The sequence below is a fragment of the Variovorax sp. CAN15 genome (assembly GCF_030462475.1).
Taxonomy (GTDB): domain Bacteria; phylum Pseudomonadota; class Gammaproteobacteria; order Burkholderiales; family Burkholderiaceae_C; genus Variovorax.
This window is the reverse complement of record NZ_JASMRZ010000002.1, coordinates 172390-227962: the sequence shown is the minus strand read 5'-3', so window position 1 is coordinate 227962 and position 55573 is coordinate 172390. Positions and strand designations below refer to the sequence as shown.

Annotated in this window: 56 protein-coding genes (2 of these 56 running past the window's edge); 29 read left to right on the top strand and 27 right to left on the bottom strand. The window is 68.0% G+C overall.

Annotated elements, in window-relative coordinates:
• Positions 1-601, top strand: the 3' portion of a protein-coding gene (locus QMO14_RS02780) for an efflux RND transporter permease subunit (RefSeq protein ID WP_301504207.1). 2567 nt of this gene lie to the left of the window's left edge; the window shows 601 of its 3168 coding nt (coding positions 2568-3168); the start codon falls outside the window, past its left edge; the stop codon is at positions 599-601.
• Between the two features lie 53 nt (positions 602-654).
• On the opposite strand, the gene QMO14_RS02775 is transcribed toward QMO14_RS02780, so the two are convergent.
• The 4 genes from QMO14_RS02775 to QMO14_RS02760 form a co-directional block, all read right to left on the bottom strand.
• Positions 655-1296, bottom strand: coding sequence for a histidine phosphatase family protein (locus tag QMO14_RS02775; RefSeq protein WP_301504206.1), 642 nt, complete (start codon positions 1294-1296; stop codon positions 655-657).
• 30 nt (positions 1297-1326) lie between these two features.
• Entirely contained in the window at positions 1327-1953 is a 627-nt protein-coding gene (locus tag QMO14_RS02770; RefSeq protein ID WP_301504204.1) for a DUF4136 domain-containing protein, read from the bottom strand.
• A 47-nt stretch (positions 1954-2000) separates the two neighbouring features.
• Complete coding sequence (gene ttcA, locus QMO14_RS02765) at positions 2001-2945, bottom strand: tRNA 2-thiocytidine(32) synthetase TtcA (protein ID WP_301504202.1); 945 nt, start codon at positions 2943-2945, stop codon at positions 2001-2003.
• 75 nt (positions 2946-3020) lie between these two features.
• The gene (locus tag QMO14_RS02760) at positions 3021-3977 is read right to left on the bottom strand and encodes a LysR family transcriptional regulator (RefSeq protein ID WP_301504201.1); all 957 of its coding nucleotides are present in this window, start codon (positions 3975-3977) and stop codon (positions 3021-3023) included.
• 100 nt (positions 3978-4077) lie between these two features.
• Here QMO14_RS02760 and QMO14_RS02755 point away from each other — a divergent pair, with 100 nt between their 5' ends.
• Entirely contained in the window at positions 4078-5310 is a 1233-nt protein-coding gene (locus QMO14_RS02755; RefSeq protein WP_301504199.1) for an MFS transporter, read from the top strand.
• 23 nt (positions 5311-5333) lie between these two features.
• Here QMO14_RS02755 and QMO14_RS02750 read toward each other — a convergent pair whose 3' ends face one another.
• Entirely contained in the window at positions 5334-5708 is a 375-nt protein-coding gene (locus tag QMO14_RS02750; RefSeq protein ID WP_301504197.1) for a dihydroneopterin aldolase, read from the bottom strand.
• An 11-nt stretch (positions 5709-5719) separates the two neighbouring features.
• Positions 5720-6499, bottom strand: coding sequence for an SDR family oxidoreductase (locus QMO14_RS02745; RefSeq protein WP_301504195.1), 780 nt, complete (start codon positions 6497-6499; stop codon positions 5720-5722).
• A gap of 23 nt (positions 6500-6522) precedes the next feature.
• Between QMO14_RS02745 and QMO14_RS02740 the strand changes: the two genes are divergently transcribed.
• On the top strand, positions 6523-7638 hold the full coding sequence (locus QMO14_RS02740) for a class I SAM-dependent methyltransferase (RefSeq protein WP_301504193.1): 1116 nt from the start codon (positions 6523-6525) through the stop codon (positions 7636-7638).
• Positions 7639-7876: 238 nt separating this feature from the next.
• On the opposite strand, the gene QMO14_RS02735 is transcribed toward QMO14_RS02740, so the two are convergent.
• The gene (locus QMO14_RS02735) at positions 7877-8275 is read right to left on the bottom strand and encodes a DUF5329 family protein (RefSeq protein ID WP_301504191.1); all 399 of its coding nucleotides are present in this window, start codon (positions 8273-8275) and stop codon (positions 7877-7879) included.
• Between the two features lie 114 nt (positions 8276-8389).
• On the opposite strand from QMO14_RS02735, the gene hisN reads away from it, so the two are divergent.
• From hisN to QMO14_RS02710, 5 genes are read left to right on the top strand one after another with little or no spacing between them, the layout of a single operon-like run.
• A complete protein-coding gene (gene hisN, locus QMO14_RS02730; RefSeq protein ID WP_301504189.1) occupies positions 8390-9166 on the top strand; it encodes a histidinol-phosphatase in 777 nt (258 codons plus the stop codon).
• Positions 9167-9178: 12 nt separating this feature from the next.
• Entirely contained in the window at positions 9179-9373 is a 195-nt protein-coding gene (locus QMO14_RS02725; protein WP_056509065.1) for a DUF2905 domain-containing protein, read from the top strand.
• 34 nt (positions 9374-9407) lie between these two features.
• Positions 9408-10334 carry an ROK family protein gene (locus QMO14_RS02720; RefSeq protein ID WP_301504175.1) on the top strand — a complete coding sequence of 309 codons (927 nt, stop codon included), beginning with the start codon at positions 9408-9410 and terminating at the stop codon, positions 10332-10334.
• A gap of 41 nt (positions 10335-10375) precedes the next feature.
• Complete coding sequence (locus QMO14_RS02715) at positions 10376-11914, top strand: tetratricopeptide repeat protein (RefSeq protein ID WP_301504173.1); 1539 nt, start codon at positions 10376-10378, stop codon at positions 11912-11914.
• On the top strand, positions 11911-12357 hold the full coding sequence (locus tag QMO14_RS02710; protein WP_301504171.1) for a DUF1877 family protein: 447 nt from the start codon (positions 11911-11913) through the stop codon (positions 12355-12357). The genes QMO14_RS02715 and QMO14_RS02710 overlap by 4 nt, the downstream gene beginning before the upstream one ends.
• Before the next feature lie 7 nt (positions 12358-12364).
• Here the strand turns inward: QMO14_RS02710 and QMO14_RS02705 are convergent, their stop codons facing one another.
• Complete coding sequence (locus QMO14_RS02705; protein ID WP_301504169.1) at positions 12365-13810, bottom strand: PLP-dependent aminotransferase family protein; 1446 nt, start codon at positions 13808-13810, stop codon at positions 12365-12367.
• Positions 13811-13982: 172 nt separating this feature from the next.
• Between QMO14_RS02705 and QMO14_RS02700 the strand changes: the two genes are divergently transcribed.
• Positions 13983-14312, top strand: coding sequence for a hypothetical protein (locus QMO14_RS02700; protein ID WP_301504167.1), 330 nt, complete (start codon positions 13983-13985; stop codon positions 14310-14312).
• A gap of 164 nt (positions 14313-14476) precedes the next feature.
• On the opposite strand, the gene otsA is transcribed toward QMO14_RS02700, so the two are convergent.
• From otsA to QMO14_RS02675, 5 genes are all read right to left on the bottom strand, one after another.
• Positions 14477-15862, bottom strand: a complete 1386-nt coding sequence (otsA, locus tag QMO14_RS02695) for an alpha,alpha-trehalose-phosphate synthase (UDP-forming) (protein ID WP_301504166.1) — start codon at positions 15860-15862, stop codon at positions 14477-14479.
• Positions 15859-17781, bottom strand: a complete 1923-nt coding sequence (locus QMO14_RS02690; RefSeq protein WP_301504164.1) for a glycoside hydrolase family 15 protein — start codon at positions 17779-17781, stop codon at positions 15859-15861. The genes otsA and QMO14_RS02690 overlap by 4 nt, the downstream gene beginning before the upstream one ends.
• A complete protein-coding gene (gene otsB / locus QMO14_RS02685; protein WP_301504162.1) occupies positions 17778-18584 on the bottom strand; it encodes a trehalose-phosphatase in 807 nt (268 codons plus the stop codon). Before otsB ends, QMO14_RS02690 begins: the two co-directional genes overlap by 4 nt.
• 96 nt (positions 18585-18680) lie before the next feature.
• Positions 18681-20513 carry a hybrid sensor histidine kinase/response regulator gene (locus QMO14_RS02680; protein ID WP_301504160.1) on the bottom strand — a complete coding sequence of 611 codons (1833 nt, stop codon included), beginning with the start codon at positions 20511-20513 and terminating at the stop codon, positions 18681-18683.
• A 60-nt stretch (positions 20514-20573) separates the two neighbouring features.
• On the bottom strand, positions 20574-21782 hold the full coding sequence (locus QMO14_RS02675) for a multifunctional CCA addition/repair protein (protein WP_301504158.1): 1209 nt from the start codon (positions 21780-21782) through the stop codon (positions 20574-20576).
• Between the two features lie 161 nt (positions 21783-21943).
• Between QMO14_RS02675 and QMO14_RS02670 the strand changes: the two genes are divergently transcribed.
• Positions 21944-22669, top strand: coding sequence for an OmpW family protein (locus QMO14_RS02670; RefSeq protein ID WP_301504157.1), 726 nt, complete (start codon positions 21944-21946; stop codon positions 22667-22669).
• A 146-nt stretch (positions 22670-22815) separates the two neighbouring features.
• Here the strand turns inward: QMO14_RS02670 and QMO14_RS02665 are convergent, their stop codons facing one another.
• From QMO14_RS02665 to QMO14_RS02655, 3 genes are all read right to left on the bottom strand, one after another.
• Positions 22816-23505, bottom strand: coding sequence for a glutathione S-transferase family protein (locus tag QMO14_RS02665; protein WP_301504155.1), 690 nt, complete (start codon positions 23503-23505; stop codon positions 22816-22818).
• Positions 23506-23647: 142 nt separating this feature from the next.
• The gene (locus QMO14_RS02660; RefSeq protein ID WP_301504153.1) at positions 23648-24187 is read right to left on the bottom strand and encodes an MgtC/SapB family protein; all 540 of its coding nucleotides are present in this window, start codon (positions 24185-24187) and stop codon (positions 23648-23650) included.
• 15 nt (positions 24188-24202) lie between these two features.
• Positions 24203-26233, bottom strand: a complete 2031-nt coding sequence (locus QMO14_RS02655) for a lytic transglycosylase domain-containing protein (RefSeq protein ID WP_301504152.1) — start codon at positions 26231-26233, stop codon at positions 24203-24205.
• Positions 26234-26242: 9 nt separating this feature from the next.
• Between QMO14_RS02655 and QMO14_RS02650 the strand changes: the two genes are divergently transcribed.
• Positions 26243-26860, top strand: a complete 618-nt coding sequence (locus tag QMO14_RS02650; protein ID WP_301504150.1) for a 5-formyltetrahydrofolate cyclo-ligase — start codon at positions 26243-26245, stop codon at positions 26858-26860.
• 140 nt (positions 26861-27000) lie between these two features.
• On the opposite strand, the gene QMO14_RS02645 is transcribed toward QMO14_RS02650, so the two are convergent.
• Positions 27001-27984 carry a LysR substrate-binding domain-containing protein gene (locus tag QMO14_RS02645; RefSeq protein WP_301504149.1) on the bottom strand — a complete coding sequence of 328 codons (984 nt, stop codon included), beginning with the start codon at positions 27982-27984 and terminating at the stop codon, positions 27001-27003.
• A gap of 170 nt (positions 27985-28154) precedes the next feature.
• Between QMO14_RS02645 and QMO14_RS02640 the strand changes: the two genes are divergently transcribed.
• Positions 28155-28472 (top strand): DUF2917 domain-containing protein, encoded by a 318-nt coding sequence (locus QMO14_RS02640; protein WP_301504147.1) that lies wholly within the window; start codon positions 28155-28157, stop codon positions 28470-28472.
• An 88-nt stretch (positions 28473-28560) separates the two neighbouring features.
• Here the strand turns inward: QMO14_RS02640 and QMO14_RS02635 are convergent, their stop codons facing one another.
• Positions 28561-28947, bottom strand: a complete 387-nt coding sequence (locus tag QMO14_RS02635; protein ID WP_301504146.1) for a BLUF domain-containing protein — start codon at positions 28945-28947, stop codon at positions 28561-28563.
• A 186-nt stretch (positions 28948-29133) separates the two neighbouring features.
• On the opposite strand from QMO14_RS02635, the gene QMO14_RS02630 reads away from it, so the two are divergent.
• A complete protein-coding gene (locus tag QMO14_RS02630) occupies positions 29134-29835 on the top strand; it encodes a Crp/Fnr family transcriptional regulator (protein WP_367618145.1) in 702 nt (233 codons plus the stop codon).
• 21 nt (positions 29836-29856) lie between these two features.
• Here the strand turns inward: QMO14_RS02630 and QMO14_RS02625 are convergent, their stop codons facing one another.
• Complete coding sequence (locus tag QMO14_RS02625; RefSeq protein ID WP_301504143.1) at positions 29857-30753, bottom strand: DUF6279 family lipoprotein; 897 nt, start codon at positions 30751-30753, stop codon at positions 29857-29859.
• Here QMO14_RS02625 and glmU point away from each other — a divergent pair.
• A complete protein-coding gene (gene glmU / locus QMO14_RS02620) occupies positions 30752-32206 on the top strand; it encodes a bifunctional UDP-N-acetylglucosamine diphosphorylase/glucosamine-1-phosphate N-acetyltransferase GlmU (RefSeq protein WP_301504142.1) in 1455 nt (484 codons plus the stop codon). The genes QMO14_RS02625 and glmU overlap by 2 nt on opposite strands.
• Before the next feature lie 9 nt (positions 32207-32215).
• Here the strand turns inward: glmU and QMO14_RS02615 are convergent, their stop codons facing one another.
• Complete coding sequence (locus QMO14_RS02615) at positions 32216-32707, bottom strand: Lrp/AsnC family transcriptional regulator (RefSeq protein WP_301504141.1); 492 nt, start codon at positions 32705-32707, stop codon at positions 32216-32218.
• 150 nt (positions 32708-32857) lie between these two features.
• Here QMO14_RS02615 and glmS point away from each other — a divergent pair, with 150 nt between their 5' ends.
• Complete coding sequence (gene glmS / locus QMO14_RS02610) at positions 32858-34738, top strand: glutamine--fructose-6-phosphate transaminase (isomerizing) (RefSeq protein ID WP_301504140.1); 1881 nt, start codon at positions 32858-32860, stop codon at positions 34736-34738.
• A gap of 275 nt (positions 34739-35013) precedes the next feature.
• On the opposite strand, the gene QMO14_RS02605 is transcribed toward glmS, so the two are convergent.
• Both QMO14_RS02605 and QMO14_RS02600 read right to left on the bottom strand, forming a co-directional pair.
• Positions 35014-36450, bottom strand: a complete 1437-nt coding sequence (locus tag QMO14_RS02605; protein WP_301504138.1) for an IS1182 family transposase — start codon at positions 36448-36450, stop codon at positions 35014-35016.
• A gap of 181 nt (positions 36451-36631) precedes the next feature.
• A complete protein-coding gene (locus QMO14_RS02600) occupies positions 36632-37552 on the bottom strand; it encodes a LysR family transcriptional regulator (protein ID WP_301504136.1) in 921 nt (306 codons plus the stop codon).
• Positions 37553-37715: 163 nt separating this feature from the next.
• Between QMO14_RS02600 and QMO14_RS02595 the strand changes: the two genes are divergently transcribed.
• The 4 genes from QMO14_RS02595 to QMO14_RS02580 all read left to right on the top strand — a co-directional run bounded on the left by QMO14_RS02595 (position 37716) and on the right by QMO14_RS02580 (position 41821).
• The gene (locus QMO14_RS02595) at positions 37716-38324 is read left to right on the top strand and encodes an FMN-dependent NADH-azoreductase (protein ID WP_301504134.1); all 609 of its coding nucleotides are present in this window, start codon (positions 37716-37718) and stop codon (positions 38322-38324) included.
• Positions 38325-38363: 39 nt separating this feature from the next.
• Positions 38364-38951, top strand: coding sequence for an NADPH-dependent F420 reductase (locus tag QMO14_RS02590; RefSeq protein ID WP_301504132.1), 588 nt, complete (start codon positions 38364-38366; stop codon positions 38949-38951).
• A 423-nt stretch (positions 38952-39374) separates the two neighbouring features.
• Positions 39375-40619, top strand: a complete 1245-nt coding sequence (locus QMO14_RS02585) for an abortive infection family protein (RefSeq protein WP_301504131.1) — start codon at positions 39375-39377, stop codon at positions 40617-40619.
• A gap of 329 nt (positions 40620-40948) precedes the next feature.
• Complete coding sequence (locus QMO14_RS02580) at positions 40949-41821, top strand: IclR family transcriptional regulator (RefSeq protein ID WP_301504129.1); 873 nt, start codon at positions 40949-40951, stop codon at positions 41819-41821.
• Positions 41822-41839: 18 nt separating this feature from the next.
• Here QMO14_RS02580 and QMO14_RS02575 read toward each other — a convergent pair whose 3' ends face one another.
• Genes QMO14_RS02575 through gstA (QMO14_RS02555) form a run of 5 tightly spaced genes read right to left on the bottom strand, consistent with a single transcriptional unit; the run spans position 41840 to position 46344 of the window.
• A complete protein-coding gene (locus QMO14_RS02575; RefSeq protein WP_301504128.1) occupies positions 41840-42844 on the bottom strand; it encodes a tripartite tricarboxylate transporter substrate binding protein in 1005 nt (334 codons plus the stop codon).
• A gap of 35 nt (positions 42845-42879) precedes the next feature.
• Complete coding sequence (locus QMO14_RS02570; protein ID WP_301504127.1) at positions 42880-43863, bottom strand: tripartite tricarboxylate transporter substrate binding protein; 984 nt, start codon at positions 43861-43863, stop codon at positions 42880-42882.
• Between the two features lie 33 nt (positions 43864-43896).
• A complete protein-coding gene (locus QMO14_RS02565) occupies positions 43897-44874 on the bottom strand; it encodes a tripartite tricarboxylate transporter substrate binding protein (protein ID WP_301504125.1) in 978 nt (325 codons plus the stop codon).
• A 32-nt stretch (positions 44875-44906) separates the two neighbouring features.
• Positions 44907-45554: a glutathione transferase GstA gene (gstA, locus tag QMO14_RS02560; RefSeq protein WP_301504123.1), complete on the bottom strand. Its 648-nt coding sequence runs from the start codon at positions 45552-45554 to the stop codon at positions 44907-44909.
• Positions 45555-45588: 34 nt separating this feature from the next.
• On the bottom strand, positions 45589-46344 hold the full coding sequence (gene gstA / locus QMO14_RS02555) for a glutathione transferase GstA (RefSeq protein WP_367618144.1): 756 nt from the start codon (positions 46342-46344) through the stop codon (positions 45589-45591).
• A gap of 440 nt (positions 46345-46784) precedes the next feature.
• Between gstA (QMO14_RS02555) and QMO14_RS02550 the strand changes: the two genes are divergently transcribed.
• The 10 genes from QMO14_RS02550 to QMO14_RS02505 form a co-directional block, all read left to right on the top strand.
• The gene (locus QMO14_RS02550) at positions 46785-47771 is read left to right on the top strand and encodes a tripartite tricarboxylate transporter substrate binding protein (RefSeq protein ID WP_301504121.1); all 987 of its coding nucleotides are present in this window, start codon (positions 46785-46787) and stop codon (positions 47769-47771) included.
• A 56-nt stretch (positions 47772-47827) separates the two neighbouring features.
• Complete coding sequence (locus tag QMO14_RS02545; RefSeq protein WP_301504119.1) at positions 47828-49387, top strand: acetolactate synthase large subunit; 1560 nt, start codon at positions 47828-47830, stop codon at positions 49385-49387.
• Between the two features lie 41 nt (positions 49388-49428).
• Entirely contained in the window at positions 49429-50223 is a 795-nt protein-coding gene (locus tag QMO14_RS02540; protein ID WP_301504117.1) for an SDR family NAD(P)-dependent oxidoreductase, read from the top strand.
• Positions 50224-50249: 26 nt separating this feature from the next.
• Positions 50250-51287, top strand: a complete 1038-nt coding sequence (locus tag QMO14_RS02535; protein WP_301504115.1) for a glycosyl hydrolase — start codon at positions 50250-50252, stop codon at positions 51285-51287.
• 16 nt (positions 51288-51303) lie between these two features.
• On the top strand, positions 51304-51822 hold the full coding sequence (locus tag QMO14_RS02530) for a VOC family protein (protein ID WP_301504113.1): 519 nt from the start codon (positions 51304-51306) through the stop codon (positions 51820-51822).
• A gap of 55 nt (positions 51823-51877) precedes the next feature.
• On the top strand, positions 51878-52480 hold the full coding sequence (locus QMO14_RS02525) for an amino acid synthesis family protein (protein WP_176666444.1): 603 nt from the start codon (positions 51878-51880) through the stop codon (positions 52478-52480).
• A gap of 20 nt (positions 52481-52500) precedes the next feature.
• A complete protein-coding gene (locus QMO14_RS02520) occupies positions 52501-53373 on the top strand; it encodes an alpha/beta fold hydrolase (protein WP_301504111.1) in 873 nt (290 codons plus the stop codon).
• Positions 53370-53666, top strand: a complete 297-nt coding sequence (locus QMO14_RS02515; RefSeq protein ID WP_301504109.1) for an NIPSNAP family protein — start codon at positions 53370-53372, stop codon at positions 53664-53666. Before QMO14_RS02520 ends, QMO14_RS02515 begins: the two co-directional genes overlap by 4 nt.
• Positions 53667-53713: 47 nt before the next feature.
• Positions 53714-55396: a bifunctional 3-(3-hydroxy-phenyl)propionate/3-hydroxycinnamic acid hydroxylase gene (locus QMO14_RS02510; protein ID WP_301504107.1), complete on the top strand. Its 1683-nt coding sequence runs from the start codon at positions 53714-53716 to the stop codon at positions 55394-55396.
• Between the two features lie 63 nt (positions 55397-55459).
• Positions 55460-55573, top strand: the beginning of a protein-coding gene (locus tag QMO14_RS02505; protein ID WP_301504105.1) for an NAD-dependent succinate-semialdehyde dehydrogenase. It continues 1326 nt past the right edge of the window; only the first 114 of its 1440 coding nucleotides appear in the window; its start codon is at positions 55460-55462; its stop codon lies beyond the right edge, outside the window.

Sequence of the window (55573 nt, the reverse complement as noted above, 5' to 3'; positions counted from 1 at the left end):
CGACGCGGCGGTGTTCCAGAGCTCGCAGTCCAGCCAGGCCGTGCTGCTGGTGCTGGCGGTGCTGGTCATCTATGTGCTGCTGGGCGTGCTCTACGAGAGCTACATTCACCCGATCACCATCCTGGCGGGCCTGCCCTCGGCCGCGGTGGGCGCGCTGATCTCGCTGAAGCTCTTCGGCTTCGACCTCACGCTCATTGCCACCATCGGCATCCTGCTCTTGATCGGCATCGTGAAGAAGAACGCGATCATGATGATCGACTTCGCCCTGGAGGCCCAGCGCACCGATGGCATGAAGCCGGTGGATGCGATCCGCGAAGCCTGCCGCCTGCGTTTCCGCCCGATCCTGATGACCACGCTGGCCGCGCTCATGGGCGCGCTGCCTCTGGCGCTGGGCCTTGGCGCCGGCGCCGAACTGCGCCAGCCGCTGGGCGTGGCGGTGGTGGGCGGCCTGATCTTCTCGCAGGTGATCACGCTGTACATCACGCCCGCGATCTACCTCGCGCTGGACCGCTACAGCGGTACGGGGCCGATGGTCGACCTGCCGGGCGAGGCGCAGGCCGAGGCCTCGCACTCGCAGGGCTCCCAGCACTCGCACGCCTGAAGCCGGGGCCGGGCGCTGGCTCCGGGCTCGCGCCTTCTCAGGTTCTCAGGTTCTCAGGTCGTGGTTTCGTCCAGCGCGCCGTCCACCAGGTGCGCGGTGTCGCTCCAGCCCACGAGGCTGAAGCCTCCAGATGTCCACAGCATGCGGTTGATGGCAGCGTTGCCGAGCTGCCAGGTGCGCGGCGCCTGCAGTTCCTGGCGGGTGGCGGCGCGGTAGAGCACGTCCATCACGCCGCCGTGCGCGACCAGCACCACCAGCTCGCCGGGGTGGCGCGCCGCCAGTTCGGCGGCCACGCCGGTCACGCGGTCGCGGAAGGTCAGCAGGCTTTCGCCGCCCTCGGGCTCGAATTCGGGATCGCGCTCGCGCCAGAGCTTGGCCTGCACCGGCAGAGTGGCCTCGATCTCCGCGAAGCTCATGCCCTCGAAGGTTCCGAAGGCCCGTTCGCGCAGGCGCGGTTCGGGCTGCACGGCCAGACCGTGGGGTTCGGCGATGGCCTGGGCGGTCTGCCAGGCGCGCGACAGGTCGCTGGCATAGACGACGCCGATGGGCTCTTCGGCCAGCGCCGCGCCCGCGCGCCGCGCCTGCCAGATGCCGGTGGCGTTGAGCCCGATGTCGAGCTGGCCCTGGATGCGGGTGTCGACGTTCCAGGCGGTCTCGCCGTGGCGCACGGCGATCAGGCGGGTGGGTTCTTCCATCCGGGGAATTCTAGAAGGCGCTACTTGTGGCTATTTCTTGGCCTGCTGCCCCGTCGGCAGCTCGATGTTGACCCGGCGCTCGCCCTGCGGCGGGTTCGGAAAACCCTGCAGCGCGGCCTGGAACATCACCGGCAGGATCGCCGCGCTCGAGGTGTAGGGGCCGTCGTTGCGCGCACGGGTCTCGTAGACCACGCGATTGGTGCCCGCCTCGCGCAGCACGATGCTCACTTCGCGCTCGTACCAGGGGTTGGCCGGCGGCGCGAACACCGGGCCGCCATACCAGCCGCCGCCGTACCAGCGCCGGCCGTAGTAACCATAGCCGCCGTAGCCGTAGCCCCAGGGGCCGTTGTAGAGCCACGGGTCAGCCCAGGGCGAGAGGCCGGCCGTCACGCGCGCGCCGATCTGCGCGGTGTATTGGGGTTTGGTGTCGTCGCGGCGCAGGCCGACCTGGTCTAGCGCCGCGCCGGCCATGGCTTCGAGCGACTCCTGCCGTGCGCCATCGGCCTGCTGCGAGGGCAGGCGGTCGAAGCGGTAGGTGGCGCCAGGCGCGATGGCGCCGGGGGAGGAGAAGCTCTTCACGTCGCTGTCGACCACCCAGGAGGTGGCGCAGCCCGTCAGGCTGGCGGCGAGAAGAAGAGCCGGGATCGCGGTTTTCATGAGGGTCTCCGGGCAGTGGGTGCCCCAAATTCCCCTAGGTTGCCCGTTCAACCCTGGACGATGCGCAGGGCGGCAGGTGCCTGGGAGAGCAGATCGAAGGAAGGCGGATCGAAGGCCTTGTCGCCCTCGTCGTCCGCCACGCCGGTCGCCTTCAGACCCTTGAAGTCGTGCCGCGTTCCGTCGAGCAGGTGCGAAGGCACCACGTTCTGCAGCGCGGTGAACATGTTCTCCACGCGGCCGGGATACTTCCTGTCCCATTCGCGCAGCATCTCGCCCACCTGCTTGCGCTGCAGGTTCTCCTGGCTGCCGCACAGCGTGCAGGGAATGATCGGGAACTCGCGGTGCTGGGCCCAGCGGATGGTGTCCTTCTCGGACACGTAGGCCAGCGGGCGGATCACGACGTGCCTGCCGTCGTCGCTCACCAGCTTGGGCGGCATGCTCTTGAGCTTGCCGGCGAAGAACATGTTGAGGAAGAAGGTCTGCAGCATGTCGTCGCGGTGGTGGCCCAGCGCGACCTTGGTGGCGCCCAGCTCGTCGGCCACGCGGTAGAGAATGCCGCGGCGCAGCCGGCTGCACAGGCCGCAGGTGGTCTTGCCCTCGGGAATCACGCGCTTGACGATGCTGTAGGTGTCCTGGTTCTCGATGTGGAAGTCCACGCCCAGCTCGCTCAGGTACCTGGGCAGCACCTCCTCGGGAAAGCCGGGCTGCTTCTGGTCGAGGTTGACCGCGACGATGTCGAAATGGATCGGCGCGCGCGCCTTCAGCTTCAGCAGGATGTCGAGCAGCGCATAGCTGTCCTTGCCGCCCGAGACGCACACCATGACCTTGTCGCCCTCTTCGATCATGTTGTAGTCGACGATGGCCTTGCCGACCTCGCGGCACAGCCGCTTCTCGAGCTTGTGCGTCTCGCGCTCGATCTTCATGGAATTGGCGGCAGGGGAGGCGGTGGCGTCGGCGGCGGCGGGCGCCTCGTCGATCCAGACGGCGTTCATGGGCAGGCTGCTTCGGGGAGTCGGGGGAAGGGGGTGATTGTCCCCGATCCCCATTTCACCCGCCATCCCGCCCGTTTACGCCCCGCCTGCAGCCAGCGGCGATTCCGGAAAGGCCTGCCGCATCGCCTCCACGAAGAGCCGCAGCCTGGCCGGATAGAAGCGCGCGTACGGATACACGATGTAGACCGGCGCGGGCGTCCCGCGCCACTGCGGCGCCAGGTGCACCAGCCGGCCCGCCTGCAGCTCCTCGGTCAGCATCCAGGCCGAGGACACCCCGACGCCCACGCCCAGCACCGCCGCGCTGCGCAGGGCGTAGAGGCTGTCGGTGATCATGCGCGGGCGTATCGGCACCCGGTACACCTCGCCCGTGCCTTCATGCCTGAACACGACTTCGGTCCGGTAGAAATTGCGCGCGGCCAGCCAGGGCAGGGCTTCGAGCTCGCGGGGATGCGCCGGCGGTGGCGAGCCCGCGCCGAAAAGCGACGGCGCCCCCACGGCGATGCGCGGCACCTCGAAGAGCCGGATCGCCACGGCATTGGGGTCCGTCACCTCGCCGACGCGGATCGCGCAGTCCACGCCCTCGGCGATGAAGTCGGGTGTCTCGTCGTGCGGGCTGTCGTGCAGCAGCCATTCGACCGTCACCTGCGGATGGCGCCGCAGGTAGGCCGCCAGCGGGCCGACCAGCAACTGCTGGCCGAAGGCATGCGGCGCCACCACGCGCAGCCGGCCCTCGGGCTGGTCGCCCACGCCGCGCAGCTCGGCCTCGAAGGCGCTCCAGCTCAGGATCAGCTCCCTGGCGCGGTCGAAGCAGCGCTCGCCGTCCTCGGTGAGCTTCATTGCGTGGGTGGAGCGCTGCAGCAGCCGCACGCCCAGCGAGCGTTCGAGCGCCTGCAGGCGGCGGCTTACGGTGGGCTGGGTGGTGCCCATCCGGGCCGCGGCGGCCGACAGGCTGCCGGCCTCGACGATGCGCACGAAGGTCTGCATCAGCTCGATGCGGTCGGCCGAGGGCGGTGGTGCAAGAGGCGCTGTCATGCGTCAAGCGTATATCAATTGTTCGATGCCCAAGGCTACCTTCGGAGTAAGTTGTCCCGCAAACTCCGGCCCTGACTTCTCGAATCCAAGGGTTTACACCATGTCTTCCATTCAAAAAACGCATGAAAAGCTGCCAGGCTCGCTGATCCTGCTGCTGGCCGCCAGTGCCGGCTTCGGCGTGGCCGCGCTGTACTACAGCCAGCCCATGCTGGGGGTGCTGGGCCCCGACATCGGCGCCTCGGCGCGTTCGGTGGGTTTCGTGCCCACGCTCACTCAGCTCGGCTATGCGCTGGGCATCCTGCTGCTCGCGCCGCTGGGCGACCGCTTCGACCGGCGCCGCATCATCCTCGCCAAGGCCTCGGTGCTGGTGCTCGCGCTGCTGGGCGCGGCGTTCTCGCCCTCGGTCGCGCCGCTGCTGGTGGCCAGCCTCGTCATCGGCCTGGCGGCGACGCTGGCGCAGGATGTGGTGCCGGCGGCCGCCACGCTGGCGCCCGAGGCGCACCGCGGCCGGATCGTCGGCACGGTGATGACCGGGCTGCTGCTGGGCATCCTGCTGTCGCGCGTGCTCGCCGGCTWCGTGGCCGAGCACTTCGGCTGGCGCGCGATGTTCTTCGTCGCGGCCGCGAGCATTGCGTTCATCGGCGTGGCGGCGGCGCGCGGCCTGCCGCGCCTGCGCCCGACAACGCACCTGGGCTACGGCGCCTTGCTGGGCTCGCTGGCCGGGCTGTGGAAGCGCCATGGCGCGCTGCGCCGCGCCGCCTTCGCGCAGGCTCTTCTGTCGGTGGGCTTCAGCGCCTTCTGGTCGACGCTGGCCGTGATGCTCCACGGCGCGCCCTTCCACCTGGGCAGCGCCGCCGCCGGCGCCTTCGGGCTCGCCGGCGCGGCGGGTGCGCTGGCCGCGCCCATCGCCGGGCGCCTCGCGGACCGTCGCGGCCCCGAGCTGGTGATCCGCATGGGCGCCGCGCTGGTCGCCGTCTCGTTCGCCGCGATGCTGTTCGCACCGCTGCTGGCGACGCCCGCTGCCCGGCTGGGGCTGATCGTGGTTGCCGCCATCGGCTTCGACTTCGGCCTGCAGGCCGCGCTGATCGCGCACCAGACTGTGGTCTACGGCATCGACCCCGGCGCGCGCAGCCGGCTCAACGCGGTGTTCTTCACGGGCGTGTTCGTCGGCATGGCGACGGGCTCGGCGCTGGGTGCCCTGGTGCTGGCGCAGTGGGGATGGTCCGGCGTGGCGGCGATGGCCTCGGTGTCGGCGCTCGGCGCGCTGGCAGTGCGCATGTGGCCGGCCGGCTCGAAGAAGAAGGCTGCCGTGGCCTGTGGCTCGGCGGCCTGAGGAAGTTCAGCGTTCGAGCTGCTTCACCACTGCCCGGCTTCCATGCGGATCGCCACTTCGCAGTCGTCGAAGATCTCCAGCTTGGCGATCTTCACGCGCACGCCCAGCACGCCGGGCAGCTGCAGCAGCCGCTGCGCCAGCTTGCCGATCAGGCTTTCGAGCAGGTTGACGTGCTCGGCGGTGCACTCGTCGATGATGATGCGGCGCACCTTGCGGTAGTCGAGCACGTGGAAGATGTCGTCGTCCTGAGGCAGCAGCGGCTGGGGGCCGAGGTTGAGTTCGGCGTCGACCAGGATCGGCTGGGGCGCCTTCTTCTCCTGCTCGAGGATGCCCAGGTTGGCGTCGAAGCGCAGGCCCTGGAGGGTGAGTGTCTGGTGGCCGTGCGAGGGTGTGGACATGATGGATGGGCTCACATGAGCGAGAAATCGCGCTCGAATTTCATCAGGTGCTGGCCGCCGTCCACCAGCAGCGTGGTGCCGGTGATCGAGCGGTTCTCCAGCGCGAACTTCACCGTGGCGGCCACGTCGTCAGGTGTGGACGAGCGGCCCAGCGGCGAGAGCTTGTGCAACTGGGCGAACTTGTCGTCGTCCAGCATGTGGCTCGCCAGCGTGAGGCCGGGTGCCACGCCCACCACGCGCACGCGCGGCGCAAGGGCCAGCGCCAGCATGGGCGTCGCGGCTTCGAGCGCGGCCTTCGACAGCGTGTAGCTCAGGAAATCGGGGTTCGGGTTCCAGAGCTTCTGGTCGAGCAGGTGGACGACGGCGCCGTGGGCATCGCGCGCGGCCAGGTGCTCGTGCAGCGCATTCGCCAGCAGGATGGCCGCACCGGTGTTGCTGCGCGCATGGCGCTCCATGAGCGCATAGCTGAAGGTGGAAGCCTCGTCGTGCTCGAAGAGGGCGGCGCTGTGCACCACCGCGTCGACGCTGCGAAAGCGCGCCACCACGCGGGGCAGCAGCGCGCGCGTGGCCTGTTCGTCGTCGAGGTCGGCCGAGAACAGGGCCGAGTCGCCCGAAAGAGCCGCGCAGTCGGCCACCGTCTGCTCGGCCTCGGCGCGCGAGTTCCGGTAGTGCACCGCCACCTGCCAGCCGCCCGCGGCCAGCGCCAGCGCGATCTCGCGGCCGAGCCGGCGGCCCGCGCCCGTGACGAGGACCGTGCGGGGGGAGTTGGATGCGGGGGAGGCGGGGCTCATGCGGGGAGAGGGAGAATGGCGCTGTGACGACAAAGACGACCCCCGGCAGTTTACCCACCGCCCTCGACCACCTCATCGCGCGTTCCGTCGAGCGTGCGGGCGGCTGGATAGGCTTCGACCGCTTCATGGCCCTCGCGCTGTACGCGCCCGGCCTCGGCTACTACGCCAACACGCTGGCCAAGTTCGGCCACATGCCCTCTTCGGGCAGCGACTTCGTGACCGCGCCCGAACTGACACCCATGTTCGGCCAGACCCTTGCGGTACAGGTGGCCGAGGCGCTGGAAAAGACAGGAACCGCCACCGTGTGGGAGTTCGGCGCCGGATCGGGCGCTCTGGCGGTACAGCTGCTGCATGCGCTCGATGACATGGGGCGTACCGACGTGCGCTACCGCATCATCGACCTGTCAGGCACCTTGCGCGAGCGGCAGCAGCAGGCGCTCGCCGGCCATGCGGGGCGCGTCGAATGGCTCGACGAACTGCCCGAATCGATGGAAGGGGTTGTGGTCGGCAACGAAGTGCTCGATGCGATGCCGGTGCAGTTGCTGGCGCGTGTGCGTGGCAGGTGGTTCGAGCGGGGCGTGGTGCGCAACGCTGCTGGCGACGGGTGGGCTTGGGCCGACCGCGAGACCGAATCGCGGCCGCCGGTGGAGGTGCCTGGGGAGCATGATTACCTCACGGAGATCCACCCGCAGGCCAGGGCCTTCGTCGCGACGCTGGCCGATCGGTTGAAGAAGGGGGCTGCATTCTTCATCGACTACGGGTTTCCGGAGGCCGAGTACTACCACCCGCAAAGGCACATGGGGACCGTGATGTGCCATCGAGGGCACCAGGCGGATGGGGATCCGCTGTCTGACGCCGGGCTCAAGGACATCACCGCGCATGTGGACTTCACCGGGATTGCGCTTGCGGGGCAGGATGCGGGGCTGGCTGTGCTTGGGTATGCCAGCCAGGCGCGGTTTCTCTTGAACTGCGGGTTGCTTGGAAGGATGGAGCAGGGCTCGGTGGCCGGGAGGGCCATGGCGGCTCGGCTTGTTCATGAGCATGAGATGGGGGAGCTGTTCAAGGTTTTGGGGTTTGCTGCTGGGGAGCCTTGGGATGCGATCGGGTTTGTCGATGGGGATCGGAGTCATACGCTTTGATCCTTGACGAGGGGGCGCTTTCCGGGGCCGGCCGAGCCCCGGGTCCGGAAAGCAGCATCCCACCAGCACTTCAAAACGAGCTCATAAGCTGGCAACCCACACATCCTGAGACGGGTCGCAAGGTGCTCTTCGTCGGCAAGCACTTCACGACGCGCTGCTTGCTGCGCTGTTGAATCGCACCGCGGTCGTCGGCCGCACACCCTTTCCGATTTCCTCGTGACGTGGCGCTTCGCGTTGGCTAGCCGCCCGTCTTGCTTGCGCCCGTGGCCTGCCGCAATGCGCGCAGTTCGCTGTTGAGGAACTCGTTGGCGTCGCGCACCGTGCCGTTGTTGAGCTTCACCCTGTAGGCCTGCCCCGTCATCTCCGAGCGCGAGGCGCAGCGCTCGATGAAGTCCTCGGCCGTGGACAGTTCCTTTTTGAAGTAGTCGTACTTCGCCTGCATGTGTTTGGCGGCGTCGGAGGCGTTGTACTCGCTGCCGTTGCGCAGGAAGCTCATCGAGCTCATCTTCGAGACGCGCTGGATCAGCGTGTCGATCAGCTTGTCCTCCGCGTCGGAGGGCGTGGCGTGGGCCAGCAGGGTCGAGGCGCCGAGCACGAGGGCGAGCAAGGCGGCGCGCAGGTGGGTGAAAGAAGCCATTTGTCGTAGTTCGTGGCAATTTCCGGGCCATGCTAGGGCTGGCGGCCCTGCCGTGTCAAACACCGTCCGGCTCGGGTCTAATTGCAGGTTTTGGCAAGCGTCTCCAACTCTTTCATGAGCTCTTCCTCTTCCGACCTCTCGCCGATCGCCGAAGCACTGGCCGATGCCGCCGCCGCCAGGTCGATGCACTACTTCCGCACGCCGCTGGACATCATCACCAAGGCGGACGAAAGCCCGGTCACGCTGGCCGACCGCGCCGCCGAGACGGACATGCGCGAAATCCTCGCCGCGCGCGCTCCGTCGGATGGCATCTACGGCGAGGAGCACGGCGCCGAACGGCTCGATGCCGATCGGGTCTGGGTGCTCGACCCCATCGACGGCACACGCAGCTTCATCACCGGCTCGCCGCTGTGGGGCACGCTGATCGGCGTGCTGCAGGGCGGGCGCGTGGCGCTGGGCATGATCGACATGCCGGTGCTCAAGGAGCGCTGGGTCGGCGTGGCGGGCCAGGGCGCCACGCGCGACGGCCAGCCGGTGCGCGTGAGCGGCTGCACCGAAGTGGCGAGGGCCCGTATCGTCACCACCTCGCCCGACATCTTCGCGCCCGCCGACTGGAGCGCTTTCGACAGGCTCAGCCGGCAGTGCGCGATGCGCCGTTTCGGCGGCGACTGCTACGGCTATGCCCAACTGGCGGGCGGCACCATCGACCTCGTGGTCGAGACCGGCCTGCAGCCCTACGACTACCTCGGCCCGGCGGGCCTGATCGAGGCGGCCGGCGGCGTGGTCACCGACTGGCGGGGCCAGCCGCTGGGGCTGAAGTCCGACGGCCGCGTGATCGCCGCGGCCACACCCGAACTCCACCGACAGGCCATGGCCATTCTCTCGGCCTAGACTGTCGCCCACATGTTCCGCTGGCTGATCGTCGTCGTCCTCGCGCTGGTGCTCATGAGCGGCCTGACCGCCTGGCTGCGCCGCTTCGGCTTCGGACGCCTGCCCGGCGATTTCGAGTTCCGCGCCTTCGGCCGCGAATGGCAACTGCCCATCGCCAGCACCGTCGTGCTCAGCATGATCGCGGCGCTGGTGGCGCGCCTCCTGTAGAGAAGATGAACAAGCAAGGAAAAGATACACAGCGATGAGAGCCTGCGTAGACATCGGCGGCACCAAGGTTGCCGTGAGCCTTTCCGCTTCGAGCGACGCGCCGCTGGTCGGCCGCCGCAGCGAACCCACGGCCAAGACCGGCGAGAACGACGCGGTGGCGGTGCAGATCATGCGGATGATCGACGAGATCTGTGCGGAGCAGGGCGTCGACCCCGCCACCATCGACCGCGTGGGCGTGTCGTCGACGGGGCCCTTCGAGCTGCGCGACGGGCTGGTCGAACTCGCCACGCCCAACATCTGCGGCGGCATCGCCGGGCCATCGCGCGGCCTGCCCAATTCGTGGATGACCGCGATCGTCGAGGCGCCGCTGGTCAAGCGCTTCGGCAACGTCCGCGTCGAGAACGATGCCGTGGCCGCGCTGGAGGCCGAACGCCACTGGGGCGCGCTGAAGGGCCTGGACAACTGCGCCTATGCCACCTGGAGCACCGGCGTGGGCGTGGGCCTGTGCGTCGACGGCAAGGCCTTGCGCGGCAAGAACGGGAATGCCGGGCACGCGGGGCACAGCTTCGTGGTCGACGATGCCACCGGAGCGCTGTGCGGTTGCGGCAATCATGGCGACGTCGAGGCGCTGGTCGGGGGGAATTCGATCGGCCATCGCTTCGGACAGTCCGCCGCCGATCTGTTCTCCGCCGCGTCCGTCGGCGACCCGAAGGCGCTGGAGACGGCGGAGGCCCTGTGCCGGGTGTTCGGCCGCATGCTCTACAACATGGTCATCATCCTCGACCTGCAGCGCATCAGCCTGGGCGGCAGCGTGTTCTGGCATCACCAGGACTTCGTATTGCCTCGGCTGCAGGCGCAGATCGACGGCAGGCTGCTTCCGCTTACGCGAGGGGTGATGCTCGTGCCCGCCGGCCTGGGCGACAAGGTCGGCGACTACGCGGCGCTCGCGCTGCTGGACTGAACGGACAGCAGACAGACAAGAACCCGGATTCCCGGCGAACCATGACCTCGCTGCCTCGCCGCCGCTCATACGCCTGCCTGCTGTGGCTGGTGGGCGGTTTCATCGGGGCGCACCGCTTCTATCTGGGCAGCTACCTGGGCGGTGCCGGGCAGCTGGGGCTTCTTGTCTACGGCCTCGCCGGCCTGCCGGGCGGCCGCTTCTGCCTGGCTGTGTTGCTGCCTTGGATGCTCTTCGACCTCTGGTGGATCCATCGGCGCATGAGCCGGTTGCAGCAGCAGGAGCCGGCCGGGGAAGAGGAAACCCCGCCCACCCCGGCGCGCCGCGCTTCCCGCGGTCCCGTGCCGAGGGACACCGCCAAGGACTACGACCTTGCCGCCCTCGCCGAAGCCGGCAAGCTGCAGGAGCGCTTCGCGGCTGCTGCCGAGACTGGCGACTGGACGCAGGCCGTCGCCCTCGGCGAGCAGATCGTCGCCGCCACGCGCCGCGTGTTCAAGGGCCCGCACCCGAACCTGGCCATGACGCTGTGCATGCTCGGCCAGGCCTGCTACCAGATCGACGCCTTCGACAAGGCGCGGGCCAACCTGGAGGAGAGCCTGTCCATCGGCCGCAAGCTCGGCATGCCCGCTGAAGACATGGACGTCGCCCGCAAGGCGCTGGACCTGACACTGGTGGGCATCGAGCAGCGCAAGGCCCGCGGCGCGGCCTCCGACGCGCAGGGCGTGCTGCTGAACCTGCTCGAAGACCGCGAGGCCCGCTACCGAGAGGCGCTCGCGCAGGGCGACCTGCAAGGCGCCGAGAAGCTGTGCGCGCAGGCCGTCTCCGTGAGCCGCCGCCTGCATGGCGGCGCGCACCGCAGCGTGGTGCTGCACCTGTCCAGCCACGCCGAGCTGTGCCGCCGGCTGCGCTGGAACGAGAAGGCCCAGGCCTCGGCCGACGAGGCCCTGGCCGTGGCTGCCGAGCTCGGGCTGGACGACAGCTGGCGGCGCGGGCCGACCAACACGCTGGCGCTGCTGCACGCCGCGGCCGGCCGGGCCGACGAGGCCGAGGCGCTCTACAAGAAGACCATCGCCATGGCGGTGGCCGAGGCCGGGGGCGGCTCCAGCGACGGCGTGGTGCGCGCCTTCAACAACCTCGCGTTCCTCTATGCCGAGTCCGGCCATGACGCGAAGGCCGAGCTCTGCTACGCACGCGCCCTGGTGCATCTCGACAAGCTCCCGCCGGGCGACGGCGACGCCGAGCTGCATTCCGACATGCTCAACAACTTCGCGAGCCTGTTCATGGCGCGGCGCGACTTCGCCCGCGCGCGGGAGCTGTTCGAGCGGTCGCTCGACATCCAGCAGCGCAGCTGCCGCGGCATCTCGTCGTCGGCCGCCAACGCGCACAACGACCTGGGCCTGATCGCGCAGGAAGAGGGCGAGCTGCGCCAGGCGCTGGTGCACTTCAAGCGCACGCTGCTGCTCAACCAGATCTGCGCGCCCGACCACTTCAGGAACATCGACAACGCGCAGCGCAACATCGACAGCGTGAGCATCGCGCTCGCGGCGGTGGCGCGCGCCGCCCGCATGGAGCCCAGCACTTGAGCATCGGCGCCGCCTTCTACGCCCTCGACCGCTACCGGCTGCGCGCGCTGGTGATCGATCCGTCCACCGTCTCCGGCTTCCTGAATTCGCCCCCGGCGAAGGGCGGCCCGCACGACAGCCAGACGGTGGAGCAGGCCTGGGACGTGGTGCGCACGCTGATGCCCGAGGCGGTCGACGGCGAGGAGCTCGACGGCACCGACGGGCTGGGCTGCATCTACCTCACGGCCGCCCATGTGGAGCGCGCGGCGGCGCGGCTCGCGCAGCGCGACGTGATGGCGCTGGTGGACCGCTTCACGGCCGAGCCGGCGAAGTTCGGCGAGCTGTACTGGGCCAAGGTCTGGCAGGAAGGCGCCCAGGACCTCGCGGGCTTCATGGAGGGCGTGAAGCGCTTCTTCGCCGCCGCGGCCGCCAAGCGCGATGCCGTGGTGTTCTACATCGTCTGAGCAGGCCCTAACGAGGCGGCTGTACCGCCGACACGATCTCGCCCAGCCGCCGCAGCCCCGCGTCCACTGCCTTCGAATACGGCCAGCCGCAGTTGATGCGCAGGTAATTGTCGAAGCGCCCCGAGTTCGAGAACTGCGCGCCCGGCGCCACCAGCATCTGCTCGCGCAGCGCGGCGTCGAACACATTTACCGACGAGCGCTGCTGCGGCAGTTCCACCCAGAGCTGCAGCCCGCCGCGCGGCAGGTTCAGCCGCGTGCCCGCCGGGAAGTAGCGGGCGATGGCGTCGGCCGTCTGGTCGCGCTGGGTGTGCAGCCGCTCGCGCAGCCGGCGCAGGTGGCGGTCGTAGCGCCCGCCCGCGATGAACTCGCCCGCGGCGATCTGCGCCAGCGCCTCGTTGTTGCGGGTCTGCGCGTACTTGAGCATCTCCACCTGCGCGTGCCAGCGCCCGGCGGTGATCCAGCCCAGCCGCAGCCCCGGCGCCAGCACTTTGTGCAGGGAGGCGCAATAGATCACGTTGCCGGTGCGGTCCCACGACTTCAGCGCGCGCAGCGGCGAATCGGTTTCCACCAAGTCGCTGTAGGTGTCGTCCTCGACCAGCGCGATGCCGTGGCTCTCGCACAGGTGCGCGAGCCGCTGCTTGTGGCTGTCGGGCATCACGCTGCCGATGGGGTTCTGCAGGTGCGGCACCACCACCACGGCCTTGATGTCGTCGTAGGTGTGGATGGCCAGGTCCAGCGCCTCCAGCGAGATGCCGGTCTGCGGGCTGGTCGGGATCTCCAGTGCGCGCAGGCCCAGGCTTTCGAGCACCTGCAGCAGGCCGTAGAAGGTGGGCGACTCCACCGCGACCGTGTCGCCGGGCTTGGCGATGGCGCGCAGCGCGAGGTTCAGCGCCTCGATGCAGCCGTTGGTGACGAGCACCTCGTCGGGCGCCACCGTCATGCCCACGCGCAGGCTGCGCTGCGCGACGGCCTCGCGGAACTGCTCGTGGCCCTTCTGCGACGAGGCTGTGGTCAGCAGTTCGGGCCGTTGGCGCAGCGCGCGCGTCATCGAGTTGCGCAGGGCCTCTGCGGGATACAGCTCGGGGGCGGCGCGGGCGATCGCGAAGTTGAGCTTCACGCCCGTGTGCCGCCCGCGCGCCATGAAGTTGGCCATGCGCTCGCGCATGCTCACGAACTGGGCCGGATCGGGTGGCACGTCGGCCGTCGGCTCTTCCATCGGCGCGATGGCCAGCCGCTGGGGCCGCCGCACGAAATACCCGGAGCGGTCGCGCGCCTCGACCCAGCCGTCGCTTTCCATGGCTCGGCAGACCTGCAGCGCGGTCGACAGGCTGATGTCGTGCAGCCGCATCAGGCTGCGCAGCGAGGGCAGCTTGTCGCCCTGCTTGAGCGAGCCGGTGTGGATCGCATCCACGTAGTGCGCGGAGAGCTGGCGGTAGAGCGGTAGCGAGTCCATGGGGTCGATGTTCCCCGCATCGGGCATCCGAAAACAGATGCAGTTGCTTGGGAAAACGACCATAACAGATGCGTTTGCGGCCCTGCTGTTCCGGTCGCAATAGCCATGGCGTGTGCCTGTTTTTTAGGCGATGGAATTTCTACGATGAACCCTCATTCACCCGAGGTTCCCCATGATCATCACCCTCTCCCAAGCGCCCGATTCCATCGTTCTGGAACCCGGCCAGTCCCTGCGCACCTCGGTCGATGCCGGGGCCTGGCTCCAGTTGGCCGAGGGGCGCGCCCGGGTCGTGTCGCCGCCCGGATGGTTCGGCGAGACTGTGTTCATGGCCCAGACGCTGCTCGAGGAAGGCGAGGTGCATCGGCTGCCGCACGGCGGCTGGATCGAAGTGTCTGCGCTGACGCCGGTGCATCTGCGGGTACACGCGCCGCCGGTTGCGCAGGTTTCGCCTGTGGGCGCGCGGCCTGTGATGCGCTTTGTGCGTCTGCTCACTGGCTGGTAGGGGACTTGTTCGGGGTGCGTGCGAATGGCACCGGGTACTCCCCTTCGCGAATGTCCCCCGGCCTTCGGCCTCCTCGTTTATTTCGCTGCGGGGAGCACCCGGTGCCATTCGCACATGGGCGCTGCCGTCGTGCCGGAGATCTAAGCAATGCGCTGAACGAACGATCAACGTTCGCTGGCCGCTTCCCGCAGCGCCTCGAGAAAGCTATTCCGCCACCAGTGAATATCCTGCTCGCGAATACGCGACAACAACTTCTGGTGCCGTTCGCGCCGCTCTTCCAGCGGCATCTGCAGCGCCTGTTGCACAGTTTCCGCCGTGCCATGCGTGTCGTACGGATTCACCAGCAACGCTTCCTTCAGCTGCTCGGCCGCTCCCGCAAAGCGCGACAACACCAGCACGCCCGGGTCGGCCGGGTCCTGCGCCGCGATGTATTCCTTGGCGACGAGGTTCATGCCGTCGCGCAGTGGCGTTACAAGCCCCACGGCCGCCGCGCGGCACAGCCCCGGCACACGCTTGCGCGCCACCATGCGGTGGATGTAGCGCACCGGCATCCAGTCGAGTTCGCCGTAGTCGCCGTTGATGGCGCCGCACAGCGATTCGAGCTCGCGCCGGATGTCGCCGTACGCGTCGACCGTCTCGCGCGTGGGCGAGGCGATCTGGATCAGCGTGGCGCTGCGCCGGTTCTCGGGGTAGTTGGCCAGCAGCTCGCGGAACGAACGCACCCGCTGCGGAATGCCCTTTGAGTAGTCGAGCCGGTCGATGCCCAGCAGCAGCCGGCGGCTCGAATACTCGCGCTTCATGGTCTCGTACATGTCGCGCGATTCCTTCGCGTGCGTGAGCGCCGCGAACTCGTCCACGTCGATGCCGATGGGAAAGGCGGCGCTGCGCACCGTCTGCCCGTAGGCGCGGTACATGTCGTTGCCCAGGTACTCGCCACGGGCCTCGTTGCGCACGTAGTGCTCGAAGTGCTGCACGTCCTGCTGCGCCTGGAAGCCGATCAGGTCGTACGAGAACAGCGAGCGCATCAGCCATTCGTGCTGCGGGATGGCCGCGGTGATGATCTGCGGCGGCAGCGGAATGTGCAGGAAGAAGCCGATGCGCTGCCTGCAGCCCATGGCGCGCAGCTCGGCTGCCAGCGGGATCAGGTGGTAGTCGTGCACCCAGATGATGTCGTCTTCCTTCAGCAGCGGCAGCAGCTTGCGTGCGAACAGCTGGTTCACGCGCCGGTAGCCGCCGATGAAGCCGGCGTCGAAGTGCGCCAGGTCGAGCCGGTTGTGGAACACCGGCCACAGCACGTCGTTGCTGTAGCCGAGGTAGTAGCTGTCGTGGTCTTCGCGGCTCAGGTCGATGGTGGCCAGCGTGACCTTGCCGGCCTGCTGCCGGTGCAGTTCGCCTTCGCCCGTGGGGCCGCCTTCGATGACCTGCCCGCTCCAGCCGAACCACAGGCCGCCGCTTTGCTGCAGGCTTTCGCCGAGCGCCACGGCCAGTCCGCCGGCGGCCGGCTTGCGTGGGTCCGCCACGCGGTTTGAAACGACGACCAGACGGCTCATATGCACGAATCCCAGGGAGCGGACAGGCGCACGGCCGCGTTGATGATGCCGACCATCGAATAGGTCTGCGGAAAGTTGCCCCACATCTCGCCCGTGACCGGGTGCGTGTCTTCCGACAGCAGGCCCAGCGGGTTGCGCGCCGCGAGCATGGTCTCGAAGATCTGGCGCGCCTCGGCCTTGCGGCCGATCTTGGCAAGTGCGTCGATGCGCCAGAAGGTGCAGATGTTGAACGCGGTCTCGGGCTTGCCGAAGTCGTCGGCGGCCTCGTAGCGGCGCATGTAGGGGCCGTCGCACAGCGACTTTTCCATTGCGTCGACCGTCGAGATGAAGCGCGGGTCGCGCGCGTCGATCAGGCCCACTTCCACCATCAGCAGGATGCTCGCGTCGAGCTCGTGCCCGCCGAAGCTCTCCGCAAAGGCCTGGCGCTCTTCGCACCACGACTTGGCGAGGATCTCTTCCTTCATGCGCGCGGCATGGCCGTGCCAGTAGGCGGCGCGCTCGGGCAGGTGCAGCGCGCGGGCGATCTTGCTGAGCCGGTCGCAGGCCGCCCAGCTCATCAGCGCCGAGCTGGTGTGAACGCGTGCGCGCGTGCGCAGCTCCCACATGCCGGCATCGGGCGTGCCGTAGACGGCCACCGCGCGCTCGCCCACCGCCTCGAGGTGCGGAAACTCCGCCAGCCCCGCGCGGCTGAGCAGCCGATGGTCGTGAAAAGCCTGTGCCGCGCCGAGCACGATGTTGCCGTACACGTCGTGCTGGAAGTGTTCCTGCGCCTGGTTGCCCACGCGCACCGGACCCATGCCGCGATAGCCCGGCAGTCCGTCGACGAACGACTCCGGCAGCTCGCGCTCCAGCCCGATGCCGTAAAGCGGCTGTATGTGCTCGCCGTGCGAGCCGATCACCACGTTGCCCAGCCAGCGAAGGTAGTCTTCCATGGTGCCCACCTCGCTCAGCGAGTTCAGCGCGCGCACCACGAAGAAGGCGTCGCGCAGCCAGCAGTAGCGGTAGTCCCAGTTGCGCTGGCTGCCCGGCGCCTCGGGAATGCTGGTGGTCATGGCCGCGACGATGGCGCCCGTGTCCTCGTACAGCGAGAGCTTCAGCGTGATCGCCGCGCGGATCACCGCCTCCTGGTACTCGAAGGGAATGGCCAGGCGCTTGCTCCAGGTGCGCCAGTAGGAGATGGTTTCCTGCTCGAACTTGCGCGCGGTGTCGGCGATGCCGTCCATCAGCGTTTCGTCCACGCCGAACATGAAGTTGTATTCGCGCGAGAGCACGAAGGGCTGGCGCGAGAGGATGTGCGAGATCGAAGCGTCGGTGTTCAGCCGCAGCGTCACGTCGGGCCCGACGTAGCGGATGTGGTTGCTGCCGCGCGTGACCTCCACCGGTGCCGAAGCTCCCCACTGGAAGCGTGGGTCGAGCGACACGCGGATGCGCGGCGCGCCCGCGATGGGCCGCACGCGGCGCACCATCATGAGTGGGCGGAAGTAGCGCGAGCGGCTGTAGAAGCGAGGCGCGAAGTCGGTGATCTCGATGCCCTGGCCCGCGCTGTCGAAAAGCTGCGTGCGCAGCACGGCGGTATTCGGCTCGTACCACTGCTTCGCCTCGGCGAAGTCCTCGATGTCGATGCTCCAGGCGCCTGCCTCCTCGCCGGGGTGCAGCAGGGCGTTGAACACCGGGTCGCCGTCGAAGCGCGGCAGGCAGCACCACACGGCACGGCCGCGCGCGTCGATGAGCGCGCTGTAGGCGCAGTTGCCGATCACGCCCACGTTGAGCGAGGGCTCGGCCGGGGGCGCGAATCCTCGCGCTCCGGGGGCGGCGGCTGTCTTCGCGTCGACCGGCCTGCGGTCGTCGGGGCCGGCGGCGCCCGCCAGCGCCTGGCCGGCGCGTTCCTCGGGCGCCGCCGGCAGTTGTTGTTCGCTCATCGGGGGCTCCTGGGTGAATCTTCGGGTCGGCTCGAGGTTTCCTTGCCTGGACGTGCCGCCAGCAGATCGCGTGCCTGCACCAGCCATTCGTAGACGGCCAGCGGCGATTCGAGCCGGTGCAGCGCCAGGCTGGAGCCGGAGCCGACCTTGACGGCGACGCCGCCGCGCGGCTGCACCACCGCAAAGCCGCTTTCGTCGGTGGTGTCGTCGCCGAGGAAGACCGGCACGCGGCCGGCGAAGGGCGCCTCGGCCATGAAGGCGTCGATGGCGACGCCCTTGTTGACGCCCGAAGGCTTCACCTCGAACACGAACTTGCCGTGCATGAGCTCCAGCATCGGGTCGTGCGCGATGGCGCGCGACATCGCATCGCGGCACACGGCCTCCAGCTGGGGCGCGAGCCGGTAGTGCAGGGCGATGGCGGCGTGCTTGCGCTCCACCAGCAGGCCCTCGTGCACGCGCGCGAGCTCGTTGGCAATGTCGAGGATGGGCACCAGGTCGGGCGCGCGCTGCTCCTGCATGCGGCCTTCGGCATCGCGGCGCTGCACGCCGTGCTCGCCGGCTGCTGGCAGCCGCAGCGGCGCGAGAAAGCGGTCGATGGAGTCGATCTGGCGGCCCGACACCACGGCGAGCGCGCCGCCGAGCTGGTCGCGCAGGTCGCCCAGCAGGGGCACGAGGGCCGGCGGAATCTCGATGGCTTCAGGCGTGGGCGCGAGCCCGACCAGGGTACCGTCGAAGTCGAGAAAGAGGGCCGCGTTCTGGCCCAGTGGAGGAGGCAACGGCGGGTTGCTGGAGGACTTTGGCATCGGGGGAAAACCTTAACACGCGTCCCGCGCGGCGCATGTCGGCCAAAGCCCAATGTGCCCCGGCCTGCCTCCAACCCGGCATCGATGCAGTGCAGGTCAGTGCGCGGGCGATGGCCCCGGGGCCAGTTCGGCGAGCGCGCGCAGCAGCGTCGCCGGGTTCACCGGCTTGAACAGCACCGGAATGCCCGAGGCGCGCACGCGCTGCAGCCGTTCGGGCGAGGTTTCGCCCGTCACCAGCAGCAGCGGCGCCCGCAGCCCGAAGCGGCGCTGCAGGCGCAGGCCCACATCGAGGCCGTTCTCGCCGTCGCAGAGCCGGTAGTCGCACATCAGGAGTGCAACGGGGCGCTCATGCGCATCGGGCCGGGCCAACAGCTCGGCGGCTTCGGCTTCGCTGGCGACGGCATCCAGCGCGAGGGCGTGGGCCTGGAAGAGGCCGGCCATGGCTTCGCGGATCTCCGCCTCGTCGTCGATCAGCAGAATGCGCCCGTGAACTGCCGGTGCTGCTTGATCGATGCACGCCTCCGCTGGGCGGCGCGGGGCGTTCAGCCTCGTATCGGGCATCGCCGCTTCCTGCGCGGACGGCAGCTCCAGCCGAAAGCGGCTGCCGCGGCCCGGGTGCGATTTCAGCCGCACCGGATGCGCGAGCAGCCGCGAGAGCCGCTGGACGATCGACAGGCCGATGCCCAGCCCCTGCGCGCGGTCGCGGCCCGGGTTGTCGACCTGGTAGTACTCCTCGAACACACGCTCCTGCTGCTCGGGGGCGATGCCGATGCCGGTGTCGAACACCTCGATCCACACCAGGCCGCCGCGCGAGCGGGCCCGCACCACGACGCCGCCGCGCGCCGTGTACTTCAGTGCGTTGTCGACGAGGTTCGAGAGCATGCGGTGCAGCAGCTGCGCGTCGCTGTGCACCCACAGGCCGCTGGCGCGCACCCGAAGCTGCAACTGCTGCAGCTCCGCCCGTGCCGAGAACACGTGATTGAGCGAACGGAACAGCGCGTCCAGCGATACCGGCACGATGGCCGGGGAGACCACGCCCGCGTCGAGGCGCGACACGTCGAGCATGGTGTCCAGCGAGTTGCCCAGCGCGTTCACCGCGCGCATCAGCTGCCGCGCGTTGCGCCCGCCGTGGTGCTCGCGCAGCTCGTTCTCCAGCGCTGCTCCGAAGAGCGCGATGGCATGCAGCGGCTGGCGCAGGTCGTGGCTGGCGGTGGCGAGGAAGCGCGTCTTCTCGGCGCTGGCACGCTCGGCCGCGGCGATCTGCCTGCCGAGCTGGCCGGCCAGCGCCTCGTTCTCGAAGCGCAGCACCAGCGAGTCGGTCAGCAGCCTGTGCTGCTGGTTGCCCACGCGCAGCGTGAACAGCAGGTAGCCCAGGCTGAACAGCGCGAGGAAGAAGTGCAGGGCGTCGCCCTGCCAGGCCAGCGCGGCGATCAGGCTCAGCATCATCGGCAGCGTGTAGCCGTACAGCGCCGGCTTGAGCGGCCACAGCAGCTGCATGGCCCGCGCGCAGCTGCCGATGATGACCACCGTGATGACCGAGGTCACGGGCAGGTCGCCCGGCGAGATGAAGAGCAGCGGCGCGCTGGCCATGGCCGCGCCCACCACCGTGACGGTGCGCGAATGGCGGCGCGCCCACCGTCTGGTGTCGGCGAGCGGCACGCCGGGGTGCCAGCGCGGCATCAGGAAGAGGAAGAGGCCCAGCGAGAGATGCGCTGTCATCCACACGAGGATCCACGTGCGCGGCAGATGCAGGTACATGGCTGCGCCCAATGCCGCGCCCAGGCCGAAGTGCACGAACACCGACGCGTCGTAGGCCGCGTACACCGAGGCCACGTGCTCTCGCAGCACGCGCAGGTCCAGCTCGTCCGGCCCGGGCAGACGCGGAGGATCGGCGGGTTCGTGTGACGGCTTCGGCGCTGTGGCATTCACCCGGCCGATGCTATCGGCGGGGTTCGCGCGCGGAAGTGTCGGAAGTCATGCCCTGGCGGCTCAGGCCAGCGACGCCGCGACGGCCTCGACGCGGGCCCGGTGGATGGCTTCGCCGATCTTCGGCCCCGTGGCCCCGGACTGCTGGGCAGCCTTGGCCACCACGTCGGTGGGCACGGCGGCCGCCGTCTCCAACACCTTGAGCAGGCGGGGGCGCTGCGGGTAGAAGGCGCTGCTGTCGGGGTTGGGGTCGATGTCGGGGCGGCTGCCCGCATCGCATTCGCACGCCAGCAGCGCCTCGGCGAAGCGCTCGGGTTTGCGGAAGGCGTCGCAGCGCTCCAGCAGGCGCACCAGGCCCGCAGCGTCGAGCGCACGGCTGTCGTCGATGTGCGAATGCTCGCGCGCCACTACCTCGGCCAATTCGCGGATGTCCACCGGCACGCGCCAGCGTTCGCACAAGGCGCGCAGCAAAGCGAGGCCGGATGCGCCGGCGCTCTTGATGCCGGCGCTCCTTCCGCCGAAGCCGCCGGTCAGGCAGGCGAAGCGCACGGCCAGCGATGCCTTCAGCCGCGCGGCGGTGTCGATCGTCCGCAACGTCCACGCGCCGGCATCGATCTCCGGCAGCAGCACGGCCAGCGCGCCGCATTCGCGCAGCACGTCGAACATGCGCGAGGGACGCGTTTCCATCAGGCCGCGCGAGAGCTCCTGCCACACGCGCTCGGCCACCAGCGCATCGGCCTCGCCGGCCGCGACCATCTCGCGCATCAGCGCCATGGTTTCGGGGGCGACGCTGAAATCGTCGAAGCGGGCTGCGAAGCGCGCCACGCGCAGGATGCGCACCGGGTCTTCGCGGAAGGCGTCGGTCACGTGGCGCAGCACCTTGTCGCGCAGGTCGCGCTGGCCATGGAAGGGGTCGGCCAGGGTCTCGGGCGTGGGGTCGAAGCGGCCGTCGGCGCTCACCAGTTCGGCGGGCAGCGCGATGGCGTTGACGGTCAGGTCGCGGCGCGCCAGGTCTTGTTCGAGCGTGACGTCGGGCGCGGCATGCACGGTGAAGCCGCGGTAGCCCGGCGCGCTCTTGCGCTCGGTGCGCGCGAGCGCGTATTCCTCGCGCGTCTCCGGGTGCAGGAAAACCGGGAAGTCGCGCCCGACGGGCAGGTACCCGCGCGCCACCATTTCCTCGGGCGTGGCGCCGACCACCAGCCAGTCGTGGTCGGACACGGGGCGCTGCAGCAGGCGGTCGCGCACTGCGCCGCCGACGAGAAAAATCTTCATGGCGGCAGTTTAGGGATACTCCCACCTGTAAAAAATAGAACGGTCGTTCGATAATCCGCGGCGCAGACCGGGCAATCGTTCGTCATTCGGGCGATCGTCAGCGGCGGTCACAGCCAGCGCCCGTATCCGCAGAGGGATATTCAACCAAAAGGATTCACATCATGAAGAAAAGAATGATCGCACTGGCAGCTCTGTGCGGCCTTGCGTCCGGCGGTGCCATGGCGCAAAAGGCTGGCGACTGGGTCGTCGGCGCGGGGTGGTTCCACCTGTCACCGCAGGATTCGAGCAAGCCGCTGACCGTGACCTCGCCCATTCCGAGCGTGCTGCCCGGTTCCGGCGCGAGCGTGAGCGACTCCGACACCCTGGGCCTCAACGCTACCTACTTCATCGACAGCCACTGGGCGGTGGAAGGCGTGTTCGGCGTGCCGCCCAAGTTCAAGCTCAACGGCACCGGCACCCTCGGCCGCGTGGGCCAACTCGGCGAGGCCCGCCAGTGGAGCCCGACGATCCTGGGCAAGTATTTCTTCAACGAAGGCAACGATGCGTTCCGTCCATTCGTTGGCCTGGGCGCCACCTATGTCTGGTACAGCGACGTCAAGCTGACCCCGAACCTGCAGGGCGCGCTGGCCTCGCAGTTCCACCAGTCGCCTTTCGCGGTCAACACCACCGCCAAGCTCGACAGCAAGTTCGCACCGGTGATCAACGTGGGCGCGGCCTACCAGTTCGACAAGCACTGGGGTATCTCGTTCTCGGTCTCCTACATCCCGCTGAAGACCAAGGCCAAGCTGACGACGACCTCGGTCTACGGCCTCCCGGTGGCCACCAGCGAAGCCAGCCTGAAGCTGAACCCCATCGTCACCTACGTGTCGGCAACCTACAGGTTCTGAACCGGGCTCGCCCCCAGGCTGCGCGCACTTCGTGTCGCTACGCCGACCCCCTGCGGGGGCAACGCCCGCGGCCCGGCCAAGCCGGCACCGCGGTGTTCCGCGACTTGGATCCTTCTCCTTGAGCGTCCTGTGGTCCCGCCAGGACCCTATCGCCCGGTGCGGTAGGGCTCTTCGAACTGCAGGAAGTCCTTCTCCGCCAGCCCCGCGTCGATCCAGGCCTTCACGCCCGGCAGCGCCTGCACGCGCTCGATGTAGGCCGAGACGTGCGCCGGCACAGGCAGGCCGTAGGTCCTGATGCGCGTGCCCACGGGCGCGAAGTAGGCGTCGGCGATGCCGAACTCGCGCCCGAACAGCATCGGGCCGCCATGGGCCTCGAGCAGGCCGCTCCACATCTGCACGATGCGCGCAAGGTCGCTGGCGACTTCGGGCACTTCCTTCAGCAGGCGCGCGCCCACTTCGGGCAGCGAGGCTTCGAGGTTCATGCCGCAATGGTTGCGCAGGCCGCCGAAGCCGGAGTGCATCTCGGCGCAGACGCTGCGCGCGCGCGCACGGTCGGCCTTGCCCTGGGGCCAGAGTTGCTTTTCGGGGAAGGTCTCGGCGAGGTACTCGGCGATGGCCAGCGTGTCCCAGATGACGAGGCCGTCGTCTTCCACCAGCACCGGCACCTTGGCGACCGGGTTCAGCGCGCCGATGGTGTTCTTGAATTGCGAATCGGCCTCGAAGGAATCGAAGCGCACCGCAACCTCCTCGAATTCGATGCCGGCCTGCTTCATCAGCACCCAGGGCCGCATGGACCATGAAGAGTAATTCTTGTTGCCGACATAGAGCTTGCGCATGGGAAGGGCCTCCGGTCCGTTGCGATGGTTCTGAAAAAGCCTTTGATGCTAGCTGTGCGCCGCGCTGCGATTGATGCCGAAGGCAGCGCGAATTGATGCCGAGGCCAGGTGGCCTGGCGTTCAGTGCCGACGGGCGTCGCCTTTAGCCTTTATCTTCTTCGCCGCGCTCGGTGTCGCCGTCGTTCTTCGGCTGTCCGGCCACCCGCTCGATCAGGCTCACGAGGCGCGGCACCAGCGCCAGCACGGCGAGCGCCAGCAGCGCGCTCGTCACGGCCGTAGCCTCGCGGCCCAGCCCGCAGGCCATGCCGATGGCGGCCGTCATCCACAGGCCTGCGGCGGTGGTCAGGCCCTGTACGTGGCTTTCGTCCTTGCCCTGCTTGAGGATGGTGCCGGCGCAGAGAAAGCCCACGCCCGCCACCAGCCCCTGGATCACGCGGCTCATGTCGGCCGGCACGATGCCGGCCTGCTGGGGGACCAGCACGAACATCGCCGAGCCGATGGCCACCAGCATGTGGGTGCGCACGCCGGCCGCCTTGCCCTGCTGCTCGCGCTCGAAGCCGAGCACGAAGCCCAGAGCGCCCGCGAGCGTGAGCCGAAGCACGATGCGCGTGAGCTGCCCGGCGTCGCCCACATCCGAGAACTCGGACGCGAGGGTGTCGAGGACATCGTCGCGCCAGCTCATGTCAGGCGGCGCCCTTCAGGGGAGGTCCTTGTTCGGCTCGGGCTCCGCGGCGTCGCGCGGGCCGACGCGGCCCAGGCGCTCCTTGAGCGACTGCGGCCGGCCGCTGATGATGGCGGCGTAGTTGGTGGTGTTGGCCAGCACCTTCTTCACGTAGTCGCGTGTCTCGTTGAAGGGCACGTTCTCGGCCCAGATGGCGGCGTCGAGCACCGGCCCGTTGCGCCAGTTGCGCGGCCGGCCAGGGCCGGCGTTGTAGGCGGCTGCCGCCAGCGCCATCGAGCCGTCGAAGTCGTCGAGCGCAAGCTTCAGGTAATTGGTGCCGATGGTGATGTTGGTCTCGCGGTCGTTGATCTGGCTGGGCGAGAAGTCGGTCATGCCGATCTTGCGGGCCGTCCAGCGCGCGGTGGCGGGCATGACCTGCATCAGGCCCGAGGCACCGACGCCGGAGCGCGCGTCCATGATGAAGCGGCTTTCCTGGCGGATCAGGCCGTAGACGTAGGCCGGATCGAGGCCGATGTCCTGGCTCTTGCGCAGCACCGTGTCGTGGAAGGGCATGGGAAAGCGCTGATCGACGTCGACCACGCCCTTGGTGCGCTCGCTGGTGTTGATGCAGCGGTCCCACACCTCGCGCTGGCAGGCGAAGTCGGCCGCGGCCAGCAGGGCGCGGTCGTCCATGCCGCCCCTGTCGTGCAGGTTGGTGGCGTAGTTCCATTCGCGCGTGCCCTCGGGGCGCAGGCCGATGGCGATGGCGTAGAGGCCGCGCGCCAGTGCCGGGTTGTTGCGCGCGGCGGCCTTCTCTTCGGGCGTGAGAGGGGCCGGACGCGTGGGCACCACGGTGCGCTGGCCCAGTTCCTCGAGCGCCAGCATCTCGTAGAAGCCGCGCGAGCCGGCGATGCTCTGGTAGAGCTCGCGGGCCTGGGCGCGGCGCTCGTCGCCGCCGACGCCAGCCAGGGCGCGGGCCTTCCAGTAGACCCAGGTCGGGTCGAGCTGGGCGGTCTCGCTCATCGCGTTGATGGCGGGCACGACCTCCTTCCATTGGCCGGCGCGCAGGGCGGCGCGCACGCGCCAGCCGAGCATGTCGTCGGAGAGGTCGCTGTTCTTCGTGACGTTGGCGAAGTAGCTGCCGGCCTGCGGCCATAGCTTGATGGCGGCGGCACGGCCGATGGTGCCCCAGAGCCAGTTGCGCTCCTCGGCCGAGAGCATCGGGCCCCACTTGCTGTCGAGCTGCGAGGCGGCCAGCTCGGGGTCGGCGATGGCGACCTTGATGAGCGCCAGCACCACCAGCTCCTTGCGCGACTTGGCGGCCACGAAGGCGCGGCCGGTCAGGAATTTGGCCGAGCTCGCGTTGAGTTCCTCGAAGAGCGGCAGCGCGTCGGGCGCGGCGATGGTGACGGCGGCGCGCGCGGCCTGCGGACGGTTGGCCTCCATGGCCAGGCGGGCCTTCTTCCAGACGTCGTTGGTCGACAGCAGGCGGGCGGCCACCATGCGGTCGGCGGCGGTGAGGCAGCCGTCGTCCAGGTCTTTCTGGCCGAACCAGTTGCGGCGCACCTCGTCGGCCTGCGCCTGCGTGGCGGTGCCGCTGCGCAGGGTGTCGACCAGGATCGCGTAGCAGCGCACCTGGGGGTCGTCGCCCATGCGGAAGCCATCGAGCGAGGCGGAGAAGTTGTCCCAGTCGCGGCGCTGGCCGGTCAGCAGCAGCCAGTCGTTGCGCAGGCGGTCTTCCTGATAGGTGCCGGGGTAGCGGGCGTAGAAGTCCTGCACTTCGCTGGGTGATGCTTCCTGCAGGCGAGCCTTGAGTTCCCAGTAGGCGGCCCAGGGTTCGAGCGCATGGCCGCGGGCCTGCGGCAGCAGGGCGGTCAGCCGGGCCTTGTCGCCGCGCTGGAAGGCCTGCTTCATCTGGATCAGGACGTCGTCGTTGGTGTTGGTCTGGGCCGCTGCGGGCTGCTGCGAGAGTAGTGCGGCGAAGGCGATGACCGCGGAAAAAACCAGCGCGGGGGCCGCATTGCGCAGGTGAGTGCGCTTGGGTGCCAAAATGCTTGGGAACTGCATCGGGGGATTATGGACAAGTCAAAGGGTGCCGACACCTCGGCAACGGCGAGTTTTCTTAAGGAACAGTTGAGAAAGGCACTCATCGAGCAACGTCTTGCGATGCCCGACCGGATGACGCGCGCCGACCTGCTGCAGCGCGTGATGCGGATCTGGCTGGTGGGCCGGCCCGACACGGTGATCGGCGCCTACTGGCCGATCAAGGGCGAGTTCGATCCGCTGCCCGCACTGCACCGCTGGAAGGAAGACGGCGAACTCATGGAAGAGCCGCAGCGCCGCCGCATCGGACTGCCGGTGATCGACAAAGTTCACAAGACCCTGACCTTCCATGCCTGGTACCCGGGCTGCCAGATGGAAGAGGATGCCTACGGCATTCCCAAGCCCAAGGACACCGAGCTGATCGTGCCCACCCTGCTGTTCGTGCCCTGCGTGGGCTACAGCGCCGGCGGCTACCGGCTGGGCTACGGCGGCGGCTTCTACGACCGCACGCTGGCCGCGCTGGAGCCCCGGCCCTTCACGGTGGGGCTGGGCTTCACCAACGGCTTCGTCCCGGACTTCGAGCCCGAGGCGCACGACCTGCCGTTGGACGCCATCCTGAACGACAACGGCGTCGTCTGGCCTGTTACCTGACTCGCCCCCAGGCTTCGCGCACTTCGTGTGCTACGCCCACCCCCTTCCGGGGGCAACACCTGCGGCCCGGCAAAGCCGGTTCCGCGGTGTTCCTGGAAAAGGCCGCCGGGCCGCTCTTTCCTTCCTCTTCGTCTTGAGCCTCAGTCGATGTCGTCGACGGTGTCCGGGTCGGGCACTTCGCCGATGGTCTCGCGCGTGGTCACGGCCTGCAGCTGCAGCCAGTCGCAGAAGGCTCTGATCTCGGGGCGCAGCACGCTGCGCGGGCCGGCTATCAGCCAGTACGACATCGGCGAATCCATGCGGTGCTGCGGCAGCACCTCGACCAGGTCGCCGTTGGCCAGGCTTTCGGCGATCAGCGAGCTGCGCGCCAGCGTCACGCCCTGGCCGGTGAGCGCGGCCTGCACCATCTGGTAGGCGTAGTTGAAGTAGAGCCAGCGCTTGGGCTGGGCGCGCTCCAGTCCGTTCACCTCGAACCAGCGGCGCCAGGTCAGCCATTCGAGGTGCGTGCGATGGGCGTCGCCGGCCTCGATGAGCGTGAAGCGCGTCATGTCTTCCGGCGTCCTGATGGGCGGGCTGCTCTTCAGCAGCCAGGGGCTGGCCACCGGCGTCAGCGTTTCGCCGAACAGGCGCACCGCGCCCGAGGGCATGGCTTCGCGCGGACCGTAGCGCAGGGCGATGTCCACGTCGGCCACGTCGAGGTCGACCGCCACGTCGCTGGCGTCGATGCGGATGTCGATCTCGGGGTTGTCGCGCTGGAAGGCCTCCAGCCGCGGGATCAGCCACATCGAGGCGAACGAGGCAAAAGTAGTCAGCGACACGCTCTGGCGCCCGGCGCTCTGGCGGATCTGGCGCACGGCCGTGTCGATGCGCGGCAGCGACTGCTGCACCGCCAGCAGCAGAAGGGCGCCGGCACTGGTGAGCTCCACGGCGCGTGTATGGCGCAGGAACAGGGCCACGCCCACTTCCTCTTCCAGCGACTGGATCTGCCGGCTCACGGCCGACTGGGTCAGCGCCATTTCCTCGGCGGCGGCCCGGAAGTTCAGGTGGCGGGCCACCGCCTCGAAGGCGCGCAGGTGCCCGGCGGAGATCGGGCGGGAGCGCAGATGGGTCTGGGAATGTTGCATGGGTGTGAATCGAGGGTGGTTCGCAGTCGATCAATTGATGCGAAACCAGCATCAGTAGGCTAACTCGTTTTCATTGGACCGCCAACGCCGTAGAAACGATCATTCATTCCCGAACTGCGCCATTGCCTCTTTCTGTCAAGCGCCTCGGCAAAGCCCCAAGGAGTTACATCATGTCCACCGCCGTCTGCACCACCGAATCGCTCTCGTCCCTGTCTGTCCCGGATCGCGCCGCCACCGTTCCGCCGGCCGTACGCCGCGGTGCATGGCAGATCGCCCCTGGCGAGGCGATGAGCCTGAAGGCTCGGGCGGCCAGCATCCTGCGCGTGAAGCAGGGCCGCGTGTGGATCACGCCCGATGCCACGCCCGCCAACCCCAGCGAAGACCTGGTGCTCGCACCCGGCGAATCGCTGATGGTGGCCGCGGGCCAGCGCATCGTGATGGAGGCGTGGGATGGCTATGGCGCCACCTACAGCTGGGACAACGCCTGATCGTTCCCGGTCCTCCAGGTGCTGAGAAAGGCGGCTTCGGCCGCCTTTTCCTTTTTGGGGGGCTGTTCGGGGCGTGTTCTTCCGGCTGTCAGCCGTTGATGTCGAAGCTGGGCAGCAGCGCCAGGAAATGCCGCAGGGCTTTCTCTCCATGCAACGCGTGCACCCCAGCCATCAGGTCCGGGCCTTCGCATTCGGCCAGTCCCATGCCGAAGCCGCTGTAGCGCCGGACCGCCAGCGGGGCTTCATGGAGCACCCTGACGCCGACGTGGCGCGGATCTTTCCCGATGCGCTGCATCAGCGTGCCGATGGCATCGGGCGGACCTTCCAGGTGCTGGCAGAAGCGAAGCCCGTCGAAAACCAGCAGACCGGTGATGCCGTGCAGCGCGTTGTAGGCGCGGGCCCGGGAGGCGATGAGGCCCACAGTGCCGGGCGGCAGGCCCTGGGCCAGCGTGCTGCAGTAAAAAATCTCGTGCAAGGGGAGCTTCGCTTCTTCCGTCATTCGTCTAGGTCGATAAGGCTTGCCCAGTTTAGGCATGCCCAGAGCGCCACGAGATGTCAAAAGACACAGGCCGGGCGTCTATAGTGAAGCGTGAAATTCGAGGACTACACTGCCGCCGCCGCCATACCCCCCCAGGGCGCGAATCCCTGCCTCCGCTGCTCACTGAGGCTGCTCGATACCTTCCTGCCCTCCACGGCCGACGAACTCAGGACGATCCAGTCCTTCCGCACCGGCACCCGCCGCGTCGAAGCCGGCGGTTCGGTCATCGACGAACACCGGCCGAGCCCGCAGCTCTTCACCCTCTATTCGGGCTGGGCCTTCCGCTACAAGACGCTGAGCGACGGCCGGCGGCAGATATTGAGCTTTCTGCTGCCCGGCGACTTCATAGGCCTTCAGGACGAGTTCGCCGAAGGCCAGACTCACGGCGTCGAGGCGGTCACCGAGGTCACGCTGTGCGCCTTCTCGCGCGACCGGCTCTGGGACCTGTTCCACGCCCGGCCCAAGCTGGGCTACGACATCACCTGGCTGGCCGCTCGCGAGGAGAAGATGGTCGATGACAGCCTGGTTACCGCCGGCCGGCGCAATGCCAGCGAGCGCGTTGCCATGCTGCTGATGCACCTGTACCGCCGCGCGCAGCGCGTGGGCATGGTGCGCGACGGCTGGGTGGAGTTTCCGTTCAGCCAGCAGCACGTCGCCGACGCGCTGGGGCTGTCGCTGGTGCACACCAACAAGACGCTGCGGCGGCTGCAGCGCCTGGGGCTGCACCGCATCGACTCCGGCTGGCTGCGCATCATGGAGCCGCACGCGCTGGAGACGCTGGGCGACTACTTCGAGCGCCCGATGCGGCCGACGCCGCTGATCTGACCCGGAGTTCCCCGTTCGCCCTCAGCGCGCCGCCACCAGCTCGCGCAGATCGTCCTGATAGGCCTGCAGCCGGCGCACCGCCTGCGTGCGCTGGCTGGCGCTCGTGCCGTTGTGCATGGCCGCGGTGTTGCGGCAGCCTTCCTGCAGCAGGGCCTGCTGATGGTCGCGCCAGGGGCCGGGCGGCGGCTCGGCGACGCGCTGGATGTAGTCGTGCAGCGCCGCGCGCGCCTCGGCGGGCGGGGTCTTGCTGGCGATGAAGCCGCGCATCAGCTTGAGTGCCTCCTGCTGGCGCTTGCGGCGCTCCGAATCGGCCAGCTTCGGGTCGAACACCGACTGCGCGACCTGCTGCTTCAGCAGATCGCGCTGCTCGCCGGTGAGCCGGCCATAGAAGTCCTCGGTGCGGTCGAGGAACTGGTCGTAGCGCTTCTCCTGCACCTGCGCGGGCGTGCGGTCGAGCCAGTCCTTGCGGTATTCGGCGTTGTTCCTGGCGTACTTGCGCTCCAGCTGCTGCAGCTGCGCCTCGCTCAGGCTCAGCGCCAGCTCGGTGCCGGCGGGCTCGGCGCGCTCGGTCACGGCCAGCAGGCGTTCGCGGATGCGGTCGGCCATGGTGCAGACCTGTTCAGGCGTTATTTCGCCCGGCGCCATCGCCTGGGCCTCCTTCAGCAGCGAGGCCAGGCGCGGCAGCTCGTTCTGCCGGTGCCAGGCCAGCAGCTGGGCGAGTTCGTCGCGCACTTTCGGGGTCTGGGCGCCGTCGAAGTCCAGGTAGCCGTCGAGCCACCAGTAGCTCACCGTGGGCAGGTTGTTGTAGGCCAGCTGGATCGCGCTGCAGGCGCCCAGGGCGGCCACCACCAGCAGCGCGCCGATAATTCGCGCCACTGCCGCGCAAGGCGCGCAACGAATCCGGGAAGAAAAACGCATGAATCAGACTCCGCAGCAAGACAGCAACCCAGGGCCGGTCGACGTCGTCATCATGGCCGCCGGCAAGGGCACGCGCATGAAGAGCAGACTGCCCAAAGTGTTGCACCGATTGGGCGGCCGCGCCCTGCTGGCGCATGTGGCGGGCACCGCCGCGCGCATCGGGGCACGCGGCGTGGTGGTCGTCACCGGCCATGGCGCGGACCAGGTCGAGGCCTCCATGGCCGGCGGCATCGGCAACGCCAGCCTGCGCTTCGCGCGCCAGGAGCCGCAGCTGGGCACCGGCCACGCGGTGCAGCAGGCCGCGCCGCTGCTGGCGGACGACGGCACGGTGGTGGTGCTCTCGGGCGACGTGCCTCTCATCGGCGAAGAAACCCTGCGCGCCCTCGTCGCCGCCAGCGCCGGCAGCAAGCTGGCGCTGCTGACCATCGAGTTCGACGACCCCTCGGGCTACGGCCGGGTCATCCGCTCGGCCGGCAGCGGCCAGGTGCGGGGCGACTTACGGGGCGAAGTGCAGGCCGTGGTCGAGCACAAGGACGCCACCGAGGCCCAGCGCGCGGTGCGCGAGATCTACAGCGGCGTGATGGCCGTGCCCGCGCGCCTGCTCAAGGGGTGGCTGGCCCGGCTGGACAACAACAATGCCCAGGGCGAGTACTACCTGACCGACGTGGTGAAGCTCGCGGCCGCCGACGGCGTGCCCGTGGTCGCGCACATCACCACCGACGCGCTGCAGGTCGCCGGCATCAACAGCCCGGCACAGCTCGCGGCGCTGGAGCGCGCATGGCAGCTGCGCCAGGCGAACGCGCTGATGGAGCAGGGCGTGCGCCTGGCCGACCCGGCGCGCTTCGACCTGCGCGGCACGCTCGAATGCGCGGGCGACGTGGAGATCGACGTCAACTGCGTCTTCGAGGGCGCGGTGTCGCTGGGCGAGGGCGTGCGCATCGGCGCGAACTGCGTGATCGCCAATGCGCGCATCGAGGCCGGCGCGGTGATCCATCCCTTCACCCACATCGAGGGCGAGAAGGCCGGCGTCACCGTCGGCGCGGGCTCGCTCATCGGCCCCTTCGCCAGGCTGCGCCCCGGCGCGCAACTGGGCGCCGAGGTGCACATCGGCAACTTCGTGGAAGTGAAGAACTCCACGCTGGCCGCCGGCGCCAAGGCCAACCACCTGGCCTACCTGGGCGACGCCACCGTGGGCGAGCGCGTGAACTACGGCGCGGGCAGCATCACCGCCAACTACGACGGCGCCAACAAGCACCGCACCGTGATCGGCGACGACGTGCACGTGGGCAGCAACTGCGTGCTGGTGGCGCCCATCACCATCGGCGCGGGCGGCACCATCGGCGGCGGCTCGACCATCAACAAGTCGACCGAGCCGGGCGCGCTCACCGTGGCGCGCAGCAAGGCGGTGAGCTTCCCGAACTGGAAGCGGCCTCAAAAGAAGCCGAAGGCCTGAGGGTCTTCTTCATGCCTTGGGTGCCAGAGGCACCCTGGGCTCGAACTTCGCGCGCTTCAGGCTGAAGAAAGCCTTGACGTTGCGCACGTTCGCATCGGCCGTGAACAGGCGCTGCGTGAGGGCGCCGTAGTCCTGCGTGTCGCGCGCCGCCACCACCAAAATGAAGTCCGGACCGGGCGACACGCGCCAGCACTGCTGAACCGCGTCGTCGGCGATCACCCGCGTCTCGAAGGCGTCGAGCGAGGCGGCGTCCTGCCGGTCGAGCGAGATCTCGATCACCGCCTGCAGGCCGTGGCCCAGCACCGTGGCGAGCCTGTCGGGCGACAGCAGCGCGACCTGGCGCTCGATCAGGCCGACCTCGCGCAGCCGCTGCACGCGGCGCAGGCAGGTGGGCGGGGAGATGCCCACGTCGGAGGCAAGGCGCTGGTTGGTCTGCGAGGCGTCACGCTGAAGGGCATCGAGCAGGCGCAGGTCGGTTGAATCGAGGGATATTGATTCCATATTTGTGGAAATTATGGAATAAAAGTCTAAACGAAAGAATCAGAGAAATAAAAGTCCGAAATTATGTGAATTTCGAATGCATATTTCTTTCATGCCTTCCTACCATCTGGGCACTTCCCTCCCTTCTTCCTCATTCAAAGGCAGCTCACCATGTGCGGCATCGTCGGGGCAGCGTCCCATCGCAACATCGTTCCAGTCCTCGTGCAGGGCCTCCAGCGGCTCGAATACCGCGGCTATGACTCCTGCGGCGTGGCGGTGCATGCCGGCGGCCTGACGCGGGCGCGCACCACCTCGCGCGTGGCCGACCTCGTGGCGCAGGTGCGCGACGACAAGCTCGAGGGCCTCACCGGCATCGCCCACACGCGCTGGGCCACGCACGGCGCGCCGGCGGTGCACAACGCGCATCCGCACTTCAGCCACGGCCCCGGCGCCGACGCGCAGGCCGCGCGGCCCGGCCGTATCGCGCTGGTGCACAACGGCATCATCGAGAACCACGAAACGCTGCGCGCCGGGCTCGAGGCCAAGGGCTACGTCTTCGAGAGCCAGACCGACACCGAGGTCATCGCCCATCTCGTCGACAGCCTCTACGACGGCGACCTGTTCGAGGCCGTGAAGGCCGCGGTGCTGCAGCTGCACGGCGCCTACGCCATCGCCGTGATCTGCCGCGACGAGCCGCAGCGCGTGGTCGGCGCGCGCGCGGGCTCGCCGCTGATCCTGGGCGCCGGCAAGGACGGCGCCGAGAACTTCCTGGCCAGCGACGCGATGGCCCTGGCCGGCGTAACCGACCAGATCGTCTACCTGGAAGAGGGCGACGTGGTCGACCTGCAGCCCGGCAAGTACTGGATCGTCGACAGGAGCCACAAGCCCGTCACCCGCCAGGTGCGCACCGTGCTCGCCCACAGCGGCGCCGCAGAACTGGGCCCGTACCGCCACTACATGCAGAAGGAAATCTTCGAGCAGCCCCGCGCCATCGGCGACACGCTCGAGGGCGTGGAAGGCATCGTACCCGAGCTGTTCGACGGCATCGGGCAGGACGGTGCCACCGGTGCCAGTGCCTACCGGGTCTTCCAGGACATCGACAAGATCCTCATCCTCGCCTGCGGCACCAGCTACTACAGCGGCTGCACCGCCAAGTACTGGCTCGAAGGCATCGCGAAGATCTCCACGCAGGTCGAGATCGCGAGCGAATACCGCTATCGCGAATCCGTGCCCGACCCGAAGACGCTGGTGGTCACCATCAGCCAGTCGGGCGAGACGGCCGACACGCTGGCCGCGCTCAAGCATGCGCGCTTGCTCGGCATGGAGCAGACGCTGACCATCTGCAACGTCGCCACCAGCGCAATGGTGCGCGAGTGCAAGCTGGCGTACATCACGCGCGCCGGCGTGGAGATCGGCGTGGCCTCGACCAAGGCCTTCACCACGCAGCTCGCGGGGCTCTTCCTGCTCACGCTCGCCATCGCGCAAGCCAAGGGCCGGCTGAGCAACGCCGACGAAGCGCGCTACCTGAAGGAAATGCGCCACCTGCCCGTCGCGCTGCAGTCGGTGCTCGCCCTGGAGCCGCAGATCATCGGCTGGGCCGAAGACTTCGCGCGCAAGGACAACGCGCTGTTCCTCGGCCGCGGGCTGCACTACCCGATCGCGCTCGAAGGCGCGCTCAAGCTCAAGGAAGTGACCTACATCCACGCCGAGGCCTACGCCGCCGGCGAACTCAAGCACGGCCCGCTCGCGCTGGTGACGAGCGAGATGCCCGTGGTGGCCGTGGCGCCCAACGATGCGCTGCTCGAAAAGCTCAAGAGCAACCTGCAGGAAGTGCGCGCGCGCGGCGGCGTGCTCTACGTGCTGGCCGACGGCGACACCAGGATCACCAGCAGCGAAGGGCTGCACGTGATCCGCATGCCCGAACACTATGGCGCGCTCTCGCCGCTGCTACATGTGGTGCCGCTGCAGCTGCTGGCGTACCACACGGCCTGCGCTCGGGGGACCGACGTGGACAAGCCGCGTAATCTGGCCAAGAGCGTGACGGTGGAGTGATCGGTGGCTTCAGGCTGGCGGTTTGTTCTTTGCCATTAATGTCCGAGACAGCGCATTAATGTCTGAGACAAGCTCGTCAGCAGGGCGGGCGTTGATGGCGTGGGTATCCGTGCCAAGGAATGCCATCATCGGTCAGTGCGTCCACCCACTGCGACCGCTCTAGACTGAGGCTGTGTGGAAACAGCTGCATTGATGGGGTGCGCAAGATCCGTTGGGCCGGCTGACTCAGTTCCTACCGGAACTCTCGGCCGTCTCTACAAGACGCGAGTCGGCTCCTACGACTTCATCTCTGCAATCAGGGTGCTTGCGCCGAGGATCTTGATTGCTCGCTTGAGGTTGTAGGCCAGAACCTGCAGATTCATCTCGGTTTTCACGTTCGGCAAGGTCTTCGTCAGGAAGTGCGTGGCCCCCATCCACGCTTTCAGGGTGCCGAACACGTGTTCGATCGTTCGTTGCCTGAACTTTGAGGCCTCGGGCGCAGCATCTAGACGTGCCTGGACCTTTTCCAGGACCTCCTCGTACTCCCATCGACTGATGCGCCTGGCTGGCGCCGGGGTGCACTGCGGCTTCAAGTGACAGCCGCCACAGTTTGATGTCCAGTACTTGCGCAACGCCTTGCCGTCTTCAATGGCGGTGAAGCGGTAGATTGCGATCTCGCCCGCCGGACACCGGTACACATCCCGTCGCTTGTCATAGACGAAGTCTCGCTTGTCGAATCTGCCCTCGAACTTGCTGTTGGACGTCAAAGGCTTCGGGACAAGTGTCGCAATGCCCGCACGTTCGCACTCCAGAATCGCGTAGCCTTCGAAGTAGCCTCGATCCGCCAGCACGATTGGTTTGGAGTGTTCGATGGCCTCTTGAGCCGCCTTGGAGATGGCGGCCAGTTGGCCTCGATCGGTTACTGCGTTGGTCACCTCATGGGCGACGATCATGTGGTGTTTTGCATCGACCGCGGCTTGGACGTTGTAGCCTACGACTGCTGAGCCAAGTCGGCTGGTCGCCATCGAGCGGGCATCCGGATCGGTCAGCGAGATCTGTCGCTCTTGCGTGGACTGAAGCTGCCGCTCGATGGCAGAGATTTCACGCATCTTTCCTTTGATCTTGGCTACCTTTTCCTGGAGGCGCGCAACACGCTCGGGGAGAACCATCGCTGGATCTCGGTCAGCTCGATCAAGTTCGGCAAGGTATCGGCCGATGCTCTGCTCGAGCTGCTGCATCCGCACCTGGAGCTTGTGCTCGTTGAAGTTCTTGTCGCGGTTGTTGACGCCCTTGAACTTGCTTCCGTCCACGGCGATGACGCCGTCGGCAAATAGCTTGAGCCGGCGGCACAAAAGAACGAACTCTCGGCACACCAGCCGAATGGCGTCACCATGATCTCTGCGGAAGTCCGCGATGGTCTTGAAATCGGGGGCCAGGCGCCCGGTCAGCCACATCAACTCCACATTGCGCTGTGCCTCACGCTCCAGGCGTCGACTGGATTGCACTTGGTTCAAATAGCCGTAGATGTAGATCTTCAACAGCACTGAGGGGTGGTACGACGGCCGCCCGGTAGCCGCAGGCTCCGCGCCTTCAAAGCCGAGCTGATAGAGCTTGAGTTCATCGACAAAGACATCGACTACGCGAATGGGGTTCTCTTCTGAGATGTAGTCGTCAAGGCACTCTGGCAGCAGCGTGGTCTGGCTTCGATCCCCTGGCTCGATGAATCGCTTCATGTGGCAACCCAGTTCGTGGCGTTGTCTCAATCTAGGCGACGGTATTCATGGATTCAATGCGTTTTCACACAGCCTCGACTGGAAGGGGTCTCTGGCCTTAGTCTGCGTCGTGATCGTTCTACAGAGAGATCGGACGCTAGTCTGGACCACCACCGAGTCACGTCGTAAGCGTTTCAACAGGCTAAGTCTTTAACTCCATTGCGTCGTGCGCAAAGCGCGCCTTTAGATCGTCGACTAACCATCTGGCCGCGGGCCCGGGCGGCTCCGAGGCGCGACGAAACGCCGCCATCGTCAGTGAAAAGCCGGCAGGCAGCATGTCCTCGACATCGAGTGAAACCAGCGCGCCGCTCGCAAGGTCGCCCTGCACCATGTGCATCGGCATGTTGCCCCAGCCCACGCCGTCCCTGAGAAATGCGTGCTTTGTGGAAAGGTCTGCCAATCTCCAGGTTGAAGCCGACTTGACCCCGAAGTCCCGGCCCGCGCTCAACTCCGACCGGTCAGTGAGAACGAGTTGGACGTGCTTGGCCAAGGCAGCCTTTGGAATTCGTCGCTTGAAGCTCGCCAGCGGGTGGTCAGGTGCGGCCACGGTGACCAATGGCACCTGACCAATGCTCTCGCTGCTCAGCGACGGAAACTCGACCGCCAGCGGCGCCAGTATTCCCAGGCTGCAGCGTCCGTCCAGCACCGGCTGGTATCCCGCGCCCAGACCTTCCACGAACAACCTCAATGGAGTGAGCGGAAATCGGCTCACAAACGCCTTCGCGGCCGCACTGACGAGCGCCGTCGGAAAAAAGACGTCCACCACGACAGAGAGTTCCGCTTCCAACCCGGCAGACATCAACCTTGCGCGGGCCTTCATCGTGTCGACGCCGGACACGATGTTGCGTGCATCCGCGAGCAAGAGAACGCCTTCGGGTGTCAGCTTGGGGTACCGGCCTGACCTGTCGAACAGAACGACTCCGATTTGGCCCTCCAGGCTGCTGACCCACCCGCTCACCGCGGACTGGACGCGATTGAGCCGCCGGGCCGCCGCCGAGAAGCTGCCTTCATCCACGGCCGCGATGAAGGTTCGCAGCTGGTCCAGGGACACGCCATCGAGCATTTGAACTCCTTCCATCTCCAGGGCAGATGGATTAAATCTCAATATACCGGCTTCTCAGAATGATGCCGCGTCCCCACCATTCAAGCCACGGGAAAAGACTTCCCGAGGCCCTGTACGCCGAAGCGGACAGGTCGGACTTCTTCATCAATCTTTCGAGGCTCTCATGCAACTCCTTCATCTCGACTCCAGTGTGCTCGGCGGCGCGTCCGTCAGCAGGCAACTTTCAGCCGAACTCGTCGCGCGCCACCGCGCCCTGCACCCCGGCATCCAGGTCGTGTCCCGCGACCTGGCGGCCGACCCGGCGCTGCACTTCTCCGGCGCCCACATGGCCGCCTTCAACGGTGCAGCCACCGAAGACGCGACCATCACGGCGGATCTGGTCAAGGGCAACGCGTACATGGACGAACTCTTCGCGTCGGACATCCTCGTCATCGGCGCGCCCATGTACAACTTGTCGATTCCGACGCCACTCAAGGCCTGGATCGACCGTATCGCAGTCGCAGGCAAGACCTTCCGCTATACCGCCACCGGCCCCGAGGGCCTGCTGAAGGGCAAGAAGGCATTCATCGCCTCAGCGCGAGGGGGTGTGTATTCGGCCGGAAGCCCGGCGGCGGGTCTCGAACACCAGGAGAGCTACCTCATCGGCTTGCTTGCGTTCCTGGGAATCACCGACGTGACCGTTGTGCGAGCCGAAGGCATCGCCATGGGCCCCGAGGCCAAAAAGGCTGCCGTCGCAGAGGCGCTTGCCGACATCGCAGCCATCTCGGCCTAAGACCCCGACGTTCAATCAATCATCAAYTAAGGAATCKTCATGACTTACTCCATCATCGGCTCGGGCAACGTCGGTTCGGCGCTGGCCCGTCAGTTCGCGCGCAGCGGCATTGCTGTCGGCATCGCCAACACGCGTGGACCCGACACCATCGAAACCCTCGAGAAGGAACTCGCTGGCTACGTCACGGCATTGACCTTGCAGGATGCGGTCAAGGCAGACGTGGTCATTCTCGCGGTGCCTTTCAGCGCACACGTCGATGTCGCCCGCGCTGCAGGGCAGTGGACCGAMAAGATCGTGGTCGACGCCATGAACACCTACGGCGTTCCGCCGGAAGCGCTGAAAGGTCAGCCGTCCACGGTCGTGGTGGCGTCTGCCTTCCCTGGTGCACGCGTGGTCAAGACGTTCAATCAACTTCCCGCYAGGCTGCTGGCGATGAATCCGGTTGAGCACGGCGGACGGCGGGTCATGTTCGTGGCCGGTGATGAGACGCAGGCCACCGCCGTCATCTCGAAGCTGGTCGGCGACCTGGGCTTTGCACCGATCGTCCTCGGGACACTCGCGGAGTCCGGTACGTTGCTGGACAAGGGCGGCGCGCTGGTTCTGCAGAACCTTGTCAAGCAGGGGTGACTCTCGCTCGCGCTTCTGCTTGAGACCTTCGAATAGCTCATCGCATCACGGCACGTCCGACGACTGCGATGAGTCGCGAAGCAGTCATTCAAAAATCTGCGGCCAACGACCGTAGTCGCTGCATAGCTGCCATCCCGCGGCAGACCCGCTTCAGACTGACCGCGATCCCTCAGGCCTCTCATGCGGATCTCAACTCCGCCTGAATGCTGCCTTCGAGCGCCTCGATCCTTGTCTCCATGCACGTTCAATTACAGCGCACCTTCCAAGAATTGGTGATCAAGGAGCCGGCTGACGACACGCAAACCCTCTCCCTAGGCAGAGCGACACTGCATCTGCCAGCGCTCCTGGACGAACTCCGCGTGGTCAGAAGGCGGCGCAGCTATGCTGTGACCGGTCGTCGACCAATTTTGCTGAGGCAGCCCCATGGAGAACGCAGCACTTGAAGAAGCAATAGCGACCGTTCACGCTCTTCTCAGCTCAGAGGGAATGACCGAAGCCGCTGCGCTCGTTCGCACCTACCCCGCGCGCGCGGTGCAAACAGGCTACGACAACTGGAACGGAGGCACGAAAATCTGGCAGGTGCAGATCTCCGTGCCTGCTGGCGAGTTCGCTCGGTTGGGAACGAGGAAGTCCCAGCTTGAGGAGCAAATCTCAGCGCGCATCAAGACAGTTTTGGAATCGGATACGCAAGACTGGTATACCGCAAAAATCCTCCCCGAGCGCGACCGACGTAGGGATTGGCGAGCCGGGAACTCTGGCATCACGCGGGACGTAAGGAACAATATTCTGGATGGGTTGAGGCTGGAACAGGTTGTATGGAATGGTGCACTCGATGAAGTCGAGTTCCTGAGTCGACTCTATGACCTACAAACGTTGCCCTCGCATGACAATCGATTCAAAGATGCAGCAGGAGACATTTGGCAGCATCGGGTCAACAACGACGACTGGGATCAGGACTGGATTTTCTCGGACGAGCGATTCCCTCTGAAGGACGGCCCATCGGAGCAGTTCCTTCGTTTCCTTTGCGAAGTCGCCCATCCGATCGTTCGACCCGACCGCGAGGAGGCTGTGAAGCTCGTTTCGCACTTCAACGAGCAACTGCGGCAGATTGGATGGGAGATTTATGAGGTTGAACGGATTGCAGGGCGACCCCGGTTTTCCTTTCGCGCCATAACAAACGGTGGAGGACGCGCCGTACTGCGAGCCAAGAACGTCGCGGAGGCCCTGGACGCTGGCTGGATGGCCAAGGAAATTGAGCGTCTCGAAAACAGCATCGACCGCGATCCAGCCCTGGCTATTGGAACAGCCAAGGAACTAATCGAAACCTGCTGCAAGACGATCCTCACCAAGCGTGGCGTTACTTTCACGAAGTCCGAGGACCTGGGGGAACTGACCAAGAAGCTGACCAAGGAGTTGCGGTTGGTACCTGAGGGCATCTCCGAGGAGGCAAAGGGCGCAGAGAATATTAAGCTTGTACTCCGCAATCTGACGCAACTGACAAACAACCTAGCGCAACTTCGGGGTCTATATGGCACTGGCCATGGGCGAGACGGGGGGCATCGTGGCCTTCAACCGCGGCATGCGCGCCTCGCTGTTGCCTCGGCAGTTGCTTTCATCGACTTCGTCTCAGAAACGTACCGACAACGTGAGAGCACAAAGGCGGAGTAGAAGCGGGGCCAGCGTCGCCTGACAGTCGAATCTGCAAATGCTCGTCTAAACATCTGACAGAGGGGGCGAGAGTAGATCGCACGGTGAACGAAGGCTCTGCTCAAACAGCAGCGGAGTCTCGGACTTTATTGCCTTCTTTCGGGGGCCTCCCGAGTTGCTTCTTGGGTTTGTGCCAGACTTCGAAACGTCGATAAGTAGCCGTCGTGCTGACTTCCTATCGGTGTCTTGTCTCGGACATTATTGGCAATGAACAATGGTCGACGTCGCGCGTACCACGCCGGACTGCTCGGCTGCCCCGAGCTTCGCGCAGGTCCACTAAGATCGGTTGGATGAAGCAAGAGGGCGGGCGCGAGGCGCGCCGGAAAGAAAGCGTGGAGCGCAGCGCGCCTGCGGATGCAGGCGCGTCGGCGCTGCCCGGCGAGATCGATGGACAGCTCGACGCGGCATCGCGCGGCGCGGCGGAGTCGAGCCTCTCGCGCCTGCTCGGCACGCTGGGGCTTTTCTCCACGGGAAGCCCCTCGCTCACGGTCGAAGAGATCGCCATCCGCCTCAAGGTGCCCAAGAGCACGGCCTACCGCTACATCCAGGAGCTGTCAAAGGTGGGCCTGCTGGTGCGGCTGGACCGCAGCATCACGCTGGGTCCGCGCATCATCGAGCTGGACCGCTGCATCCGCGAGTCCGACCCGGTGATCCGCGCCGCCGCACCGCCCATGCGCGAACTGGCCGAGCAGACGGGACTGGATGTGTTCCTGTCCAAGCTCTACGGCCACTCCATCATCACGGTGCACACCGAGTTCAACGATCCGCTGCCGCACCTGCGCTATGGCCGCGGCCGGCCGGTGCCGGTGTCGCGCGGCGCGAGCGCGAAGGCCCTGGTGGCCTTCCTGCCGGCGGCGCGGCTGCGCAGGCTGCACCAGGAAATGGCCGGCGAGGCAGCCGATACCCCGCCATGGGATGCGTTCTATGAAGAAGCGCAGCGCATCCGCCGCGAGGGCTATTGCCGGACCTCGGGCGAGCTCAACGAGGGAAAGACCGGCGTCTCGGCGCCGATCTTCGGCCGTGGGCGGCTCGTGGTCGCCAGCGTCACCGCGCTGGGCAGCGATGCGCGGCTGGCGCTTTTCGATGCAGAGGCCATCGCCGAGCTGGTCAAGCGCACCGCTCACATGATCAGCGTGCGGTTGTCGGCCGACGGGCACCTGTAGACGCGCCAGCCAGCTCGTTCAGAAGACGATGTTGGCCTTCTTGACGATGGGTGCCGCAGCGGCCAGCGAACGGCGCCAGGTCTCCAGCGCCTGTGCGGGCGTGCTCACCACCGGCTCCAGGCCCAGCGCCACCATGCGCGACTGCACCTCGGCATCGCTCGCGATGGACTGCAGCGCGGTCGCCAGCCTCGCGACCACCGGCGCAGGCGTGCCCGCGGGGGCGAACAACGCGAACCAGCCGGCGTTGCCCATGTCGCGCACGCCCAGCTCCTCGAAGGTGGGTACCGCGGGCAGCGAGCTCACGCGGCGCAGGCCGGTCACCGCCAGCGGGCGCACCGAGCCGGCCGTCACCATGGCCTCGACGGCGGCGACGGTGAGGAACACCGCATCCACCTGACCGCCCATGAGGTCGGTGATGGCGGGCGACGAGCCCTTGTAGGGCACGTGCAGCAGCTCGATGCCGGCCGATCCGGCCAGCACCTCGCCCATCACATGGGCCGAGGAGCCCGCCCCGAAGCTGCCGTAGCTGAGCTTGGCGGCCTTCGCCTGCTGCAGGAAGGCGCGCAAGTCTTTCGCGGGACTGTCGGCGCGCACGGCCAGCACCAGTGGCGCATTGGCCATCACGCTGACGATGGTGAAGGCCTCCTGCATGCTCCTGCCCGGCGCCACCTGCTGCTTCGAGGCGAGCGCGGCGATCACATGCGTGGAGTTGCTGCCGAACATCAGCATGTACCCATCGGCCGGCGGCTGCAGCACGGTGCGCGCGGCGATCAGGCCGTTGGCGCCGGGCTTGTTGTCGATCATCACCGTGCCGCCCAGCGCGGCCTGCAGCTTCTGGCCGATGAGGCGGGCCACGGTGTCGGTGCCGCCGCCGGCTGCGAAAGGCACCACGAGGTTGATCGGGCGTTCCGGCCAGGTGGCCGCGCGCGCCAGGCCGCTGCCGCAGGCGGCCAGGGCCGCGAGCGCGCCGAGGGCCTGGCGGCGATGGACAAGAAGTTCGAAAGAGAACGAAGCTGAGGTCATGGTGTGGCGGGGAGAGCGGAAGAAGAGGGGGCGAGTCAGTCGACGCGGATCTGCCGCGCCTTGACGATGCGGTCATAGGTTGCGCGGCCCTCGGCGATGCGGGCCGCCATCTGCCCGGGCGTGCTGTAGACGGTGGTGAAGCCCAGGTTGCCGAAGGTCCTGGCCACCGGCTCGGAAGTGAGTGCGGCGCGCATGGCCCCGTTGAGCCGCGCCACGATCTCCGGCGGCGTGCCGGCGGGCGCCAGCAGGCCGAAGAAGCCCTGGATGGTCATCTCGGGCAGGCCGGCCTCGGCGGCGGTGGGAATGTCGGGGAAGGCCGGGTCGCGCCGCTCGCCGGTCATGAACAGCGGCACCAGCTGGCCGGCGCGCAGGGCGCCGATCAGGGGCGAGGTGACTTCGTCCATCAGCTGGGCCTCGCCGCGGATCACCGCGTCCTTGGCCATGACGGCGCCCTTGTAGGGCACATGCACCACGGGCGCGCCGGTGGCGGCCAGGAAGATCTCGCCCAGCAGATGGTTGCTGGAGCCCGCGCCGGCCGAGGCGAAGTTGAGCTTGCCCGGCTCGCGCTTCGCCAGCGTCACGAACTCCTGCACCGTGCGCACGCCCAGGGTCGGATTCGTGACGAAGACGAAGGATTGCGTGGCACCCAGGCTCACCGGCACCAGCGTGGCGACGTGCTCCTGGTTGGGGTAGATCGCGGGCGCCGCCGTCAGGCTGCTGCCGCTGCCCCACAGGAGGGTGTAGCCATCGGGCCGGGCCAGGGCCGCCACCTTGGTGCCGATGCGCCCGCCCGCGCCCGCGCGGTTCTCGACGACCACCGGCTGCTTCAGCTCCACCGCCAGCGCCTGCGCGACGGCCCGGGCCGAGATGTCGGTGGAGCCGCCAGGCTCGAAGGAGACGATGAGCGTGACCGGACGCGAAGGCCAGGTCTCGGCGCGGGCGGCGTTGCTGCCGAGCAGGCAGGCCGCAGCCAGAAAGACGAACAAGGCGTGGCGACGGGTGGAGGAAAGCATCGGCATGGAGGGCTCCTGGAAAAAGGCGCAGCGGCGCGATCAGTCCAGCGACACGTTGGCCTCGCGGGCCACGCGACGCCACTTGTCCAGCTCGGCCTGCAGCTTGGCGCGGAACTGCGGGCCGTCGGCCGCCGTCACCGCCACGCCGCGCGCATTGAGGCGCGATTCCATGTCGGGCGTGCGGATCACCTTGTCCAGCGCGTGGCCCAGGGTCGCCACCACGGCCGGCGGCGTGCCAGCGGGTGCGAACACGCCCATCCAGCCTTCGGCCACGAGTCCGCCGTAGCCCAGTTCCTGCAGCGTGGGCACGTCGGGCAGGCCGGGCAATCGGCTCGGGGAGGGCGTGGCCAGTGCGCGCAGCTTGCCGGCCTTGATCTGCGGCAGCACCACGGCGGTGGTGTCGAAAGTGAAGTCGACGTCGCCGGCCAGCAGCGAGGTCATGGCCTGCTGGCTGCCCTGGAAGGGCACGTGCGCGGCCCGTGTGCCGGTGGCTTTCAGGAAGAGCTCGCCGATCAGGTGATTGGTCGAGCCCATGCCGAATGACGAGTAGTTGAGCTTGCCCGGCTGCGCCTTGGCGGTGGCGATGAGTTCGCGCACGTCCCGCACCGGCGAGCCCGAGGGCACGGCCAGCACGAAACTGACGGTGCCCACCTCGGTGATGGGGACGAAGTCTTTCAGGAGATCGTAGGGAGCGGTCTTGCGCGTGACGGGGTTGATCAGCAGTTCGGCACCCGTGCCGAAGAGGAGCGTCTGGCCATCGGGCCTGGCGCGCGCCACGGACTGCGCGCCGATGGTGCCGCCGGCACCCGCGCGGTTGTCCACCACGATCGACTGCCCGAGTTCCGGCGCCAGCTTCTCGGCGATCAGCCGCGCCGCGCCGTCGGTGCCGCCGCCGGGCGGAAAGGCGACCACCAGGTGGATGGGCGCCGAGGGAGAGGCCTGGGCGAAGGCCAGTGCCGGCGCCAGGGTGGTCAGGGTAGCCAGATAGGTCAGCACGAGACGTCGTGGCACGGGCATGGTCGTTCCTTGCGAGGTTGGCGAAGATGGGCTCAGTGCGCGGCGGCGGTTGCCGCTGCAGCGCGCTCGCGTTCGCCCTGCGCGGCTGCGGCGGCCTCGGCCGCGCGCACGCTGGGCCGGGCGCCGCAGCGCGCCAGGTAGGCCTCCAGGTCGGGCCAGCGCCGCGTGTCGATGGCATGCGCGCGCGTCCACATGGCGATCGTGTAGCAGTGCGCGTCGGCGATGGTGAAGGTGTCGCCGGTGAGGTAGGTGCGGCCCGCCAGCTGTTCGTCGATCCACCGCAGCCTGGCCTCGACGATGCCGCGGGCGATGGCCTTGTACTCGGGCGGCGTGACGGCCTTGAACAGCGGCATGAAGCCGCCCTTGTGCAGATCGGCCGCGATGAAGCTCATCCACTCCAGCACGCGGTAGCGAGGCAATCCTGAGGCGGGCAAGAGCGTGTTGCCGGGGCACTGGTCGGCCAGGTATTGCATGACGATGCAGCCCTCGCTCAGGTGCTGGCCGTCGGGCATCTCGAGCGTGGGCACCGTGCCCTTGGAGTTGACGCCGAAGTAGTCGCGCCCGTCGGCCAGCCGCTTGGTCTTCATGTCGACCCACTCGAGGGCCAGGGGCAGCTGCAGTTCGCGCGCGACGATGTCCACCGCGAGCGAACAGCCGCGGACTTCGTGATAGAGCTTCATGGGGTTCTCCGGGGAATGGAACGGCACCGCCGGCTCAGGCCGCGGCTTGGGTGGCGAGCTCATCGCGCTCGGCGGCCAGCGCCGCCTGCACGCTGGGGCGTGCGGCGATGCGCTGCAGGTAGGCGTGCAGATGCGGCCACTGCGCCAGGTCGATGGCGTGCAGCTCGGCCCACATCACGATCGTGAAGCAATAGGCGTCTGCCGCAGTGAAGCGCTGCGCATGCAGGAAGCTTCGCGCGGCGAGCACGCCGTCGAGCCAGGCGAAGCGGCGCTGCAGGTTCTCGATGGCGATGCCGCGGTAGGCGGGCGGCGTGTTGGCGCGGAACAGCGGCGTGAAGGTCTTGTGCAGCTCCGAGCTCATGAAGCTCATCCACTCCAGCACGCGGTAGCGCTCCATGTCGAGGCTGCCAGGCAGCAGGTGGTCCGCCCCATGGCGGTCGCACAGGTACTGAATGATCACGCCGCCCTCGGTGAGGAACTGGCCGTCGTCCGTCTCCAGCGCGGGCACCTGGCCCTTGGGATTGATGCGATGGAGGTCGCCGCCGTTCTTGAGCTTCTTGGCCCGCACGTCGACCCAGACGAGTGCGAGCGCGACGCCGATCTCGCGCGCCACGATGTCGACGGCCAGCGCGCAGGTCCTGGGAGTGAGATAGAGCTTCATGGCTGGAAGTCGCCTCGCGGGGATGGAGGGGCGCGCCTGCGCGCCGGCAGGGCCGGGGCGGATGCCGATGCGGTGCCTGCCCGCCGCCCGCGCAGCGTTCTGGTGCAGCGGTGCCCCGTTGTGTTGCATAGGGTCGAAGACGTGGTCATGAAATTACTTCTATGCGATAAATGTGCCATTCGATCTGTACTTCGCATGTCGGTAGAAGTACCCGGATGGCTGACAAACGACTGATGCAGCACGTGTTTCGCGCCGGTCGCGACATCTCTTCCCACGTGAAGGTAGGTCTAAATACAAACTTATCGCTATGCAGTAATAAATAGATTGTCGGACCAGGCTCGAACTGGAACGCCAATTGCTTGCTTGTGTGTCATATGGACGAAAATTGATCTCTATGTATGCATGTAAAAACCATCTTCATTGCTAAATTTCGTTTATTCGACAAAACAGCATATGATTCGGTGACCGATGAGTGTTCGGTGTCGTCAGTCGTCCATTGCCGCCCAGGTGCATCCCCTCTGGTTCCTGGTGTCGGCCCCGTCTTCGCAGGGGTACCTAGGAATCGCGCAATGAAAAGAAAGTCCGTTCTGCAGGTCTGTGGTGCCGTCGCCTTGGCGGCGGCATGTGGACTGGTGTCGCCCCTGGCTTCGGCCCAGGGCAACTGGCCCTCGCGGCCGATCCGCATCGAAGTGCCTTATCCGCCGGGCACGGGTCCCGACGTCATGGCCCGGCTCGTGGGCGAGGGGCTCTCCAAGGAGCTGAAGGCCTCCGTCGTTGTGGAGAACAAGGCCGGGGCCAACGGCATCATCGGCACCGCCGAGGTAGTGAAGGCGCCGGCCGACGGCTACACCTACCTGCTGGTCGACCGGCTCACGCTCACCGTCAACCCGCTGCTCTACCAGCCGCCCTACGACCCGAAGAAGGACCTCGTCTCCGTCAGCAACATCGCCGACGTGAACCTGTACCTGGTCACCAGCGCGCAGTTGCCGGCCAACGACTTCAAGTCCTTCGTCGCCTATGCGAAGGCCAACCCGGGCAAGGTCACCTTCGGCACCGGCGGCGTGGGCAGCGTGATGCACCTGAACATGGAACTGCTCGAATCGGGCACGGGGGTCAAGTTCCTGCACGTGCCTTACAAGGCGCTGGCCGAGGTGATCCCGGCCATGCTGGGCGGCCAGGTCGAGGTGACTTCCGGTGGCGTGGAAGCCATGCTGCCCTACGTGCAGAAGGGCAGCTTCAAGCTGCTGGCCGTCGGTGCGCCCACGCGCCAGGCCATCGTGCCGAACGTGCCCACCATCATGGAGGCGGGCGGCTCGGACATGCTGCTGTCCACCTCCTATTCCTTCCACGCCAAGAGCGGCGTGCCGCCCGAGATCCTGGCGCGCATGAACGCGGCGCTGACCAAGGTGCTGTCGCAGCCCGAACTCAAGCGCTGGGCGGCCGAGCGCGGCCTGGGCGCGGGAGCTTCCACGCCGGCCGAACTGGACGCGCGCATCGCCGTGGACAACGACCGCATCGGCCGCCTGGTGCGCGAGCGCGGCATCAAGGTGCAGTGACGACCGCCGCGGCCATTCCCCTGAACCCGAAGAGACACAACGAGAGGACATCGGCGATGACTGAGCAGACTGGCGCGCAGGCCCTGTGGGCGGCGCTCTCCGGCGAAGGGGTGGACACCTGCTTCGCCAACCCCGGCACGACGGAGCTGGACCTGGTGCGAGCCCTGGAGGGCCAGGATTCGATCCGCTGCGTGATCGGCCTGCAGGAGAACGTCTGCACCGGCGCGGCCGACGGCTACGGCCGCATGCTCGGGCGGCCCGCCGCCACGCTGTTGCACCTGGGCCCGGGCTTTGCGAACGGCATCGCCAACCTGCACAACGCGCGGCGCGCGCGCACGCCCATCGTCAACCTGATCGGCGACCACACCAGTTGGCACCTGCCCTTCGATGCGCCGCTGAGCTCGGACATCGAGTCGCTGGCGCGGCCGGTGTCGGGCTGGGTGCACCGCATTGCGAGCACGGCCGACGCGCCGCGCGCCGCCGCCGAATCCGTGCGCCAGTCGCTGGCCAACGGCGGGCAGGGGGCGACGCTGATCTTTCCGGCGGACTTCCAGGCCGATCCGCTGCAGGGCGCGACGGCCGCAGCCGACACCCCCGCGCCGGCCGCCGCGTCAACCGCGCCCGTCGACATCGCCGCCTTCGCGCAACGCCTGCGTTCGGCGCGCCGCATCGTCTTCCTGCTGGGCGGCGGTGGCGAACTCGGTGGCCTGGGCGTGCGCGCGCAGCATGCCGCCGCGCGGCTGTGCGCAGGGCTGGGCGCCACGGCCTACGCCGAAACCTTCCCGGCCCGCGCGGAACGCGGCCAGGGCCTGCCGGCCTTCGACCGGCTGCCCTACTTTCCCGAGCCGGCGCGCGCCGTGCTCGACCCGGCCGACCTGGTGGTGCTGGCCGGCGCGCTGCCGCCGGTCACCTACTTCGGCTACGCGGGCCATCCCAGCCTGATGGTCGAAGCCGATCGCCTGCTGAGCCTGGGCGAGCCCGGCCATCCGGTGGCCGAGGCGCTGGAGCAGCTGGCCGATGCGCTGCAAGCCCCTGCCTTCGAGGCACCGGTGCATCCGCTGCCGGCCGAGCCCACCGGCGCGCTCACGCCGGCGGCCATCGGCGCGGTGCTCACGCGCATGCTGCCCGAAGGCGCCATCGTCTCGGTCGAGGGCGGCACCTGCGGCTATCCGTTCTATGCGGCGTCGGCCGCCGCGGCGTCTCACACGACGCTGACCAACACCGGCGGCGCCATCGGCCAGGGCCTGCCCGTGGCGGTGGGCGCGGCCATCGCCTGCCCCGGGCGGCAGGTGGTGGGGCTGCTGTCCGACGGCAGCACCCAATACACGATCCAGTCACTGTGGACGATGGCGCACGAGCAGCTCGACGTGGTCGTGCTCATCGCCGCCAACCACCAGTACGCGATCCTGCGCAACGAACTGCGCCGCGGCGGCGCCGCGCTGGGCGCGCGCGCCGAGGCACTCACCGCACTCGACTCGCCGCGCATCGACTGGGTGGGCCTGGCGCAGTCCTACGGCGTGCCGGCCACCCGCGCCGCCACGGCCGAAGAACTCTCGGTCCAGCTGCGCGACGCCTTCGGGCGCCGCGGGCCGGCCCTCATCGAAATGGCGCTCTGAGCCGCAGGCCGGCGCCTTCCCCATCCAAGGAGAAATCGAACATGGATCTCAGACTCAAAGACAAGGTGGCCGTGGTCACGGGCGGCAGCCTGGGCATCGGCCGGGCGGTGGCGGAAGCCTTCGCGGCCGAAGGCGTGCGCGTGGCCATCGTGGCGCGCAGCCAGGGCGCGCTGGAGGAGGCCGCGCGCGAAATCACCGCGAAGACCGGCGTGGAGGTGCTGGCCACGCCCGCCGACGTGAGCGACACCGCGCAGGTGCAGGCCGCCGTCGACAAGGCGGCGGCGCACTTCGGCCGCATCGACATCCTGGTCAACGGCGCGGCCCATCCGGGCGGGCTGGTGCGCAGCGAGATCGAGAACGCCGATCCCGAAGGGCTGCTGCAGGACATCGACATCAAGGTCGTCGGCTACATGCGCTTCGCCAAGGCCTGCGCGGCGCACATGCGAAAGGGCGGCTGGGGCCGCATCATCAACATCGGCGGCCTGACCGGGCGCGGCAGCAAGCAGCTCTCGGGCCTGCGCAACGTGGCGGTGGCGCACATGACCAAGACGCTTTCGGACCAGCTCGGGCCCTCGGGCATCACGGTCAACGTGATCCACCCCGGCGTGGTGGAGACGCCGCACATCCACGAGCTCTACGCCAAGGAAGCGAAGCTGCAGGGCCTCACGCCCGCGCAGGTCGAGGCGAACTACGCCAAGGCCACGCCCATTCGCCGCGTGCTGCAGGTCGACGAGATCGCGGACGTGGTGCTCTTCCTCGCTTCGGACCGCGCGGCGGCCATCACCGGCGAATCCATCGCGGTCGATGGCGGCATCACGCGCGGCATCTTTCTCTGAGCCATCCATTCAAGGAGACCGCAGACATGAACGGAACCATTCTCGTGGGCACGGCAGGGCAAGGCATCTTGCGCAGCGTGGACGACGGCGCCACCTGGCACCGCCTGGGCCTGAAGGAGGCCATCGAGTTCGACGGCACGGTGCGCGCGCTGGCCGTGGACCCGTCGGACCCCAGCCGGGTGCTGGCAGGCGCCGACGCGGGCATCTGCCTGTCGATCGACGGCGGCGCGCATTTCCAGCGCATGGCCTCGCCGGCCGACGGCCAGACCGTCTGGGCCCTGGCCTTCAGCCCGCTTGACCCGAAGCTGGTGTTCGCCGGCACGGGTGCTCCTTCGCGGGCGCGCATGTACCGCTCGCGCAACGGCGGCCTGAGCTGGCAGCTGCTCGACGTCGAGCTGCCCGAGTTCTGCTCCGGCGTGCACCGCCCGCGCATCCTCACCATCGCCTTCCATCCGCAGCGCGCGGGCGAGGCCTGGTTCGGCGTGGAAGAAGGCGGCGCCTGGCGCACGCGCGATGCGGGCGACAGTTGGGAGCGCATCGACACGCCCGGGCGAGGCATCAACAACTCCGACATCCACGCCATCTCGGTGCTGCCGGCCACGCAGGATGCGCCCGCCAAGCACATCGTGGTCACCGTCAACTCGGTGTGCGAGAGCATCGACGATGCCCAGAGCTTCGTCTGCCACCAGTCCAAGGACCGCTTCGACGGCCTGTACTACACCCGCACGGTGCAGCCGCTGGACGCCGAAGGCCGCGAGCTGCTGCTGGCCCTCGGCGACGGTACGCCGGGTTCGCGCACACGCATCTACCGCTCCGCCGACCGCGGCGAGACCTGGGCGCCGACGCTGCTGAACACCCCGCCCAACTCCACCGTGTGGGCCTTCGGTGCCCATGCGAGCGACCGCGGGCTGCTCTTTGCAGGCACCAAGTACGGCCACCTGCTGCGCTCGACCAATGGCGGGCGCAACTGGTTCAAGGAGTGGCGCGACTTCAGCGAGATCACCTCGGTGGCCTGGACGCCCTTCGTGGCGCCGGTGCACGCGCATCCGCAGTCCATCCACTGACGCAAGGAGGCCGGCCATGAACACCCGCAACCCCGCTTCCACCGACGACACAGGGAATACCGGCAGCACTGTCGAAGAGGTCCGCCCGCGCATCCGCCGCACGCACCTGGCGCTGTTCGTGAAGGACCCCTTTGCCTCAGCGCCCTGGTACGAGGAGGTGCTGGGCATGCAGGTCACGGCGCGCGGTGAGCGGTGGGTGTTCCTCACCTTCGGGCAGAAGCACCACGACATCGCGCTCATCCAGGTGGACGAGCCCGAGGCCGCCACCCGCGGCACCGTGAACATGCAGCACTACGGCCTGGAGATCGAGGGCGGCCTGGACGACCTGCGCCGGCTCTACGGCATGCTGCTGCGCAAGAACGTCGAGGTGGTCAAGACCACCGACCACAAGGTGGGCTACGGCCTGTACTTCCACGACCCCGACGGCCACCGCTTCGAATTCTTCCTCGAGCTCGTCCACGACGACGAGGAAGCCAAGCGCCTGCTGGGCGAATACAACGCGCCCAGCAACGCCTTGGACCTGCAGCCGCTGTGAGCGACTGCCTGCTGCACCTCCACTCCATCCACTCCCATTCATGGACACGATCAACATGAGCACCCCCGACCTCAGCGCCTTCCACATCCGCAAGTGGTACCTCCAGATCGAGGACACCCTGGCCGGCGAGACCGGCGCACCCGCCGACGGTGAGCCGCTGCGCAAGATCGTCATCGCCGCCTGCCTGCGCAACCCCTTCGCGGGCCGCTACGTCGAAGACCTGTCGTCCTGGATCGCGCCCTCGCCCGAACTGGGCAAGGAGTTCGGTCGCCGCATCCGCGAGGCCGCGGGCGGCCAGGCCATCGAGAGCTACGGCAAGGCCTGCCTGGTGGGCATCGACGGCGAATACGAGCACGGCAACGCGCTGCTGACCAACCCCGCCGCCAACCCGGTGCGCGAAGGCGTGGGCGGCGGCAAGTCGTGGGTGCCGTCCACCGGCAAGCGCGGCGGACCGGGCACCGTCATCGACATTCCGCTGGCGCACAAGGACGCGCTGTACGTACGCTCGCACTACGACACCGTCTCGGCCATGTTCGGCGACGGCCCCAACCGCGACGAAGTGGTGTTGATCTGGGCCTTCGCCACGCGCGGGCGGCTCAACGCGCGGCTGGGCGGCCTGAAGGCCTCCGAGATCAAGGGCGAGGACGGCCTCGTCTGAACGCCGCCGGAGAGCCGCACATGCAACGCCGCGACTACCGCCTGAGCCACGATGGCCTGGGCTTCCACCTCACCGAATGGGGCGAGCCCGATGCCTGGCCGGTGCTGATGCTGCACGGCATCCGCGGCTATGCCGAGACCTTCGCGGGCGTGGCGGCCGCACTGCAGCCCGGGTTCCGCGTCATCGCCTTCGACCAGCGCGGCCGCGGCGAGACCGACTGGGACCCGGGGCACGGCTACTACACCGACACCTACGTCGCCGACGTCGAGGCGCTGGTGGCGCAACTGGGCCTGCAGCGCTTCGACCTGCTCGGCCATTCGATGGGCGGCATCAACGCCATCGTGCATGCCGCGCGGCATGCCGGCCAGGTCCGCCGCCTGGTCATCGAGGACGCCGGCCCGGGCGCCTTCGACGCCAGCGACGGCGCCACCCGCATCCGCAAGGAACTGGCGAGCACGCCCGTCGCCTTCGCTTCGTGGGACGAAGCCGCCGCGTTCATGCGCGCGCTGCGCCCCACGGTGACGGAAGAGGCGCGCCAGCAGCGGCTGCAGAACATGCTCAAGCCCATGAGCGGCGGCGGCTTCACCTGGCGCTACGACCATGCGGGCATCGCCGCCACGCGCCTGAACCCCGACCCCGCCCGCCAGGTGGACCTGGCCGCCTACGTGAAGCAGCTGCGGTGCGAGACGCTCGTGGTGCGCGGCGGCCGCTCCGACTACCTGCAGCCGGCCATGGCCGAGCACATGCGCGCGCTCAACCCGCGCATCTCCACGCTGGAGATTCCCGATGCGGGCCACTACGTCCACGACGACCAGCCGGCGCTATTCGCCGAGGCCGTCACCACCTTCCTGAAGCGGCCCGAGGCGGCCGCCGCGGGCCAGTCCAATCCATGATCCACGAACTCAGAACCTACACCCTCGTGCCCGGCGGCGTGCGCGACTACCTGCGCATCTACAACGAATGCGGCCGCGAGCTGCAGACCCGCACGCTCGGGCAACTGGTCGCGTTGATGACGCCGGAAAGCGGCGACATCAACCAGCTGGTCTTCCACTGGGCCTTCGACAGCCTCGACGAACGCGCGCGCCGCCGCGCCGCGCTGATGGCCGACCCGGCCTTCGCTGAATTCCGCAAGCAGGTGCGGCACCTGCTGGTGCGCCAGGAGAGCCGGCTGCTCTCGCCCGCCTGAGGCGCTCGCCCAGGCAGCCGTTCCCGTCCAAGTCCCAAGGAGTTTTCATGAGCGCTTCCGTGGAAGCCCCCGTCCTCATCATCGGTGCCGGCCCGGTCGGCGTGACGCTGGCCAACCTGCTGGGCACCTACGGCGTGCGGACCCTGGTGGTCGAGCGCGGCACGGCGGTGTTCGACTTTCCGCGCGCCGTGGGGCTGGACGACGAGGCCCTGCGCACCTTCCAGGCCACCGGCCTGGCCGAGGAGATGCTGCGCGACATGATCCAGAACGTGCCCATGCGCATGTACACCGCGCGCAAGCAGTGCTTTGCCGAGATCCTGCCCAGCACGCGCGAGTTCGGCTGGTTCCGCCGCAACCTGTTCTCGCAGCCCCTGGGCGAGAAGACGCTGCGCCGCGGCCTGGCGCGCTTCGAGCATGTGCAGCTGCGGCTCGGCCTGGAGCTGGTGGGCCTGGTGCAGGACGATGCGGGCGTGACCGCCACCCTGCGCGACGAGGCCGGCGCCGAGCAGCAGGTGCGCGCCGCCTATGCGGTGGCCTGCGACGGCGGGCGCAGCGCCGTGCGCGAGATGCTGGGGCTGCCCTACGAGGGGCGCACCCACCCGGCCAAGTGGGTGGTGATCGAATGCGACCAGGATCCGCTGGACGCGCCCTACACCGCGCTGCACTGCGAACCCGATCGCCCCTATGTCTGCCTGCGCCTGCCCTACGGCCTGCGGCGCTGGGAGTTCATGCTCTTTCCCGGCGAGGACGGCGAGCAGATGCTCGCGCCCGACAAGGTGCGCGAGCTGCTGGGCCGGCATGTGGCCGACCCGGCGGCGCTGAACGTCATCCGGGCGCGCGTGTACACCCACAACTCGCGCGTGGCGGGCGGCTTCGTCGCGGGCCGCGTCTGCCTGGCTGGCGATGCCGCGCACATCACGCCGCCGTGGATCGGCCAGGGCCTCAATGCCGGCGTGCGCGATGCCTTCAACCTGGGCTGGAAGCTCGCCTGGATTCTCCAGGGCCGGCTGCGGCCCGAGCTGCTGGCCAGCTATCACGACGAACGCCATGCACATGCCAAGGCCATGATCGACCTGGCCGACACCTTCGGCGCCGTGCTGTCGCAGCGCAACCCGCTGCTGGCCTGGGCGCGCGACCGCTTCTTCATGGCGATCCGGAACATTCCGAAGGTGCGCGACTATGTGCTGCAGATGAAGTTCAAGCCGATGCCGCGCTTCGTGAAGGGCATCGTGCGCAACAGCGGCGTGGCCGGGCGCGACGCGCTCGTGGGCCGCATGTTCATCCAGCCCAACGTGGAGCGTGAACGCGGCCTGCCACAGAGGTTCGACGACGTGGTCGGCGCGCGCTTCGCGCTGCTGAGCTGGCGCTGCGATGCGCTGGCCGGCGCGCCTGCCGCGCTGCACGCGCAGCTCGCCCGGCTGGGCTGCGACCACTATGTGGCCGTGCGCTCGCGCAGCATGGGCAACGAGGCCGGCTCGCCGATGCCCGGGCAACTCTCGGGCACGGTGATCGAGGACCTGGAGAACACGCTGCATTTCTGGTTCCAGGGCAAGGACGTGGACTGGGTGCTGATCCGCCCCGACCGCTTCATCGCCGCCGTCGGCCGCCAGGCCGACGCCGCGGCCGAACTGGGCCGCTTCTGCGAGGCCGTGCTGGGCCCGGACGACACGGCACGGCCGCAGGCCGCAGCCAATCAATCCCTCGCGCAGGTCGAGGCCCTGGCAGCCTGAAGCCTCGCACCAACCGCGCCCAACTGCCCGCGCCCAACTGCCCGCGCCGCGGGCCTTCTCACCATGTACCCAGAACTCTCGCTCTACATCGCCGGCCGCTTCATCGACGCGCAGGGCCGGCGCACTCACGCCGTGCACGATCCCGCCACGCTGCAGCCGCTGGGCCTGCTTCCGTGG

Coding starts and splice junctions, on each gene's coding strand:
- QMO14_RS02705 (WP_301504169.1), bottom strand. CDS start 13,810: ATGGACTCGCTACCGCTCTACCGCCAGCTCTCCGCGCACTACGTGGAT.
- QMO14_RS02565 (WP_301504125.1), bottom strand. CDS start 44,874: ATGCCCGTGCCACGACGTCTCGTGCTGACCTATCTGGCTACCCTGACC.
- QMO14_RS02535 (WP_301504115.1), top strand. CDS start 50,250: ATGAACGGAACCATTCTCGTGGGCACGGCAGGGCAAGGCATCTTGCGC.
- QMO14_RS02700 (WP_301504167.1), top strand. CDS start 13,983: ATGATCATCACCCTCTCCCAAGCGCCCGATTCCATCGTTCTGGAACCC.
- QMO14_RS02660 (WP_301504153.1), bottom strand. CDS start 24,187: ATGAGCTGGCGCGACGATGTCCTCGACACCCTCGCGTCCGAGTTCTCG.
- gstA (WP_367618144.1), bottom strand. CDS start 46,344: ATGCAACACAACGGGGCACCGCTGCACCAGAACGCTGCGCGGGCGGCG.
- QMO14_RS02665 (WP_301504155.1), bottom strand. CDS start 23,505: ATGCGCAAGCTCTATGTCGGCAACAAGAATTACTCTTCATGGTCCATG.
- QMO14_RS02640 (WP_301504147.1), top strand. CDS start 28,155: ATGTCCACCGCCGTCTGCACCACCGAATCGCTCTCGTCCCTGTCTGTC.
- QMO14_RS02715 (WP_301504173.1), top strand. CDS start 10,376: ATGACCTCGCTGCCTCGCCGCCGCTCATACGCCTGCCTGCTGTGGCTG.
- QMO14_RS02750 (WP_301504197.1), bottom strand. CDS start 5,708: ATGTCCACACCCTCGCACGGCCACCAGACACTCACCCTCCAGGGCCTG.
- QMO14_RS02550 (WP_301504121.1), top strand. CDS start 46,785: ATGAAAAGAAAGTCCGTTCTGCAGGTCTGTGGTGCCGTCGCCTTGGCG.
- QMO14_RS02525 (WP_176666444.1), top strand. CDS start 51,878: ATGAGCACCCCCGACCTCAGCGCCTTCCACATCCGCAAGTGGTACCTC.
- QMO14_RS02545 (WP_301504119.1), top strand. CDS start 47,828: ATGACTGAGCAGACTGGCGCGCAGGCCCTGTGGGCGGCGCTCTCCGGC.
- QMO14_RS02570 (WP_301504127.1), bottom strand. CDS start 43,863: ATGCCGATGCTTTCCTCCACCCGTCGCCACGCCTTGTTCGTCTTTCTG.
- QMO14_RS02770 (WP_301504204.1), bottom strand. CDS start 1,953: ATGAAAACCGCGATCCCGGCTCTTCTTCTCGCCGCCAGCCTGACGGGC.
- gstA (WP_301504123.1), bottom strand. CDS start 45,554: ATGAAGCTCTATCACGAAGTCCGCGGCTGTTCGCTCGCGGTGGACATC.
- QMO14_RS02605 (WP_301504138.1), bottom strand. CDS start 36,450: ATGAAGCGATTCATCGAGCCAGGGGATCGAAGCCAGACCACGCTGCTG.
- QMO14_RS02670 (WP_301504157.1), top strand. CDS start 21,944: ATGAAGAAAAGAATGATCGCACTGGCAGCTCTGTGCGGCCTTGCGTCC.
- QMO14_RS02675 (WP_301504158.1), bottom strand. CDS start 21,782: ATGAAGATTTTTCTCGTCGGCGGCGCAGTGCGCGACCGCCTGCTGCAG.
- QMO14_RS02650 (WP_301504150.1), top strand. CDS start 26,243: ATGGACAAGTCAAAGGGTGCCGACACCTCGGCAACGGCGAGTTTTCTT.
- QMO14_RS02520 (WP_301504111.1), top strand. CDS start 52,501: ATGCAACGCCGCGACTACCGCCTGAGCCACGATGGCCTGGGCTTCCAC.
- QMO14_RS02725 (WP_056509065.1), top strand. CDS start 9,179: ATGTTCCGCTGGCTGATCGTCGTCGTCCTCGCGCTGGTGCTCATGAGC.
- QMO14_RS02745 (WP_301504195.1), bottom strand. CDS start 6,499: ATGAGCCCCGCCTCCCCCGCATCCAACTCCCCCCGCACGGTCCTCGTC.
- QMO14_RS02515 (WP_301504109.1), top strand. CDS start 53,370: ATGATCCACGAACTCAGAACCTACACCCTCGTGCCCGGCGGCGTGCGC.
- QMO14_RS02595 (WP_301504134.1), top strand. CDS start 37,716: ATGCAACTCCTTCATCTCGACTCCAGTGTGCTCGGCGGCGCGTCCGTC.
- QMO14_RS02540 (WP_301504117.1), top strand. CDS start 49,429: ATGGATCTCAGACTCAAAGACAAGGTGGCCGTGGTCACGGGCGGCAGC.
- QMO14_RS02530 (WP_301504113.1), top strand. CDS start 51,304: ATGAACACCCGCAACCCCGCTTCCACCGACGACACAGGGAATACCGGC.
- QMO14_RS02615 (WP_301504141.1), bottom strand. CDS start 32,707: ATGGAATCAATATCCCTCGATTCAACCGACCTGCGCCTGCTCGATGCC.
- glmS (WP_301504140.1), top strand. CDS start 32,858: ATGTGCGGCATCGTCGGGGCAGCGTCCCATCGCAACATCGTTCCAGTC.
- QMO14_RS02655 (WP_301504152.1), bottom strand. CDS start 26,233: ATGCAGTTCCCAAGCATTTTGGCACCCAAGCGCACTCACCTGCGCAAT.
- QMO14_RS02625 (WP_301504143.1), bottom strand. CDS start 30,753: ATGCGTTTTTCTTCCCGGATTCGTTGCGCGCCTTGCGCGGCAGTGGCG.
- otsA (WP_301504166.1), bottom strand. CDS start 15,862: ATGAGCCGTCTGGTCGTCGTTTCAAACCGCGTGGCGGACCCACGCAAG.
- otsB (WP_301504162.1), bottom strand. CDS start 18,584: ATGCCAAAGTCCTCCAGCAACCCGCCGTTGCCTCCTCCACTGGGCCAG.
- QMO14_RS02600 (WP_301504136.1), bottom strand. CDS start 37,552: ATGCTCGATGGCGTGTCCCTGGACCAGCTGCGAACCTTCATCGCGGCC.
- QMO14_RS02575 (WP_301504128.1), bottom strand. CDS start 42,844: ATGACCTCAGCTTCGTTCTCTTTCGAACTTCTTGTCCATCGCCGCCAG.
- QMO14_RS02510 (WP_301504107.1), top strand. CDS start 53,714: ATGAGCGCTTCCGTGGAAGCCCCCGTCCTCATCATCGGTGCCGGCCCG.
- hisN (WP_301504189.1), top strand. CDS start 8,390: ATGAGCTCTTCCTCTTCCGACCTCTCGCCGATCGCCGAAGCACTGGCC.
- QMO14_RS02645 (WP_301504149.1), bottom strand. CDS start 27,984: ATGCAACATTCCCAGACCCATCTGCGCTCCCGCCCGATCTCCGCCGGG.
- QMO14_RS02580 (WP_301504129.1), top strand. CDS start 40,949: ATGAAGCAAGAGGGCGGGCGCGAGGCGCGCCGGAAAGAAAGCGTGGAG.
- QMO14_RS02720 (WP_301504175.1), top strand. CDS start 9,408: ATGAGAGCCTGCGTAGACATCGGCGGCACCAAGGTTGCCGTGAGCCTT.
- ttcA (WP_301504202.1), bottom strand. CDS start 2,945: ATGAACGCCGTCTGGATCGACGAGGCGCCCGCCGCCGCCGACGCCACC.
- QMO14_RS02735 (WP_301504191.1), bottom strand. CDS start 8,275: ATGGCTTCTTTCACCCACCTGCGCGCCGCCTTGCTCGCCCTCGTGCTC.
- glmU (WP_301504142.1), top strand. CDS start 30,752: ATGAATCAGACTCCGCAGCAAGACAGCAACCCAGGGCCGGTCGACGTC.
- QMO14_RS02775 (WP_301504206.1), bottom strand. CDS start 1,296: ATGGAAGAACCCACCCGCCTGATCGCCGTGCGCCACGGCGAGACCGCC.
- QMO14_RS02585 (WP_301504131.1), top strand. CDS start 39,375: ATGGAGAACGCAGCACTTGAAGAAGCAATAGCGACCGTTCACGCTCTT.
- QMO14_RS02760 (WP_301504201.1), bottom strand. CDS start 3,977: ATGACAGCGCCTCTTGCACCACCGCCCTCGGCCGACCGCATCGAGCTG.
- QMO14_RS02690 (WP_301504164.1), bottom strand. CDS start 17,781: ATGAGCGAACAACAACTGCCGGCGGCGCCCGAGGAACGCGCCGGCCAG.